Origin of the sequence: Stenotrophomonas daejeonensis (assembly GCF_001431505.1) — a bacterium.
In the GTDB taxonomy this organism is placed as follows: domain Bacteria; phylum Pseudomonadota; class Gammaproteobacteria; order Xanthomonadales; family Xanthomonadaceae; genus Stenotrophomonas; species Stenotrophomonas daejeonensis.
Genome location: NZ_LDJP01000058.1, coordinates 1 through 54,561 on the forward strand (window position 1 = coordinate 1; position 54,561 = coordinate 54,561).

At 69.3% G+C, this 54,561-nt stretch carries 56 protein-coding genes and 2 tRNA genes (1 of these 58 only partly in view); 28 read left to right on the forward strand and 30 right to left on the reverse strand.

The window, feature by feature from the left end:
• Positions 1-48: 48 nt before the first annotated feature.
• The 3 genes from erpA to ABB34_RS09895 are packed head-to-tail and all read right to left on the reverse strand — an operon-like array spanning position 49 to position 1,617.
• Positions 49-435 carry an iron-sulfur cluster insertion protein ErpA gene (erpA, locus tag ABB34_RS09885; RefSeq protein WP_057641160.1) on the reverse strand — a complete coding sequence of 129 codons (387 nt, stop codon included), beginning with the start codon at positions 433-435 and terminating at the stop codon, positions 49-51.
• Between the two features lie 31 nt (positions 436-466).
• Entirely contained in the window at positions 467-883 is a 417-nt protein-coding gene (locus ABB34_RS09890; protein ID WP_057641161.1) for a bactofilin family protein, read from the reverse strand.
• Between the two features lie 2 nt (positions 884-885).
• A complete protein-coding gene (locus ABB34_RS09895) occupies positions 886-1,617 on the reverse strand; it encodes a DUF6776 family protein (protein ID WP_057641162.1) in 732 nt (243 codons plus the stop codon).
• A 162-nt stretch (positions 1,618-1,779) separates the two neighbouring features.
• Here ABB34_RS09895 and ABB34_RS09900 point away from each other — a divergent pair, with 162 nt between their 5' ends.
• From ABB34_RS09900 to ABB34_RS09910, 3 genes are read left to right on the forward strand one after another with little or no spacing between them, the layout of a single operon-like run.
• Positions 1,780-2,409 carry a DUF4126 domain-containing protein gene (locus ABB34_RS09900; protein ID WP_057641163.1) on the forward strand — a complete coding sequence of 210 codons (630 nt, stop codon included), beginning with the start codon at positions 1,780-1,782 and terminating at the stop codon, positions 2,407-2,409.
• 31 nt (positions 2,410-2,440) lie between these two features.
• The gene (locus tag ABB34_RS09905) at positions 2,441-4,273 is read left to right on the forward strand and encodes an EAL domain-containing protein (protein WP_057641164.1); all 1,833 of its coding nucleotides are present in this window, start codon (positions 2,441-2,443) and stop codon (positions 4,271-4,273) included.
• Positions 4,270-6,561, forward strand: a complete 2,292-nt coding sequence (locus ABB34_RS09910) for a hybrid sensor histidine kinase/response regulator (protein ID WP_057641165.1) — start codon at positions 4,270-4,272, stop codon at positions 6,559-6,561. Before ABB34_RS09905 ends, ABB34_RS09910 begins: the two co-directional genes overlap by 4 nt.
• 1 nt (position 6,562) lies before the next feature.
• Here the strand turns inward: ABB34_RS09910 and bfr are convergent, their stop codons facing one another.
• The 3 genes from bfr to ABB34_RS09925 all read right to left on the reverse strand — a co-directional run bounded on the left by bfr (position 6,563) and on the right by ABB34_RS09925 (position 8,142).
• The gene (gene bfr, locus ABB34_RS09915; protein ID WP_057641166.1) at positions 6,563-7,033 is read right to left on the reverse strand and encodes a bacterioferritin; all 471 of its coding nucleotides are present in this window, start codon (positions 7,031-7,033) and stop codon (positions 6,563-6,565) included.
• 170 nt (positions 7,034-7,203) lie between these two features.
• Positions 7,204-7,413 (reverse strand): (2Fe-2S)-binding protein, encoded by a 210-nt coding sequence (locus ABB34_RS09920; RefSeq protein WP_057641225.1) that lies wholly within the window; start codon positions 7,411-7,413, stop codon positions 7,204-7,206.
• Between the two features lie 105 nt (positions 7,414-7,518).
• Positions 7,519-8,142: an RNA pyrophosphohydrolase gene (locus tag ABB34_RS09925; protein ID WP_057641167.1), complete on the reverse strand. Its 624-nt coding sequence runs from the start codon at positions 8,140-8,142 to the stop codon at positions 7,519-7,521.
• Between the two features lie 119 nt (positions 8,143-8,261).
• On the opposite strand from ABB34_RS09925, the gene ABB34_RS09930 reads away from it, so the two are divergent.
• A tRNA-Met gene (locus ABB34_RS09930) sits at positions 8,262-8,338 on the forward strand.
• Between the two features lie 54 nt (positions 8,339-8,392).
• Positions 8,393-8,467 (forward strand) — tRNA-Gln (locus tag ABB34_RS09935).
• 209 nt (positions 8,468-8,676) lie between these two features.
• Here the strand turns inward: ABB34_RS09935 and rpsI are convergent.
• Positions 8,677-9,069: a 30S ribosomal protein S9 gene (gene rpsI / locus ABB34_RS09940; protein WP_057641168.1), complete on the reverse strand. Its 393-nt coding sequence runs from the start codon at positions 9,067-9,069 to the stop codon at positions 8,677-8,679.
• A gap of 2 nt (positions 9,070-9,071) precedes the next feature.
• Positions 9,072-9,500 carry a 50S ribosomal protein L13 gene (rplM, locus tag ABB34_RS09945; protein WP_057641169.1) on the reverse strand — a complete coding sequence of 143 codons (429 nt, stop codon included), beginning with the start codon at positions 9,498-9,500 and terminating at the stop codon, positions 9,072-9,074.
• A gap of 192 nt (positions 9,501-9,692) precedes the next feature.
• Between rplM and coq7 the strand changes: the two genes are divergently transcribed.
• Positions 9,693-10,337 carry a 2-polyprenyl-3-methyl-6-methoxy-1,4-benzoquinone monooxygenase gene (gene coq7 / locus ABB34_RS09950; protein WP_057641170.1) on the forward strand — a complete coding sequence of 215 codons (645 nt, stop codon included), beginning with the start codon at positions 9,693-9,695 and terminating at the stop codon, positions 10,335-10,337.
• A gap of 131 nt (positions 10,338-10,468) precedes the next feature.
• Here the strand turns inward: coq7 and sugE are convergent, their stop codons facing one another.
• Both sugE and speD read right to left on the reverse strand, forming a co-directional pair.
• On the reverse strand, positions 10,469-10,786 hold the full coding sequence (sugE, locus tag ABB34_RS09955) for a quaternary ammonium compound efflux SMR transporter SugE (protein ID WP_057641171.1): 318 nt from the start codon (positions 10,784-10,786) through the stop codon (positions 10,469-10,471).
• 191 nt (positions 10,787-10,977) lie between these two features.
• The gene (gene speD, locus ABB34_RS09960; protein ID WP_057641172.1) at positions 10,978-11,772 is read right to left on the reverse strand and encodes an adenosylmethionine decarboxylase; all 795 of its coding nucleotides are present in this window, start codon (positions 11,770-11,772) and stop codon (positions 10,978-10,980) included.
• Positions 11,773-11,925: 153 nt separating this feature from the next.
• Here speD and crp point away from each other — a divergent pair, with 153 nt between their 5' ends.
• Together crp and ABB34_RS09970 are read left to right on the forward strand one after the other, a co-directional pair.
• The gene (crp, locus tag ABB34_RS09965; protein WP_057641226.1) at positions 11,926-12,615 is read left to right on the forward strand and encodes a cAMP-activated global transcriptional regulator CRP; all 690 of its coding nucleotides are present in this window, start codon (positions 11,926-11,928) and stop codon (positions 12,613-12,615) included.
• Positions 12,616-12,825: 210 nt separating this feature from the next.
• Positions 12,826-13,593 (forward strand): sulfite exporter TauE/SafE family protein, encoded by a 768-nt coding sequence (locus ABB34_RS09970; RefSeq protein ID WP_057641173.1) that lies wholly within the window; start codon positions 12,826-12,828, stop codon positions 13,591-13,593.
• Positions 13,594-13,657: 64 nt separating this feature from the next.
• On the opposite strand, the gene ABB34_RS09975 is transcribed toward ABB34_RS09970, so the two are convergent.
• The 9 genes from ABB34_RS09975 to ABB34_RS10015 all read right to left on the reverse strand — a co-directional run bounded on the left by ABB34_RS09975 (position 13,658) and on the right by ABB34_RS10015 (position 20,937).
• Entirely contained in the window at positions 13,658-14,374 is a 717-nt protein-coding gene (locus ABB34_RS09975) for a haloacid dehalogenase-like hydrolase (RefSeq protein ID WP_057641174.1), read from the reverse strand.
• Positions 14,371-15,165, reverse strand: a complete 795-nt coding sequence (gene trpC, locus ABB34_RS09980) for an indole-3-glycerol phosphate synthase TrpC (protein WP_057641175.1) — start codon at positions 15,163-15,165, stop codon at positions 14,371-14,373. Before trpC ends, ABB34_RS09975 begins: the two co-directional genes overlap by 4 nt.
• Before the next feature lie 39 nt (positions 15,166-15,204).
• Positions 15,205-16,230: an anthranilate phosphoribosyltransferase gene (gene trpD / locus ABB34_RS09985; RefSeq protein ID WP_057641176.1), complete on the reverse strand. Its 1,026-nt coding sequence runs from the start codon at positions 16,228-16,230 to the stop codon at positions 15,205-15,207.
• A gap of 11 nt (positions 16,231-16,241) precedes the next feature.
• Positions 16,242-16,751 (reverse strand): DUF1543 domain-containing protein, encoded by a 510-nt coding sequence (locus ABB34_RS09990; protein WP_245625432.1) that lies wholly within the window; start codon positions 16,749-16,751, stop codon positions 16,242-16,244.
• 31 nt (positions 16,752-16,782) lie between these two features.
• Positions 16,783-17,367, reverse strand: coding sequence for an anthranilate synthase component II (locus tag ABB34_RS09995; protein WP_057641178.1), 585 nt, complete (start codon positions 17,365-17,367; stop codon positions 16,783-16,785).
• A 35-nt stretch (positions 17,368-17,402) separates the two neighbouring features.
• Positions 17,403-18,878, reverse strand: coding sequence for an anthranilate synthase component I (trpE, locus tag ABB34_RS10000; protein WP_057641179.1), 1,476 nt, complete (start codon positions 18,876-18,878; stop codon positions 17,403-17,405).
• Positions 18,879-19,433: 555 nt separating this feature from the next.
• Complete coding sequence (locus ABB34_RS10005) at positions 19,434-19,919, reverse strand: GNAT family N-acetyltransferase (RefSeq protein ID WP_057641180.1); 486 nt, start codon at positions 19,917-19,919, stop codon at positions 19,434-19,436.
• Between the two features lie 3 nt (positions 19,920-19,922).
• On the reverse strand, positions 19,923-20,597 hold the full coding sequence (gene rpe / locus ABB34_RS10010) for a ribulose-phosphate 3-epimerase (RefSeq protein ID WP_057641181.1): 675 nt from the start codon (positions 20,595-20,597) through the stop codon (positions 19,923-19,925).
• Positions 20,598-20,607: 10 nt separating this feature from the next.
• Complete coding sequence (locus tag ABB34_RS10015; RefSeq protein ID WP_057641182.1) at positions 20,608-20,937, reverse strand: J domain-containing protein; 330 nt, start codon at positions 20,935-20,937, stop codon at positions 20,608-20,610.
• A gap of 143 nt (positions 20,938-21,080) precedes the next feature.
• On the opposite strand from ABB34_RS10015, the gene ABB34_RS10020 reads away from it, so the two are divergent.
• Positions 21,081-22,007: a phosphoribosylaminoimidazolesuccinocarboxamide synthase gene (locus tag ABB34_RS10020; protein ID WP_057641227.1), complete on the forward strand. Its 927-nt coding sequence runs from the start codon at positions 21,081-21,083 to the stop codon at positions 22,005-22,007.
• 50 nt (positions 22,008-22,057) lie between these two features.
• Positions 22,058-22,537: an Mpo1 family 2-hydroxy fatty acid dioxygenase gene (locus tag ABB34_RS10025; RefSeq protein ID WP_057641183.1), complete on the forward strand. Its 480-nt coding sequence runs from the start codon at positions 22,058-22,060 to the stop codon at positions 22,535-22,537.
• A 97-nt stretch (positions 22,538-22,634) separates the two neighbouring features.
• On the opposite strand, the gene ABB34_RS10030 is transcribed toward ABB34_RS10025, so the two are convergent.
• Positions 22,635-23,522, reverse strand: coding sequence for an SDR family oxidoreductase (locus tag ABB34_RS10030; protein ID WP_057641184.1), 888 nt, complete (start codon positions 23,520-23,522; stop codon positions 22,635-22,637).
• 75 nt (positions 23,523-23,597) lie between these two features.
• Between ABB34_RS10030 and ABB34_RS10035 the strand changes: the two genes are divergently transcribed.
• From ABB34_RS10035 to ABB34_RS10070, 8 genes are all read left to right on the forward strand, one after another.
• The gene (locus tag ABB34_RS10035; protein ID WP_057641185.1) at positions 23,598-24,479 is read left to right on the forward strand and encodes a universal stress protein; all 882 of its coding nucleotides are present in this window, start codon (positions 23,598-23,600) and stop codon (positions 24,477-24,479) included.
• Between the two features lie 99 nt (positions 24,480-24,578).
• Complete coding sequence (locus tag ABB34_RS10040) at positions 24,579-27,407, forward strand: monovalent cation/H+ antiporter subunit A (RefSeq protein WP_057641186.1); 2,829 nt, start codon at positions 24,579-24,581, stop codon at positions 27,405-27,407.
• Positions 27,407-27,778 (forward strand): Na+/H+ antiporter subunit C, encoded by a 372-nt coding sequence (locus ABB34_RS10045; RefSeq protein WP_057641187.1) that lies wholly within the window; start codon positions 27,407-27,409, stop codon positions 27,776-27,778. Before ABB34_RS10040 ends, ABB34_RS10045 begins: the two co-directional genes overlap by 1 nt.
• On the forward strand, positions 27,775-29,316 hold the full coding sequence (locus ABB34_RS10050; protein ID WP_057641188.1) for a monovalent cation/H+ antiporter subunit D: 1,542 nt from the start codon (positions 27,775-27,777) through the stop codon (positions 29,314-29,316). Before ABB34_RS10045 ends, ABB34_RS10050 begins: the two co-directional genes overlap by 4 nt.
• Entirely contained in the window at positions 29,313-29,819 is a 507-nt protein-coding gene (locus ABB34_RS10055; RefSeq protein WP_057641189.1) for a Na+/H+ antiporter subunit E, read from the forward strand. Before ABB34_RS10050 ends, ABB34_RS10055 begins: the two co-directional genes overlap by 4 nt.
• Positions 29,820-29,857: 38 nt before the next feature.
• Positions 29,858-30,100 carry a K+/H+ antiporter subunit F gene (locus ABB34_RS10060; protein ID WP_057641228.1) on the forward strand — a complete coding sequence of 81 codons (243 nt, stop codon included), beginning with the start codon at positions 29,858-29,860 and terminating at the stop codon, positions 30,098-30,100.
• Positions 30,097-30,468, forward strand: coding sequence for a Na+/H+ antiporter subunit G (locus ABB34_RS10065; protein WP_057641190.1), 372 nt, complete (start codon positions 30,097-30,099; stop codon positions 30,466-30,468). The genes ABB34_RS10060 and ABB34_RS10065 overlap by 4 nt, the downstream gene beginning before the upstream one ends.
• 103 nt (positions 30,469-30,571) lie before the next feature.
• Entirely contained in the window at positions 30,572-31,066 is a 495-nt protein-coding gene (locus tag ABB34_RS10070) for a hypothetical protein (RefSeq protein ID WP_057641191.1), read from the forward strand.
• Between the two features lie 21 nt (positions 31,067-31,087).
• On the opposite strand, the gene hmgA is transcribed toward ABB34_RS10070, so the two are convergent.
• The 3 genes from hmgA to hppD all read right to left on the reverse strand — a co-directional run bounded on the left by hmgA (position 31,088) and on the right by hppD (position 34,007).
• Positions 31,088-32,380, reverse strand: coding sequence for a homogentisate 1,2-dioxygenase (gene hmgA / locus ABB34_RS10075; protein WP_057641192.1), 1,293 nt, complete (start codon positions 32,378-32,380; stop codon positions 31,088-31,090).
• A 25-nt stretch (positions 32,381-32,405) separates the two neighbouring features.
• Positions 32,406-32,771 (reverse strand): endonuclease domain-containing protein, encoded by a 366-nt coding sequence (locus tag ABB34_RS10080; RefSeq protein WP_245625433.1) that lies wholly within the window; start codon positions 32,769-32,771, stop codon positions 32,406-32,408.
• Positions 32,772-32,891: 120 nt separating this feature from the next.
• Positions 32,892-34,007, reverse strand: a complete 1,116-nt coding sequence (hppD, locus tag ABB34_RS10085; protein WP_057641194.1) for a 4-hydroxyphenylpyruvate dioxygenase — start codon at positions 34,005-34,007, stop codon at positions 32,892-32,894.
• A gap of 131 nt (positions 34,008-34,138) precedes the next feature.
• Here hppD and ABB34_RS10090 point away from each other — a divergent pair, with 131 nt between their 5' ends.
• Entirely contained in the window at positions 34,139-34,636 is a 498-nt protein-coding gene (locus ABB34_RS10090; protein WP_057641195.1) for a MarR family winged helix-turn-helix transcriptional regulator, read from the forward strand.
• Positions 34,637-34,858: 222 nt separating this feature from the next.
• On the opposite strand, the gene ABB34_RS10095 is transcribed toward ABB34_RS10090, so the two are convergent.
• Positions 34,859-38,215, reverse strand: coding sequence for a PAS-domain containing protein (locus tag ABB34_RS10095; RefSeq protein ID WP_057641196.1), 3,357 nt, complete (start codon positions 38,213-38,215; stop codon positions 34,859-34,861).
• Between the two features lie 157 nt (positions 38,216-38,372).
• Positions 38,373-40,568 carry a TonB-dependent receptor gene (locus tag ABB34_RS10100; protein ID WP_057641197.1) on the reverse strand — a complete coding sequence of 732 codons (2,196 nt, stop codon included), beginning with the start codon at positions 40,566-40,568 and terminating at the stop codon, positions 38,373-38,375.
• A 178-nt stretch (positions 40,569-40,746) separates the two neighbouring features.
• Here ABB34_RS10100 and ABB34_RS10105 point away from each other — a divergent pair, with 178 nt between their 5' ends.
• Positions 40,747-42,153, forward strand: a complete 1,407-nt coding sequence (locus ABB34_RS10105) for a GntP family permease (RefSeq protein WP_057641229.1) — start codon at positions 40,747-40,749, stop codon at positions 42,151-42,153.
• A gap of 274 nt (positions 42,154-42,427) precedes the next feature.
• Here ABB34_RS10105 and ABB34_RS10110 read toward each other — a convergent pair whose 3' ends face one another.
• Positions 42,428-42,763, reverse strand: coding sequence for a ComEA family DNA-binding protein (locus ABB34_RS10110; protein ID WP_057641198.1), 336 nt, complete (start codon positions 42,761-42,763; stop codon positions 42,428-42,430).
• Between the two features lie 199 nt (positions 42,764-42,962).
• Between ABB34_RS10110 and ABB34_RS10115 the strand changes: the two genes are divergently transcribed.
• The 4 genes from ABB34_RS10115 (at position 42,963) to murU (ending at position 46,562) form a co-directional block, all read left to right on the forward strand.
• Entirely contained in the window at positions 42,963-44,456 is a 1,494-nt protein-coding gene (locus tag ABB34_RS10115) for a M20 family metallopeptidase (RefSeq protein WP_057641199.1), read from the forward strand.
• Between the two features lie 76 nt (positions 44,457-44,532).
• On the forward strand, positions 44,533-44,808 hold the full coding sequence (locus tag ABB34_RS10120) for a GlsB/YeaQ/YmgE family stress response membrane protein (protein WP_057641200.1): 276 nt from the start codon (positions 44,533-44,535) through the stop codon (positions 44,806-44,808).
• 36 nt (positions 44,809-44,844) lie between these two features.
• Entirely contained in the window at positions 44,845-45,861 is a 1,017-nt protein-coding gene (locus ABB34_RS10125; protein WP_057641201.1) for an aminoglycoside phosphotransferase family protein, read from the forward strand.
• On the forward strand, positions 45,858-46,562 hold the full coding sequence (gene murU / locus ABB34_RS10130; RefSeq protein WP_057641202.1) for an N-acetylmuramate alpha-1-phosphate uridylyltransferase MurU: 705 nt from the start codon (positions 45,858-45,860) through the stop codon (positions 46,560-46,562). Before ABB34_RS10125 ends, murU begins: the two co-directional genes overlap by 4 nt.
• Positions 46,563-46,703: 141 nt before the next feature.
• Here the strand turns inward: murU and ABB34_RS10135 are convergent, their stop codons facing one another.
• The 4 genes from ABB34_RS10135 to ABB34_RS10150 form a co-directional block, all read right to left on the reverse strand.
• Positions 46,704-47,825 carry a hypothetical protein gene (locus ABB34_RS10135; RefSeq protein WP_057641203.1) on the reverse strand — a complete coding sequence of 374 codons (1,122 nt, stop codon included), beginning with the start codon at positions 47,823-47,825 and terminating at the stop codon, positions 46,704-46,706.
• Positions 47,826-47,970: 145 nt separating this feature from the next.
• Entirely contained in the window at positions 47,971-48,567 is a 597-nt protein-coding gene (locus tag ABB34_RS10140) for a thioredoxin family protein (RefSeq protein WP_057641204.1), read from the reverse strand.
• A gap of 10 nt (positions 48,568-48,577) precedes the next feature.
• Positions 48,578-50,083, reverse strand: coding sequence for a peptide MFS transporter (locus ABB34_RS10145; RefSeq protein WP_057641205.1), 1,506 nt, complete (start codon positions 50,081-50,083; stop codon positions 48,578-48,580).
• Positions 50,084-50,244: 161 nt separating this feature from the next.
• Positions 50,245-51,102 (reverse strand): tryptophan 2,3-dioxygenase, encoded by an 858-nt coding sequence (locus ABB34_RS10150; protein WP_057641206.1) that lies wholly within the window; start codon positions 51,100-51,102, stop codon positions 50,245-50,247.
• A 265-nt stretch (positions 51,103-51,367) separates the two neighbouring features.
• Here ABB34_RS10150 and pdhA point away from each other — a divergent pair, with 265 nt between their 5' ends.
• The 4 genes from pdhA to ABB34_RS10170 form a co-directional block, all read left to right on the forward strand.
• The gene (pdhA, locus tag ABB34_RS10155) at positions 51,368-52,456 is read left to right on the forward strand and encodes a pyruvate dehydrogenase (acetyl-transferring) E1 component subunit alpha (protein ID WP_057641207.1); all 1,089 of its coding nucleotides are present in this window, start codon (positions 51,368-51,370) and stop codon (positions 52,454-52,456) included.
• 85 nt (positions 52,457-52,541) lie between these two features.
• Positions 52,542-53,528 carry an alpha-ketoacid dehydrogenase subunit beta gene (locus ABB34_RS10160; protein WP_425478974.1) on the forward strand — a complete coding sequence of 329 codons (987 nt, stop codon included), beginning with the start codon at positions 52,542-52,544 and terminating at the stop codon, positions 53,526-53,528.
• A gap of 2 nt (positions 53,529-53,530) precedes the next feature.
• Entirely contained in the window at positions 53,531-53,881 is a 351-nt protein-coding gene (locus tag ABB34_RS10165) for an SH3 domain-containing protein (protein WP_057641209.1), read from the forward strand.
• Positions 53,881-54,561 carry the beginning of a dihydrolipoamide acetyltransferase family protein gene (locus ABB34_RS10170; RefSeq protein ID WP_057641210.1) on the forward strand. The gene runs 690 nt beyond the window's last position, so the window shows 681 of its 1,371 coding nt (coding positions 1-681); the start codon lies at positions 53,881-53,883; its stop codon lies beyond the right edge, outside the window. Before ABB34_RS10165 ends, ABB34_RS10170 begins: the two co-directional genes overlap by 1 nt.

Sequence of the window (54,561 nt, forward strand, 5' to 3'; positions counted from 1 at the left end):
GCCGTGCGGCCTCGCCCCGCAGGGAGAGGGGCTTGCAAAAACGTGGCACTACACCGTGAAACTGCTGCCGCAGCCGCAGGTGGTGCGCGCGTTGGGGTTGCGGATCACGAACTGGGCGCCGGTCAGGCTCTCGCTGTAATCGACCTCGGCGCCCATCAGGTACTGCAGGCTCAGCGGGTCCACCAGCAGGGTCACGCCCTCGGTGACGACGGCCAGGTCGTCGTCGGCGCGGTTTTCGTCGAACTCGAACCCGTACTGGAAGCCCGAGCAGCCGCCGCCCTGGATGTAGACGCGCAGGGCGAGGGCGTCGTTGCCCTCGTCACGGATCAGTTCGTGCACCTTGGCCGCCGCCGCCACGGTGAAGTTCAGCGGGCGGTCGAGGGACTGGTAGTCGGGCGCGGCCGGGGTGCCGGGCAGGGAGACGAGCGTGCTCATGCGCTCAGCATGGGGACGGGACCGCCGCGATTCAAGCCTCTCCGGACGCCGCTGCCACCGCCTGCGGCGCCGGCAGCGCGGCCATCGTGCCCGCGTGCAGCAGGCGGCCGTTGAGCTGCGCGCCGGCGCTCATTTCCACCACCTGGTAATGGACGTTGCCGTTGACCCGCGCGGTCGGCGCCAGTTCCACCCGTTCGTCGGCGTGCACGTCGCCGTCCAGGCTGCCGCTGACCACCACCACCGACGCGCGCACCTCGCCTTCGATATGGCCCTGCTCGGCCAGGGTCAGCGTTGCCCTGGCGCCGTCCTCGGCCACCACCTTGCCCTCGATGCGACCTTCCACGTACAACCCGCCGCTGAACATCACGTCGCCGCGGATCACCACCTGCGGCCCGATCAGCGCGTCCACCACCATCTGGCTGTCGCGGCTGGACTTGTTTCCGAACATGCTTACTCCCCTCTGCCGTTGCCGGCGAGTTTCCAATCGAATGTCTGGTTGGCGCTCCCCCCCGGGCCAGCCAACGAGATTCGCACACGTTGCGGTGTGAAATCCTTGGGCAGCATCACGCTGCCATCCAGTTGCTGGAAATAGCGGAAGGAATAGTCCTGCCCCGGCACCGCGCTGCGCTGGTGCAGTTCGTCCCAGTTCACCGTGACCAGCTTGCCGTCCCGGACCCCCTCCACGGCGAAGCGCATCTGCCCCTGGCTGATCGCGCCGCGGTTCAGGTTCTGGGTGAGCACCACGCTGTAGTGCCAGCTGCCGGCGGTTTCGGCGGCGAACTCGATCGAATGCGCATTCAGCCCCTTGCGCTGGCTGGTGGCACCCACCAGCCGTTCGTAGAACGCCACGTCCGCGCGCAGCCCGGCGATTTCCTCCTCGCGCTCGGCCAGCGAGGCCTGCACCTCGGTGGTGGCGGCGCGGCTGATCTTGTCGGAAGCCTCCAGCGTGGCCTGCCGCTGCCGCAGTTCCTCGATCTGCCCGAGCTGCAGCTGCGCCTGCTGCTCGCTCTGGCGCAGGCGCTCGCGCAGGTTGCCGGCGTCGGGCGAGGCATGGCGCGAGGCCAGCCAACCCACCAGCAGCAGCGACAACAGCCACGACACGGCGATGGCCCACGACAGCCCACGCGAGTATCGCGGCGCGCCGCGCGGGGTGATCTGGAAACGCGAGGGACGGTTGTTCATGACAGTGGCGGCGGCAGCCCGCGGGCGCCGCCTGCGCTCCGGCTGAAACGGTCGGGCAGTGTAAACGACCCCGGCGCCCGCCACCCCGCCGGCAAGGCTGGCAATCGCCCCGGCCATCGCCGATAGTTGCCAGCCTGTCCCCGGTTTCCACTGGCGCCGTCCATGACCGAAGCCCACGTGTTCGTCATCGGCATCCTGCTGGCCTGGCTGGCCGGCATCCGCGTGTACCTGACCGTGTTCGGCGTCGGCCTGGCCGGCCTGCTGGGCTGGGTCGATCTGCCTCCGGCGCTGCAAGCCACGCAGTCATGGTGGGTGCTGGGTACCTCCGGCGCGCTGGCGCTGGTCGAATTCTTCGCCGACAAGATCCCCGGCGTGGATTCGATCTGGGACCTGCTGCAGACGCTGGCAAGGGTCCCGGCCGGCGCATTCCTGGCCGCGGCCACGCTGTCGCCCGATGGCGAGCTGAGCACCGGCGTGCTGGTCGCCGGCGCCGGCGTGGCGCTGGCCAGCCACGGGTTGAAGGCCGGCACCCGCGCCCTGCTGAACACCTCGCCGGAACCGGCCAGCAACTGGATGGCGTCGGTCGCCGAGGACAGCGTGGTCATCGGCGGGCTGGCACTGGCACTGGCGCACCCGTGGCTGGCGCTGGCGTTCGTGCTCGGCACCAGCCTGTTCGGCGCGCTGGCGGTGTGGCTGGCCTGGCGCATGCTCTGGCGCGGCCTCAAGCGCCTGTTCGCGCCGGCCGATAGCCACGGCGACGCATCGCGGCATTCGCTGCCACCGGCACCTTGACCGCATAATCCACGGCTCACGGGGAGTACCGATGGCACGCAGCGACACACCCAACCTTTCCGCCCGCCCGGTCCGCGCGGAAGTCCCGCCGGTCAACTACTGGCAACGCTGGAGCGTGGCGAGCGCCAAGCCGGCCGAGGTCGTGCGCGCCCAGCTCACCGAGGCGGCCGCCGGCGCGGCCACGCCCACCGTGCAGGCGCCCGGCCTGCAGGCCGCCAACGAGGCGCCGTACCGGGTGCTGATCGTCGAGGACGACCGCTCGCAGGCGCTGTTCGCGCAAAGCGTGCTGCACGGCGCCGGCATGCAGGCGATCATGCAGATGGAGGCCGAGGGCGTGCAGCAGGCCATCGACACCCACCGCCCGGACCTGATCCTGATGGACCTGCACATGCCCGGGCTGGACGGCATGCGCCTGACCACGCTGATCCGCCAGCAACCGGAGCAGCAACTGCTGCCGATCGTGTTCCTGACCGGCGACGTCGACCCCGAGCGCCAGTTCGAAGTGCTCGACAGCGGCGCCGACGACTTCCTGACCAAGCCGATCCGCCCGCGCCACCTGGTCGCGGCCGTGTCCAACCGCATCCGCCGCGCGCGCCAGCAGGGCCAGGGCGGCACCGGCGCCGGCCCGGCGATGAACAATCCCGAGACCGGCCTGCCCACCCGCCACAACCTGATGCTGCAACTGGATGCCGCGCTGGCCGGCAAGGAAAGCGGCGGGCTGATGTTCATCGAGATCGCCAGCGCCCTGGGCCTGCGCGAACGCTACGGCTACGCCGCCTTCGAACGGCTGATGGTGCAGGCCGGCCGGCGCCTGGGCGAGGCCGCGCGGCCGCACCCGCTGGCGCGGCTGAGCGACAACAGCTTCCTGCTGCTGGCGCGCAACATCGACGAGAACACCGTCGAGGCGCTGGCGCGCGCGCTGCGCGAATCGCTGTCGGCGCACCCGTTCCTGGTGCGCGAGGAGGAATCGGTGCACCTGCGCTGCGCCATCGGCCACGCCCACCTGTCGCAGGGCTTCGCCGACGCCGGCACCGCCGTGGAAGCGGTGGAACGCACCGCCCTGCAGGCGCGCCTGCTCCCCGACGGCATTGCCGCGCACCAGAGCGCCGCCGACGCTGCCGCGCAGGAACACCTGGCGCTGCTCGACGGCCACCTCGAACTGGCCTACCAACCCATCGTCGCCGTCTCCGGCAGCGACACCGCGCAGTACCAGGTGCTGCTGCGCATGCGCCGCAGCGACGGCGCCCTGCTCTCGGCCGGGCAGGTGATCCCCGCCGCCGAGGCCGCCGGGCGCATCGCCGACCTCGACCAGCAGGTGCTGGAACACGCGCTGGGCCTGCTGCACCGCTACCAGTTCGCCACCCCGCCGATGCGCCTGTTCGTCTCGCAGTCGCTGCGCACGCTGGCGCGCGAGGCCTTCGCCGACTGGCTGCTCAAGGCCATCGCCGAGCGCGGCATTTCCGGCAGCGCGCTGGTGATCGACGTGCGCCTGGCCGACGCCTTGGTCCACGCGGTGACGCTGCAGCAGTTCTGCGACCGCCTGATGCAGGCCGGCGTGCAGTTCTGCCTGAGCCAGTTCGAACCCGGCGCCGAAGCCAACGCGCTGCTCACCCAGCTGCCGCTGAGCTTCGTGCGCATGGCCGGCCGCTACGCCGGCAGCCATGCCGACCAGAAGCTGCGCGACGAGCTGCGTGGTGTCATCGATGCCGCGCACCGCGCCAACCTGCAGGTCGTCGGCCAGCAGATCGAAGACCCGCAGGCCGCCGCCGCGATGTGGATGGGCGGCGTCGATTTCATCCAGGGCAACGTGGTGCAGTCGGTCGGCAGCGAACTGGACTTCGACTTCCAGAACGCGGTGCTGTGAACACCCCGGCAGGCGGCCGCTGGGCGCTGGGCGCCACGCTGCTTGCAGTCGCGGCCGCGGCCCTGCCGTGGTTGCCGGGCCCGGCGCAGCCGCCACTGGCGGCGGCCGCCGCCATCGGTGCCGCCCTGTGCGCCCTGCTGTCGCTGCGGGCCGCCCGCGGCCAGGCCCGCGCGGCCGACGAGCAGGCACGCCGCGCGCGCGACGCCGAACGCGAACTGCAGCGCCTGCGCCAGGAGCAGCAACGCCACAACCAGCTCGAACAGCAGCTGTTGCAGGCCAAGCAGGACGCCGAGGCGGCGATGCTGGCCAAGGGCGAGTTCCTGGCCACGATGAGCCACGAAATCCGCACCCCGCTCAACGGCATCATCCCGATGCTGGAGATGGTCGCGCAGGGGCCGCTGGCCACCGAACAGCGGCAGATGCTCGACACCGCCAGCGAGAGCGCGCACGCCCTGTTCCGCATCGTCGACGACATCCTCGACTACTCCAAGCTCGAAGCGCAGCGGCTGGAGCTGGAAATCACCACCTTCAACCTGCGCGAGCTGCTCGACTCGATGCTGCAGCTGATGCGGCGCTCGGCCGAGCACAAGGGGCTGGGCATCACCCTGCAGTTGGACCCGGCGGTGCGGCTGGCGGTACGCGGCGACCCGGTGCGGTTGCGGCAGGTATTGAGCAACCTGCTGGTCAACGCCATCAAGTTCACCGAGCACGGCGGCGTCCAGGTCCACGTCCGCCGCCTCGGCGAGACACCGGTGCAGCACCGGCTGCGCTTCGAGGTGCGCGACACCGGCATCGGCATCGACAGCGCGCGGCAGGAGCGCCTGTTCAACGCCTTCACCCAGGCCGACGCCTCCACCACCCGCCTGTACGGCGGCACCGGCCTCGGGCTGGCCATCTGCAAGCGCATCATCGACCTGATGAACGGCAGCATCGGCCTGTCCTCCGTGCCCGGCCAGGGCTCGACGTTCTGGTTCGAGATCCCGCTACTGAAGGTGGTCGGCGACCTGCGCCAGCCCGGCCAGGCCCACGGCCAGCGGCCGCTGCTGCTGGTCACCCGCGAACCGCGGCTGCGCCAGCGCCTGCAGTTGCTGTTGCCGAACTGGGGCTTCCAGCCACGGGCGGTGGAGACGGTGCAGGAGGCGCTGGACCTGCTGCGCGACGGCGCGACGCGCTGGCACGGCGTCATCGGCGACCTGGAATCCCTGCCCCACGGCGCCACCGCACTGCAACGCGCGATCCAGCGCGACAACAACCGCGACGGCGTGCAACTGGTCTGGCTGCATGGCGAGGGCCCCGTACCGGTCGAACTGTACGCAGGCGCCACCGTCCTGCCCCGGCAATGCCCCGACGACGAACTGCGCGCGGCGTTGGCGAGCACCGCGTCCAGCGCGCCCGCCGTCGCAGAGCCACCCACCGAACCGGCAACCAACTGGTCGCCCACCGGCATCCGCGTGCTGCTGGTCGAGGACAACCCGGTCAACCTGCTGGTCGCGCAGAAGCTGCTGGCCGCAATCGGTTGCCAGTCCGACGCCGCCGCCAACGGCGAGCTGGCGCTGGAAAAAATGCGCGGCAACGCCTACGCGGCAGTGCTGATGGACTGCCAGATGCCGGTACTGGACGGCTACGGCGCCACCCGCCGCTGGCGCGAACACGAGGCCGCCACCGGCGCCCCGCGCCTGCCCATCATCGCCATGACCGCCAACGCGATGGCCGGCGACCGCCAGCGCTGCCTGGACGCCGGCATGGACGACTACCTGTCCAAGCCCATCGTCCGCGACAACCTGCAGGCTTGCCTGCAACGCTGGTGCCAGGGCAGTGCCACGCCGCCACCGGCCAGCGTCGTGCCGGCCCCCGCGCCGATACCGGTACAGGCAGCAGCGCCAGCCCCGACCGAGGAGAACGCGAACGCGCAGGCCGCGGCTCCACCGATCCTGGACCGCGAAATACTCGACGAACTGCGCGAGATCGCCGGCAACGAAACGGCCACCATCATCGACGTGTTCCTGGACGACAGCACGCCGTTGGTGCGCAGGCTCCAGGAGGCTGCCGTCGCGCCGGACCTGGAGCAGTTGCGCGAACTGGCGCACAGCCTCAAGTCGGCCAGCGCCAACGTCGGCGCGCTGGCCCTGTCGGCCGCGGCGCGGCGCGTGGAACTGGCCGCGCGCACCGGCGTGCTCGACCGCCCGGCGGTGATGGTGGCGCTGATCATCGCCGAGTTCGCCCGCGCCCGGCTGGCGCTGGTCGGCTACCAGGCCCAGATGCGCGCCGGGGCCGGCGCGCGCGGCTGAATCAGTCTTCCAGCTTGGTCAGCAGGTAATTCGGCTCGCCGATGCGCTCGATCAGGTCCAGCTGCGTCTCCAGCCAGTCGATGTGTTCCTCTTCCGAATCGAGGATCTTTACGAACAGCTCGCGGCTGACGTAGTCACCGATGCTCTCGGCGTAGGCCACCGCGTCGCGCAGCAGCTTCACCCCGTCGCTTTCCAGTGCCAGGTCGCAGCGCAGGATCTCGGTCGGGTTCTCGCCGATGCGCAGCTTGCCCAGCGCCTGGAAATTCGGCAGCCCTTCGAGGAAAAGGATGCGGTCGGACAGCATGTCCGCATGCTTCATCTCGTCGATCGACTCCTTGTACTCGTGCTCGGCCAGTTCCTTCAGCCCCCAGTTCTTCAGCATCTTGGCGTGCAGGAAGTACTGGTTGATCGAGGTCAGCTCGTTGTAGAGCGCCTTGTTGAGGAATTCGATGACCTTGGCGTCGCCTTTCATGGGTTGCTCCCGCACACGTTGAACGCGCGCACTGTAGCGCCATGCAGCGGACGATGAAGTAACGCGAATCGTGCTCATTGACCTTGCCGCATGCGGCAGTGACGCACGCGCGGCACCGACTACGACGGGACGGAGAACGGGTGCGGGAAACGCCGGGATGGCCCGGCCGCTCAGGCGGCCTTGCCCAGCTCCAGCATCGGCAGCGGCAAGCCGTGCGTGGCGCGCGCCTTGGCCAGCAGCTCAGCCGCCATGTCCAGGCAGGAACCACAGGTCGAGCCGCAACCGGTACGCATGGTCAACTCGGCCACCGTGCTGCAGCCGTTGTCGGCGGCTTCGCGGATCTGGTGGTCGGTCACTCCGTTGCAGATGCAGACGTACACGGCGGGCGTCGGGGGCAGGCAGGCCAAGAGCGGCCTGCCGGCATTTCATCGAAAACGAGAATGGTTGTCAATAATCTTCCTGAATCATTCTCGTCAAACCCCGGCTCAGCTACCGGCGGGGCCTTCCCCCTGCACCTTCTTCGGCCAGTACCCACGCGCACGCGAACGCTTGCGTGGCCGCTCGTGGCCGGCGGCATGGCCGGGCATCCAGGCCTCCTGCGCGCTCTGCGGCATCGCCGTGACCTCGCTGCCCGCCACCCCGCGCGCCAATGGCGCCAGGTGCCGCAACGCCCGCGCGTAGACACCGCGCTTGAACATCACCACGTGCTCGACCGGGTACCAGAAATCCACCCAGCGCCAGTGGTCGAATTCGGGTGAATCGGTATGGTCCAGGCTCACGTGCGTCTCGTCGCCGGTCAGGCGCAGCAGGAACCAGACCTGCTTCTGGCCGATGCACACCTGCCGCTCGTTGCGGCGGATGGCGCGGCTGGGCAGGCGGTAACGCAGCCAGCCGGGCGTTGCCCCCAGCACTTCCACATGCTCGGGCAACAGGCCGGTTTCTTCCTGCAATTCGCGATACATGGCCTCGACCGGGGTCTCGTCGGAATTCATCCCGCCCTGCGGAAACTGCCAGCCGTCCCTGCGCACTCGCCGTGCCCAGAACACCTGCCCGTCTTCCCGCATCAGCACGATGCCGACGTTCGGTCGATAGCCGTCCGGATCGATCACGATGCGGACTCCTGAAGTTCTACTGTCCGGACTCTGCCATGGCCATCGCCGCGCCACAAGCTCGGAAGAAAACTGTTGACAGGCATCCCCGCCATGCGCAAAATTGCGGGCTCCCTCAGGGCTATGTAGCTCAGCCGGTTAGAGCACAGCACTCATAATGCTGGGGTCGGTGGTTCGAGTCCACCCATAGCCACCACGGATGCCGGCATTGGCATCCCCTCGCAGGGAATGCGATAATCATCGCTCACATTGCCCCGTCGCCAAGCGGTAAGGCACCTGACTCTGACTCAGGCATTCGGTGGTTCGAATCCATCCGGGGCAGCCAAACACGAAAGGCCCGATCGAAAGATCGGGCCTTTTTCTTTGCCTTCCGTCGCCCTACCCAACCCTCTCGGAAAAGCCACATCGCGACTGGCGCCGCCCCTACGGCTTGCTTCCGTGAGCCACGGCCCGAACGACAAAAGCCCGGCCGAAGCCGGGCTTTTGCTTTTCCAACCAGCGGGACCCCGAAGGATCCCGGCCAAACGCGATGGATCAGCGCTTGGAGAACTGGGTGGCGCGGCGGGCCTTGTGCAGGCCGACCTTCTTGCGCTCGACTTCGCGGGCGTCGCGGGTCATGAAGCCGGCCTTGCGCAGCTCGGACTTCAGGCCTTCGTCGTACTCGACCAGCGCGCGGGCGATGCCCAGGCGGATCGCACCGGCCTGGCCGGTGGTGCCACCGCCGGCGGCGGTGACGACGACGTCGAAGCTTTCGGTGTTCTTGGTCAGCTCCAGCGGCTGGCGCACGATCATGCGCGCGGTCTCACGGCCGAAGAACTCGTCCAGCGGACGGCCATTGACGGTGATGTTGCCGGTGCCCTTGCGCAGGAACACGCGGGCGGTGGAGGACTTGCGGCGGCCAGTGCCGTAGTTTTGCGTGATAGCCATGATCAGATATCCAGGACTTGCGGCTGCTGGGCGGCGTGCGGATGTTCGGCGCCGGCGTAAACCTTGAGCTTGCGGTACATCTGGCGACCCAGCGGACCCTTCGGCAGCATGCCCTTCACGGCGATCTCGATCACGCGCTCCGGGTGGCGCTCCAGCGCCTGGGCCAGGGTTTCGGTCTTCAGGTTGCCGATGTAGCCGGTGAAGCGGTGGTACTGCTTGTCCTGCAGCTTCTTGCCGGTGACGGCAATCTTTTCTGCATTGATGACAACCAGGTAGTCGCCGGTATCGACGTGCGGGGTGTAGACGGGCTTGTGCTTGCCACGCAGGCGGCGGGCCAGCTCGGTGGCCAGACGGCCCAGGGTCTTGCCCGAGGCGTCGACGAGATACCAGTCGCGTTGGACGGTCTCGTTCTTTGCGGTGAAAGTGCTCATGAAAGAACTCAGGTTAGGTCGGGCTCATTGCGGCGCTGCACTGCCGGAACTCTGCCACGCGTTGTGAAGGTGGAACGCAAGAGGCGGGATTGTACCGGCCGCGCCACCTCCGCGCAACCGAAGGCCCCGCCGGCCTTGGCAGCCCCCATGCCAGCGGCGAGAATCCCGGGGACGCCCTTCCCGCCGGATGCCATGACCATCACCCGCGCCCACACGCCACTGGACCACCTGCTGACCGAAGCGCAACGCGCCCTGGACACCGTGTTCGGCAATCCCCCGGCCATGCGCCCGAACCCGGCCGGCAACACCCCGGAAATCACGCTGGAAACGCACGAGCGGCGGCACGCGGCCGGGCTGATGCGCATCAACCACGTCGGCGAGGTCTGCGCGCAGGGGCTGTATTTCGGCCAGGCCGCGGTCGCGCGCGACCCCGCCACCCGCGCGCACCTGCTGGAAGCGGCGCAGGAGGAAACCGACCACCTGAGCTGGTGCGCCGACCGCCTGCGCGAACTGGACAGCCGCCCCAGCCTGTTCAACCCGCTGTGGTACGCGGGCAGCTACGCCATCGGCACGCTGGCCGGGCTGCGCGGCGATGGCTGGAACCTGGGCTTCGTGGTCGAGACCGAGCGCCAGGTCGAGGCACACCTGGACGAGCATCTGGAAACCCTGCCGCCGGCCGACCAGCGCAGCCGCGCGATCCTGCGGGTCATGAAGGCCGACGAGGCGCGCCACGCCGAGCATGCCGAACATGCCGGCGCCCGCGTGCTGCCGCAGCCGATCCCGACGGTGATGGCGCTGGCCTCCAAGGCGATGAAGACCGTCGCCTACCGGCTCTGATGCGGCCCACTCGAAACCGCATCCTCGACCGTAGCTGCGGGGCTTGCCCCGCAGGGGGCCTTGCCGCGAGAACCCGTGCCGGGCAAGCCCGGCACCTACGAGGCACGTCGCAACCGACTCACCGCTCCACTTCAGCCTGACGCCAGCTTCAAGCCGATCACGCCGGCCACGATCAGCGCCACGCAGGCCAGCCGCGCCGGCGAGGCGCTGTCGTTGAACAGGACGATGCCCAGCACCGCCACGCCCATCGCGCCGATGCCGGTCCAGATGGCGTAGGCGGTGCCGATCGGGATCTGCTTCATCGCCTGCGTCAGCAGCCACAGGCTGATGCCGGCGGCCACCACGGTGCCGACGCTCGGCCACAAACGGGTGAAGCCTTCGCTGTATTTCAGGCCCAGCGCGAAGCCGATCTCGAACAGGCCGGCCAGCAGCAGGTAAACCCAGGGCATCCGATACCTCCTTTCCTCAACCCCGCGCCGGATGCACGGCCGGTCGCGGGCAATCGCAAAAAGAAACGGCCCGATGCTTTCGCACCGGGCCGCCGTCGGCTGTGGTCCATGCCTTGCGGCATGGGGCGGGCCGTCCCGCCGTGTTTCAGTGGTGCAAGCCTAAGCGCCCGCACACGAACCGCATGTAACCGTCACTCGGCCAGGTTGCGGCCGTGGAACAGCTCCTCGATCTCGCGGCGCAGCAGCGCCTCGATCTTCATGCGCTCCTTGAACGAGAGGTTCTTGGCCTTCTCCTCGAACAGGTACTGGTCCAGGTCGAAGTCCTTCAGGTGCATCTTGGTGTGGAAGATGTTTTCCTGGTAGACGTTGACGTCGAACATCTCGTAGCGCGACTTGATGTTCTTGGCCAGGAAGTTCTGGATCGAGTTGATCTTGTGGTCGATGAAGTGCTTCTTGCCCTTCACGTCGCGGGTGAAGCCGCGCACGCGGTAGTCCATGACCACGATGTCCGACTCCAGGCTCTCGATCAGGTAGTTCAGCGCCTTCAGCGGCGAAATGACGCCGCAGGTGGCCACGTCGATGTCGGCGCGGAACGTGGCGATGCCTTCCTGCGGGTGCGTCTCCGGATAGGTATGGACGGTGATGTGGCTCTTGTCCATGTGCGCGACCACCGCATCGGAGATCAGCTCCTTGCCGGCGGCCTTCTTGTCGATCACCGGTTCCTCGGAGATCAGGATGGTCACCGACGCGCCCTGCGGGTCGTAGTCCTGGCGGGCGACGTTGAGGATGTTGGCGCCGATGATCTCGGCCACATCGGTGAGGATCTGCGTGAGACGATCGGCGTTGTATTCCTCGTCGATGTACTCGATGTAACGCTGGCGCTCCTCTTCGGTTCGCGCATAGCAGACGTCATAGATGTTGAAGCTCAGCGCCTTGGTGAGGTTGTTGAAACCCTGCAACCTCAGGCGAGGCAACGGCTTGACCACGGCGGTCGATCCTGTAAATGGCGGGAAAGGGTCAATTATGGGGCAAACCGCCCCCCGGCGAAACGGCGGCCCCGCCCAGCCGGATTGCCCGGTGCGGACGGCCCCGTTAAGCTTGCTCGTTCGAGCTGAGTTCAGCCTTTTGTGAACAACTTCATGAATCCGGGAATCGCCAACACCGCTTCAGGCATGCGTCTTGCCTCCAGCCCGCTGACGCTGGACATCGCCACCATCGACCGGTTCCTCGCCCACAGCCACCGCCGGCGCTACCCGACGCGCACCGATGTGTTCCGTCCCGGCGACGCGGCCGGCACCATGTATTACGTGATCAGCGGCTCGGTGAGCATCATCGCCGAGGAAGAGGAAGACCGCGAGCTGGTGCTGGGCTATTTCGGCACGGGCGAGTTCGTCGGCGAAATGGGCCTGTTCATCGAGTCGGACAAGCGCGAGGTCATCCTGCGCACCCGCACCCCGTGCGAACTGGCAGAGATCAGCTACGAGCGCCTGCACCAGCTGTTCCTCGGGCCGTTGTCCGGCGATGCGCCGCGGCTGCTGTACGCGATCGGCTCGCAGATTTCCCGGCGCCTGCTGCATACCAGCCGCAAGGCCAGCCGGCTGGCGTTCCTGGACGTGACCGACCGCATCGTGCGCACCCTGCACGATCTGGCCAAGGAGCCGGAATCGATGAGCCATCCGCAGGGCACCCAGTTGCGCGTGTCGCGGCAGGAAATCGCCCGCCTGGTCGGCTGCTCGCGCGAAATGGCCGGGCGCGTGCTGAAGAAACTGCAGGCCGATGGCCTGCTGCACGCGCGCGGCAAGACCATCGTCCTGTACGGGACGCGCTGAAAGCGCGCATACGCGCTTTCAGCGCCAAAGTTTGCGCAGCAAACTTCGGGCCCCGGCTTCTCAACCTCCAATTCCCCTGCGCCTGTCGACGCCCCCCCTTTACCAAAGGGGGGCTGCTTCAACCGATACATGGCTTCGCAAGCCTCAAGGCAACGCCATCGCCTTGCCAGCTTCCTTGACGCACCCGCCCCCACCCAGCAGGCTCCGTGAATGGAATTTGGAAGCGAGTTCTACTGGTTCATCCTGATCGGCATCGGCGCGCAGCTGGTCGATGGCGCGCTGGGCATGGCGTTCGGGCTGGTGTCGTCCTCGGTGCTGCTCAGCATGGGCCTGCCGCCGGCGGCGGTGAGCGCCAGCATCCACACCGCCGAGGTGTTCACCACCGGCGCTTCCGGGGTATCGCACCTGGTGGCCGGCAATGTCGACAAGCGGCTGTTCCTGCGGCTGGCGCTGCCCGGCGCGGTCGGCGGCGCGCTCGGCGCCTACGTGCTGACGCAACTGCCCGGCGACATCATCCGTCCCTTCATCTACCTCTACCTGCTGGCGCTGGCGATCTTCATCCTCGCCCGCGCATGGGGGCGCTTCACGCCCAAGCGCGAGGTGCAGCGGGTGCCGGTGCTGGGCTTCTTCGCCGGGCTGCTGGACGCCAGCGGCGGCGGCGGCTGGGGGCCGGTGGCGACCTCGACGCTGCTGGCGCGCGGCGGGCAGGCACGCACCACCATCGGCACCGTCAACGCGGCCGAGTTCATCGTCACCATCGCCATTTCCGCCACCTTCCTGCTGTCGATGGGCGTGCAGCACGCCAGCATCGTCGCCGGCCTGCTGGTCGGCGGCATGATGGCCGCGCCGGTCGCGGCCTTGCTGGTCAAGCGCCTGAAGGAGCGCTGGGTACTGATTGGCGTGGGCGTGATGGTGCTGTCGATCAGCCTGTTCCAGATCGGGCACGCGGTCGGCGGCTGGCTGGGCCGTACTCCGTAGGGGCGCACCCTGGTGCGCGACGGGGCCTTGCCGGAAAAGTTTCATCGCGCACCAAGGTGCGCTCCTATGCAGGTTCGCCGCCGCGGTCCACGCAGCCCCAGTTGAGGATCGGCGTGCCGGCCGGCAGTACCTTGCGGAAGAATTCCACCCGTGCATGCTTGGGGTTGACCACCACCGGCGCCTTCGCGGCCTTCAGCAGCGGCAGGTCGGCGGTGCTGTCCGAATAGGCGATGGCGATGTCGCCGTAGCCGCGCTCTCGCAGCATGCGCATCTTCTCTTCGTTATGGCAGTGGCGGGTGGCGCCCATCGCGCCGAAGCGCGGGCCCACCGCGCTGCCGATCACGCTCACGTCCTGGTGCGCGACGAAGGCGAGGATCGCGCGCGCCAGTTCCGGCGGCGCGCCGGTGGCCACCACCACCTTGTCGCCGGCGCGACGGTGCGCGGCGAACACGTCCAGCGCCCGCGGCAGCAGGCGGGTGCGGATTTCCGCCTCGTGGGTGCGTACGTAGCGGTCGATGACGGTGTTGAACTGGCGCGCGCCGTGCAGGCCGAAGGTGGCGATCCAGACATAGCCGGAAATGCCGTGGCGGCGGGTCGGCAGCAGCGCCACCAGCGGCCCCAGCAGCGGCGTGGCCAGCAAGGCGGCCAGCAGCCGCAAGGGGTTGCGCTTGAGCAGCCAGGCGAACAGGTGGCTGCCGGAGTCGCCGTCGTAGAGGGTGTGGTCGAAATCGAAGACGACCAGTTGCGCGTCGTCACCGGGAACGGGGTAAGGATCGGTCATGCGCCGAAGAATAGCTGACGCAGGCCCTCGCCCGGCTCTTCCGCGCGCATGAAGGCTTCGCCGACCAGGAAGGCGTTGACGCCGGCGTCGCGCATCAGCTGCACGTCGGCCGGGCCGAGGATGCCGCTCTCGGTGACCAGCAGGCGGTCGCGCGGCACCGCGTCCTTCATCGACAGCGTGGTGTCCAGCGACACCTCGAAGCTGCGCAGGTTGCGGTTGTTGATGCCCACCAGCGGCACCGGCACCTGGATGGCGCGCTCCAGCTCGTCGATGTCGTGCACTTCCACCAGCACGTCCATCTTCAAGCGCATCGCCAGGTCGGACAGCTCGGCCAGCTGGCGGTCGTCCAACGCCGAGACGATCAGCAGGATGCAGTCCGCGCCCAGCACGCGCGCCTCGTATACCTGGTACGGGTCGATCACGAAATCCTTGCGCAGCACCGGCAGCGTGCAGGCCTCGCGCGCCTGCTGCAGGTAGGCATCGGCGCCCTGGAAAAAATCCACGTCGGTCAGCACCGACAGGCAGCTGGCGCCGCCGAACTCGTAGCTCACCGCGATCTCGGCCGGGCGGAAATCCGGGCGGATCACGCCCTTGGACGGGCTGGCCTTCTTGACCTCGGCGATCACCGCCGGGTCGCCGTTGGCGATGGCCGCGTGCAGCGCGCTGGCGAAGCCGCGCACCGGCGAGGCGTCTGCCACGCGCGCCTTCAGCTCGGCCAGCGGCACGCGGGCGCTGCGCTCGGCCACCTCCTGCGTCTTGCGGGCGAGGATGGTGTTGAGGATGTCGCTCATCGAATCTGCTTCCTGGGGTTCCGCTGCCGCGAAGAGGGCTCAGAGTGTATGGGTGGCGGCCACGTATTGCTGCATGCGCGCGCGCGCGCTGCCGTCGGCCAGCACCGCGCGCGCGCGCGCCAGGCCATCGGCGATGCTGTCGGCCACGCCGGCCACGTACAGCGCGGCGCCGGCGTTGAGCGCGACGATGTCGTGGGCCGGCCCCGGCTGGTCGTCGAGCACGCCGCGCAGCATGGCGATGGACTCGGCCGGGTCGGCGACCTTGAGGTTGCGGCTGGCGGACATGGCGATGCCGAAGTCCTCCGGGTGGATCTCGTACTCGCGCACCTTGCCGTCGCGCAGCTCGCCGACCAGCGTGCCGGCGCCCAGCGAGATTTCGTCCATGTTGTCGCGGCCCCACACCACCAGCGCGCGCTGCGCGCCCAGTTCGCGCAGCACGCGCGCCTGGATGCCGACCAGGTCCGGGTGGAACACGCCCATCAGGATGTTGGTGGCGCCGACCGGGTTGGTCAGCGGGCCGAGGATGTTGAAGATGGTGCGCACGCCCATCTCGCGCCGCACCGGCGCCACCACCTTCATCGCCGGGTGGTGCATCGGCGCGAACATGAAGCCGATGCCGGTCCGTTCGATGGCGCGCGCCACCTGTTCGGGGCGCAGCTCGATCACCGCGCCCAGCGCTTCCACCGCGTCGGCGCTGCCGGACTTGGACGACACGCTGCGGTTGCCGTGCTTGGCCACCTTGGCCCCGGCCGCGGCGACCACGAACATCGCGCAGGTGGAGATGTTGAAGGTGTGCGAGCCGTCGCCGCCGGTGCCGACGATGTCGACCAGATTTGTCCTGTCGTCCACCTGCACCGGCAGCGCGAACTCGCGCATCACCGTAGCCGCGCCGGCGATCTCGCCGACGGTTTCCTTCTTCACCCGCAGGCCGGTGAGGATGGCCGCGGTCATCGTCGGCGAGACTTCGCCGCGCATGATCTGGCGCATCAGGTCGACCATTTCGTCGAAGAAGATCTCGCGGTGCTCGATGGTGCGTTGCAGGGCTTCCTGCGCGGTGAAGGTCATGGTGGCTCCGGTCAGATTACGATGTAGTCGCTGGCGCAGGCGATGCCGTCGTGCGCGCCTTCGCGCAAATGCACGTGCAGGCCGCCGATGGGGCCGAGCGGGAGGCAGGCATCCACCTCAAGCAAGGCGTCGCGATGCGGCTTGAGCCAGTGCGCCCCGGCCTGCGCCAGCGCCTCGCGCTTGGCCTCGGCGGCATCGTCGGCGACGACAAGCAGGTTGTGATGCGCCTCGCCGAACTCGCCGGCGACATAGCCGCCAAGGTTGACGAAGTAGAGCTTCGGCGAAGCTTCCGCTGGCGGTTCGGCGGAAAAACGCACCTGCCATTGTTCGACGCCATCAACCGTCATCCACGAATCGATGTGCAGCCCGGCCGGTTCGCCGAACCACTGCCGGCGCAGCTGCTCGTGGGTCTGTTCGATGCCCGGCGCGACCGCGAACACCACGTCGTGCACCTCGGTGTTGGCGCGCGCGTGGCGACCGCCGAGCATCACCACGAACAGGCGCAGTTCCTGCACGCTCACGGCTGGCCTCCCTGCGCGGCGGAACGGCATTTCATCGCGCACGTTCCAGGAAATTCTTCAGCAGCGCATGGCCGTGCTGGGTGAGGATGGATTCGGGATGGAACTGCACGCCCTCCACCGGATGCTTGCGGTGGCGCAGGCCCATGATCTCCTCCATCGAACCATCGGCGTTCTCGGTCCACGCAGTGATTTCCAGTTCCGCCGGCAGCGTGGCCTTGTCCACCACCAGCGAGTGGTAGCGGGTGGCCTCGTAGCCGTCCGGCAGGCCGGCGAACACGCCCTTGCCCTCGTGGCGGATCTTTGATGTCTTGCCGTGCATGATGTTGCCGGCACGGATCACGTCGCCGCCATAGACCTGGCCAATGCTCTGGTGACCCAGGCACACGCCGAGGATCGGCGTGCTCGCGCCGAGCCGGCGGATCACTTCCAACGACACGCCCGCCTCGTTCGGCGTGCACGGACCGGGCGAAACGACGATGTGCGATGGCTGCAGCGCGGCGATTTCATCGACGCTCAGCGCGTCGTTGCGCACCACCTTGACCTCGGTGCCCAGCGTCTGCAGGTACTGCACGAGGTTGAAGGTGAAGCTGTCGTAGTTGTCGATCATCAACAGCATGGGGATTCCTGCCTGTATTCGGTGACGGCGCGGGCTTACAGCCCCTGGGCGGCCTGGGCGACGGCGCGGAACAGCGCGCGGCCTTTGTTCATGGTTTCATCCCATTCCTTCTCCGGGTCGGAATCGAACACGATGCCGGCGCCGGCCTGCACGTGCAGGCGGCCGTCCTGGATGACCGCGGTGCGGATGGCGATGGCGGTGTCGGCGTCGCCATGCCAGCCGAGGTAGCCGATGGCGCCGGCATAGACGTTGCGCTTGACCGGCTCCAGTTCGCGGATGATCTCCAGCGCGCGGATCTTCGGCGCGCCGCTGACGGTGCCGGCCGGAAAGGTGGCGCGCAGCACGTCGGCGTAGCTGAGGTTGTCGTGCAGGCGGCCGGTCACTTCGCTGACGATGTGCATGACGTGGCTGTAGCGCTCGATCACGAAGCGTTCGCCGACCTCGACGCTACCCACCTGCGAGACGTGGCCGACGTCGTTGCGGCCGAGGTCGATCAGCATCAGGTGCTCGGCGCGTTCCTTCGGGTCGGCCAGCAATTCGGCTTCCAGCGCCTGGTCCTCGGCCTGCGTCCTGCCGCGCGGGCGGGTGCCGGCGATGGGGCGCACGGTTACCTTCCCGTCCTGCAAACGCACGAGGATTTCCGGCGAAGAGCCGACCACCTGGGTGCCGCCGACGTCGAGGAAATACATGTACGGCGACGGGTTCAGTGCACGCAGCGCGCGATAGACGTCGATCGGGCGGGCATGGAACGGCACGCTCATGCGCTGGCTCAACACCACCTGGAAGGCGTCGCCGGCACGCACGTAGTCCTGCACCCGCTGCACCGCGTCGATGAAGCCCTCGCGGGTGAAGCCACTGACGAAATCGGCCTCGTCCAGTGCCGCCGGCTGCAGGGTTTCCGGGTAGCCAGCGCCGCCGTGGCGCAGCCGGTGCGCCAGTTCGTCGAGGCGGCGGTTGGCGCGTGCCCAAGCCTGCGGCTGCGACGGGTCGGCGTGCACGATCAGGTACAGCCGGCCCTTGAGGTTGTCGAACACCGCCAGTTCTTCGGACAGCATCAGGTAGATGTCCGGGGTGCCGAGTTCATCGGGCTTGTCACCGGCGGCCAGACGCGGCTCGATGTACTGGATGCACTCGAAGCCGAACCAGCCGACCAGCCCACCGGTGAAACCGGGCAGGCCCTCGAAGCGCGGCACCGAGTGCCGGGCGCGCAGGATTTCGACTTCGGCCAGCGGGTCGGCGACGTCGCGGCGCTCGACCACTTCGCCCAGTTCGCACACTTCCAGCGCGTGGCCGCGGAAGCTGTAGGTGCGCCGCGCCGGCAGGCCGATGATGGAGTAGCGGCCGAAGCGCTCGCCGCCTTCGACCGATTCGAACAGGTAGGTATGCGGGCCGTCGGCGAGCTTCAGGTAGACCGAAAGCGGCGTGTCCAGGTCGGACAGCACTTCGCGGACGACGGGGATGCGGTTATGGCCTTCAGCGGCCTGCTGCTGGAACTGCGCTTGCGTGATCAAGACGGTCTTCCTTCCGGGAATCGGCGGTGGCGGTACGGACGACGGCAACGGGCCACCATCGCCACCAGCGGCGAGCGGAAGAAAGGGAACGCTTGGTCGTCAGAGTGGGCACCGGCGCACTTTACCGCACTTCCGGCGGGCGTTGTGCATTGCCGCAGGCGGTGGATCGCTTGCAGGAGCAACGATCTGCGGCTGATGGCGCTTTCCCGCAGAGCGCGCCTTGGTGCGCGATGAAGCTTTCCCGGCAATGTCCCTCGCGCACCAAGGTGCGCTCCTACCGGGCAATGCGTGTCATGTTGCCGTCATCGGGCGCCCGGAGAATGGGAGGCCATGGCAGGGACGATGGATGGAGGCGGGATCAGCCTCCGACTGATTCCCCCGGCCGCAGCGGCGACGCTGCGGCTTTTCTTTTGGACTCGTCTCGCCGCGGCACGCGAAGGGGTTTTCCCGCACCCATCGAGAACACCCTCGTGGATGCGGGGCTTGCCCCGCATTGGGGCTTTCCCGGTGAAGCCTCATGCGGGGCAAGCCCCGCATCTACAAGGGCGTCTTGCCTCACTCCCCTGCAAAACGCCGCAGCGCCTCGCCTTCCAGCCGGTACACCGTCCATTCGTCCTGCGGTTTCGCGCCTGCCGCTTTGTAGAAATCGATGGCCGGCGTGTTCCAGTCCAGCACCGACCACTCGAAGCGGCCGCAGCCCTGCGCCACCGCCAGCCGCGCGATGTGCTGCAGCAGCGCCTTGCCCGCGCCGCAGCCGCGATGCCCGGGGCTGACGTACAGGTCTTCCAGATAGATGCCGTTGCGGCCCAACCAGGTGGAGTAGTTGTGGAAATAGACGGCATAGCCCACCGGCACGCCGTCAAGCTCGCAGACCAGCGCCTGTGCCTTGGCGTCCGTGCCGAACAGGCTGGCGCGGATGCCGGCCTCGTCGGTCCGCACCGACGATTCGGCTTTCTCGTAGATCGCCAGCTCGCGGATGAAGCGCAGGATCAGGCCGGCGTCGGCGGCGACCGCTGGGCGGATGCGCAGGCCGGCGGCCACCGCTCAACCCCGCGCCGCGGCGACATTGGCGCGCATCTGCGCGATCACCTGCGCATAGTCCGGCGCGTTGAAAATGGCCGAGCCGGCGACGAAGGCGTCCGCACCGGCAGCGGCGATCTCGCCGATGTTGTCGGCCTTCACCCCGCCATCGACTTCCAGCAGCACCGGCTTGCCGCGCTTGTCGATCATCGCCCGCACCGCGCGCAGCTTGTCCAGCGTGGACGGGATGAAGGCCTGCCCGCCGAAGCCGGGGTTGACCGACATCAGCAGCACCAGGTCCAGGTCGTCCAGCACCCAGTCCAGCACTTCCACCGGCGTGGCCGGGTTCAGCACCAGCCCGGCCTTGCAGCCGTGCGACCTGATCAGCTGGATGGTGCGGTGCACGTGCCTCGACGCTTCCGGGTGGAAGCTGATCAGGCTGGCACCGGCCTCGGCGAAGTCGGGGATGATGCGGTCCACCGGCTCGACCATCAGGTGCACGTCGATCGGCGCGGTCACGCCATGCTTGCGCAGCGCCTGGCAGACCATCGGGCCAATGGTCAGGTTGGGCACGTAGTGGTTGTCCATCACGTCAAAGTGGACCCAGTCGGCACCGGCGGCGAGCACGTTGTCGACCTCCTCGCCCAGCTTGGCGAAATTGGCCGACAGGATGGACGGGGCGATGATGCAGTTGGACATGGCGGGGCCTTCAGCGCTTGCGCAGGGTTTTGATGCGGTCGTAGGCGGCATTGATCTGCCGGGCTTTCCTTTCGGCCTGGGCGCGCAGCTCGGGCGCGGCGCCGGCCACCTTGTCGGGGTGGTACTGCGAGATCAGGCGGCGGTAGGCCAGCTCGACCTCGGCGTCGCTGGCCTCGCGGGTCAGGCCCAGCTCGCGGTACGGGGCGTCGCGGTTCAGCCGGAACCAGTCGCTGTCGAAGGCATGGCCGAGCAGCACGCCGAGCGCCGCGCCGAACAGCGGGTTGGGCCTGAACAGCAGTGCGCCGGCGATGAATCCGAGCAGTTTTCCGTACCAGCGCATGGGTGGGCGCGCGTCCATCGACAAGGGGAATGGGCATTTTACACAGCGGCCCCGGACGGCCTTACACTAGGCCGCCCGCCGTCCAGCCGCGGGCCCCCCGGGTCCTGAGTGGACGGCTTCATCGCCAAGTTCCAGGAGTGCCCGTGCCAACCACGCTGCTGCAATCCGATCTTCCCGGCCTGCCCTTGCGCCACCGCGGCAAGGTGCGTGACGTGTTCGACATCCCGCGCGAACGCCTGCCTGCCGACACTCCTCCGGGCGACTACCTGCTGATCGTGGCCACCGACCGCCTGTCCGCGTTCGACGTGGTGCTGCCCGACCCGATCCCCGGCAAGGGCGAGATGCTGTGCCAGGTGTCGAACTTCTGGTTCGGCAAGACCGAGCACCTGATGCCCAACCACCTGACCGGCATCGACGTGGCCAGCGTGCTGCCCGAGGGCGTGGACCCGGCGCTGTACGCCAGGCGCGCGGTGGTGACGAAGAAACTGAAGCCGGTGCCGGTGGAAGCCATCGCCCGTGGCTACCTGATCGGCAGCGGCTGGAAGGACTACCAGCGCACCGGCAAGGTCAGCGGCATCGAGTTGCCCGACGGCCTGCGACAGGCGCAGCAGTTGCCCGAGCCGATCTTCACCCCGTCCACCAAGGCGGCGGTGGGCGACCACGACGAGAACATCGACTTCGACGCGATGGTCAAGGCGGTGGGCGCGGAGCTGGCCGAGAAGGTGCGCGACGCCACCCTGCGCATCTACAAGTTCGCCGCCGCCTATGCCGCCGAGCGCGGCATCCTGCTGGCCGACACCAAGTTCGAGTTCGGCACCGACGCCGACGGCCGCCTGTACATCATGGACGAGATGCTGACCCCGGATTCCTCGCGCTACTGGCCGGCCGACGAGTACGAGGTCGGCACCAGCCCGCCGAGCTACGACAAGCAGTTCGTGCGCGACTACCTGGAGACGCTGGACTGGGGCAAGACCGCGCCCGGCCCGGAACTGCCGGCCGAGGTCATCGCCCGCACCCGCGACAAGTATGCCGAGGCGTTGCAGAAGCTGGCCGGCATCCGCATCGACTGAACCCCCGCGCGCCCGGCCGGGCGCGCCCTACCACCCCGCCGGAGCAGAGGATGGACATGAGCACCGCACGCCCCATCGACCGCTGGTTCGCCAGCTACTCCGGCGACCATCGCAACGCCACCAACCAGGCCATCCACGTGTTCGCGGTGCCGGCCATCGCGTGGTCGGTGATCGCGCTGCTGTGGTGCATCCCGCCGCTGCTGCCGTGGTTCCAGTACGGCATCTGGGCGGCGCTGGCGATGTTCGGCACGTGGGCGTACTACAACCGCCTGTCGCGGCCGCTGGGCGTCGGCATGCTGATCCTGTTCTTCGTCGCCGGCTGCATCTGCCGGCTGGTCGAGGAGCGCTATGGGCTGCACGCGCTGCTGTACGCCGGCATCGGCGTGTTCGTGGTGGCGTGGATCGCGCAGTTCATCGGCCACCACATCGAAGGCCGCCGGCCCAGCTTCCTCACCGACCTGACCTACCTGCTGATCGGCCCGATCTGGGTGCTGGCCAAGCTGTACCGGCAGTTCGGCTGGAGGTATTGAGCGGCAGGTCCCGCCTGCGAAACGCGGGATCGTAGATGCGGGGCTTGCCCCGCATGGGGCATTGCCGGGAAGGCTTCGTGTGGGGCAAGCCCCACACCTACGGGATGAGCATTTCCCGGGTCGGGTCGAACCGGCGCGGGGCGTAGCCGAAGTCGCGCCGGGCCGGTTCGAGGTCGAACACCAGCGGTTCGCGCATGCGCGCCAGCGCCGCGGCATTCAGGCCGCGCAGGCGGCCGGCGGCGTGCGCCAGCGCCAGCGCGGCCCGGAACAATGGCGCCGGCACGCGCAGCAGGCGCGGTCGCGGGCGCAGCGCGGCCAGCACCCGCCGCACCATCTCGGCATAGCCCAGCACCTCGCCGCCGCCCAGCGCGTAGGCCCGCCCGGCCGTGGCCGGGTGCCGCGGCACCTGCAACGCCGCGTCGGCCAGGTCCTGCACGTGCACCGGCTGGCGCAGGCCATCGGCGCCGGAAGGCAGCACGAACAAGCCGGTGCGCGAGGCCAGCGCGGCGATCGCGCTCAACGTGGCGTCGCGGCCGGCGCCATAGACCAGCGTCGGGCGCAGCACGGTCGCCGCCGCGCCACGTTCGCGCGCCGCGGCGAACAGCGTGGCCTCGGCCTCGCGCAGGCGGCGGGCGACATCGCGCTCGGCCGCTTCGCTGGAATCGCCCTTGACCTCGACGCTGGTGGAGCCGAAGGCCACCACGCGCGCGGCACCGACGTCGGAGGCGGCATACCAGCGCGCGAAGTGGTCGAGCGGGCCGCAACTGAACACCGCATCGAACGATGCCGGCTCCTGCCACGCGCCGGACAGGTCGCCCAACCGCCAGACCAGCCCGGGCGCCGCTGCACGCGATGCGCGCGATACCGCCGTCACCTGCCAGCCGGCCGCCAGCAGGCCGGCCAGCACGCGCTCGCCGATCTGCCCGCTGCCGCCGAACACCAGCGCATGCCGCGGCCGGTCTTCGCCACTTCGTTCCATTGCCATGCCGCAAGCATAGGTGATGCCGACGCCGTCGCGCCCACCGGGTAGACTCGAAGCAACCGCCATGCCGAGAGCGCCATGACGCACACCGCCCCGCCGCCTGCCGCCATCCTGCTCGCCACCGACCTGAGCGCACGCTGCGACCGCGCGCTGTCCCGTGCACTGCAACTGGCCCGGCAATGGGAGGCGCGGCTGGTGGTGGCGACGGTGCTGCCGCCGGCACCGTCGCCGCAATCGTTCCTCGCCACCGGGCCCGCGCCCGACGTCGCCCGGCTGGAACAACGCCTGCACCGCGACATCGGCGCGGACGCCGAGGGCGTCGCGCTGAGCGTGCGGGTGACCGAGGGCCACGTCGGCCGCGCGCTGCTGCAGCTGGCCGCCGAGGAAGGCTGCGGGCTGGTCGTCACCGGCATCGCCAGCGACCCGGCGTTCGAACTGCCGCTGCTGGGCTCCACCGTGCTGTGGCTGACCCGCCATTCGCCGCTGCCGCTGCTGGTGGTGCACCAGCGCGTGCGCGGGCCCTACCGCAGGTTCGCCGTGGCCACGGACTTCTCCGACAGTTCGGCCAACGCTGCCAACCGTGCGCTGGCGCTGTTCGGGCAGCCGCTGCAACTGGCGCTGGTGCATGCGCTGGAAACGCCCGGCAGTGCGCTGCTCGGTGGCGACCACGACGTCCTGCTGGCGCAGGCGCACGAACAGGCGCGGACACAGGCGCGGGCCTTCCTCGCCGGGCTGCGGCCACTGCCACCGCCGGAACGGATACGGCTGGTGATCGAGCCGGGCGACCCGGCGCCGCTGCTGCAGCGGCAGGCCGCCGAAGCCGAGCTGGTGGTGGTTGCCACGCACGGGCGCGGCGCCCTGTTCGAGCTGCTGATCGGCAGCGTCGCGCGCCGGCTGGTGGCGACGCTGGAAACGGACACCCTGCTGGTCCGCGACCAGCGCTCGCACCCGCCGCTGTAGCGCCCCGAACCCGAACGGCGCGTTCATGCAACGGGTTCCGGCGGGAAAAAGGCGCCTGCTAGACTCCGGTGCCTTGCTCGCGAATCCCGCATTCCCTGCATGACATCCGTTCTCCCCCTGCTGCTCGCGCTGCCGTTCCTGACGGCCGCGCTGATCGCCCTGCACGGCCGCCTGTCGCGTAGCGCCGGCGCATGGCTGGCCGCGCTGGCGCCCCTGCTGGGGCTGGTGCTGCTGGGCAGCATGACCCCGGCCGTGCTCGACGGCGCGGTGCCGCGCGCCGGCTGGCCGTGGCTGCCGCAGCTCGGGCTGGACTTCAGCCTGCGCCTGGACGGGCTGGCGTGGCTGTTCGCCGGGCTGGTGCTGGGCATCGGCGCGCTGGTGGTGCTGTACGCGCACTACTACCTGTCGGCGCAGGACAGCACGCGCCGCTTCTACAGCTGCCTGCTGCTGTTCATGGGCTCGATGCTGGGCATGGTGCTGTCCGGCAACCTGTTGCTGCTGGTGGTGTTCTGGGAGCTGACCAGCATCAGCTCGTTCCTGCTGATCGGCTTCTGGTCGCACCGCCGGGACGCGCGCGAGGGCGCGCGCATGGCGCTGGTCATCACCGCCGCCGGCGGGCTGGCGCTGCTGGCCGGCGTGCTGCTGATCGGGCGCATCGTCGGCAGCTTCGACCTGGACGTGGTGCTGGCCTCGGGCGAGCTGATCCGCGGCCACCGGCTGTACCCGTGGATCCTGCTGCTGGTGCTGGCCGGCATCTTCACCAAGAGCGCGCAGTTCCCGTTCCACTTCTGGCTGCCGCACGCGATGGCCGCGCCGACCCCGGTGTCGGCCTACCTGCACTCGGCGACGATGGTGAAGGCCGGCGTGTTCCTGCTGGCGCGGCTGCACCCGGCGCTGGCCGGCAGCGAGCTGTTCTTCTACGTGGTCAGCGGCATCGGCGCGGTCACCCTGCTGGTCGGCGCGTGGAACGCGATCTTCCAGCACGACCTCAAGGGCCTGCTGGCGTACTCGACGATCTCGCACCTGGGCCTGATCACCCTGCTGTTCGGCCTGTCCACGCCGATGGCGGTGGTCGCCGGCGTGTTCCACATCCTCAACCACGCCACCTTCAAGGCCTCGCTGTTCATGGCCGCCGGCATCATCGACCACGAAACCGGCACCCGCGACATGCGCCGGCTCGGCGGCCTGCGCAAGCTGATGCCGATCACCAGCGCGCTGGCGATCGTCGCCTCGCTGGCGATGGCCGGCATCCCGCTGCTCAACGGCTTTTTGTCCAAGGAGATGCTGTTCGCCGAGGCGTTGGCCACCGGCGGCCCGCAGTGGATGCGCGCGGCGGTCAGCGGCACCGCGCTGCTGGCCGGCATCCTCGGCGTGGCCTACAGCCTGCGCTTCGTGCACGACACCTTCTTCGGCAAGGGCCCGCTGGACATCGACGTGGCGCCGCACGAGCCGCCGCGCTGGATGAAGCTGCCGGTGGAAATCCTGGTGGTGATCTGCCTTGCGGTCGGCATCGTGCCGGCGCTGACCGTGGCGCCGGTGCTGCGGGCCGGCGCACAGGCGATCCTCGGCCCGGCCCTGCCCGACTACAGCCTGTCGATCTGGCACGGCTTCAACCTGCCGCTGGCGATGAGCGCGGTCGGCGTGGCCGGCGGCATCGCGCTGTATTTCGGCCTGCGCCGGCTCACCGACCTGTACGCCGCGCGCAACCGCCCGCTCGGCAAGCAGGCCTTCCAGCGCGGCATGGACGCCCTGTTCGGCTTCGCCCAGCGCTGCACCCACGCGCTGGCCAACGGCAGCCTGCAACGGATGCTGCTGGCGCTGGTGCTGGTGGCGATGGTCGTGGCCGCCGCGCCCCACCTGGCCGCCCCGGCATGGCCGGCGTGGCCGTCGCCGCAACCGATGCCGCTGCTGGGCTGGGCGCTGTGGCTGGTGATGCTGGCCTGCGCGCTGGGCGGCCTGTTCCTGTACCGGCAGCGCCTGCTGGCGGTGATCGTGATGGGCGGCACCGGGCTGATGGTGGCGCTGGCCTTCGTGTTCCTGTCCGCGCCGGACCTGGCGCTGACCCAGTTGATGGTGGAGATGGTGACGCTGGCGCTGATGCTGCTGGGCATGAACTACCTGCCGGCGCAGTCGCCGCCCGAGCACGGCCGCTGGCGCAGGCGCCGCGACGCGCTGATCGCCATCGTCGCCGGCGCCGGCCTGGCGGCGCTGGCCTACACGATGATGACGCTGCCGCCGGACACCGTGGCCGGCGAGATGCTGCGCCGCTCGCTGCCCGAAGCCTACGGCCACAACGTGGTCAACGTGATCCTCGTGGACTTCCGCGGCTTCGACACCTTCGGCGAGATCACCGTGTTCGGCATCGCCGCGCTGGTGGTGCACGCGCTGCTGCGGCGCTCGCGGATGGCGCCGGAGCAGATCATGCCGGGCCCGCCGATCAAACTGCCGGTGCCGGCCGACCTGGCGCAGATCATGTTCCCGCTCACCCTCACCGTGTCGATCTTCCTGTTCCTGCGCGGCCACAACGCGCCCGGCGGCGGCTTCATCGCCGGGCTGGTGCTGGCGGTGCCGCTGCTGATCCAGTACGTGATCCAGGGCACCGCGTCGGTGGAGTCGCGCTTCGGCTTCGACTACATCCGCTGCATCGGCACCGGCCTGCTGGTGGCGCTGCTGTCCGGCGCGGCCTCGCTGCTGTTCGGCGTGCCGTTCCTGACCAGCGGCCACGTCGTGCTGGACCTGCCGCTGGTCGGCGAACTGGAGCTGGCCAGCGCGATGGGCTTCGACACCGGCGTCTACCTGGTGGTGTTCGGCGGGGTGATGCTGATCCTGTCGATGATGGGCACCATCAAGCCCTCGCGCACGCGCAACGCGCGCCACGGCGAGATCGACCTGCAACGCCGCTCGGCCCACACCGGGGAGATGCACTGATGGAACTGGCGCTGGCAAGCGCGATCGGCGTGCTCACCGCCATCGGCATCTACCTGACGCTGCGCGCGCGCAGCTTCGACGTGATCCTCGGCATGACCTTCCTGTCCTACGCCACCAACCTGCTGATCTTCGCCGGCGGGCGGCTGGTCAGCGGCAAGGCGCCGGTGCTGCGCGACGGCATCCCCGCCGACCTCGCGCACCAGACCGACCCGCTGCCGCAGGCGCTGGTATTGACCGCCATCGTGATTGCCTTCGCCATGACCGCGATCAGCATCGTGCTGGCCATGCGCAGCCGCAGCGACAACCACAGCGACCACGTCGACGCGCACGAGCCGGACGAAGGCCGGCGCGGTGATGGAGGCGGCGCATGAACCACCTGGTGATCCTGCCGATCCTGGTGCCGATGCTCGGCGCGGCGCTGTCGCTGTTCGTCGAGCACCGCCGCTACGGGCCCAGGGTGCAGCGCGGCGTGGCCTGGGCCAGTCTGGCGCTGCTGGCGCTGGCCGAATCGCAGCTGCTCGCACGCACGCTGCAGGGCGAGGTGCTGGTCTACCTGCTCGGCGACTGGCCGGCGCGACTGGGCATCGCGCTGGTCGCCGACCGCCTGGCCGGCTGGATGCTGGGCACCACGCTGCTGCTGGCCGCGGCCTGCCTGCTGCACGCCTGCACCGGCTGGGACCGGCGCGCGCCGCACTTCCACGCGCTGTTCCAGTTCCAGCTGGTCGGCTTCAACGGCGCGTTCCTGACCGGTGACATCTTCAACCTGTTCGTGTTCTTCGAGGTGCTGCTGATCGCCTCCTACGGCCTGCTGCTGTCCGGCGGCCGCGGCCTGCGCGTGCGCATCGGCCTGCACTACGTGGTGTTCAACGTCAGCGCCTCGACCGTGTTCCTGATCGCGCTGGGCATGCTCTACGCCACGCTGGGCTCGCTGAACATGGCCGAGATCGGCCAGCGCATCGCCACCCTGCCGCCCACCCACCTGAAGCTGGCCAAGACCGCGCTGGGGCTGCTGATGGTGGTGTTCTGCGCCAAGGCCGCGCTGCTGCCGCTTTACCTGTGGCTGCCGGAGTCCTATGCGCGCGCGCCGGCGGCGGTGGCCGCGCTGTTCGTGATCATGACCAAGGTCGGCCTGTACGCGCTGCTGCGGATCGGCACGCAATGGTTCGGCAACGAGGCCGGCGCGCTGGCCGGCTATGGCGCCGACTGGCTGCTATGGGCCGGGCTGGCGACGCTGCTGCTGGGTGCGCTGGGCGCGCTGGCCGCCACCCGCCTGCGGGTGCAGGTGGCCTACCTGGTGGTGGTGTCGGCGGCCACCCTGTTCATCGCCTTCGCGCTGGGCAACGCCGGCACCATCGCCGCCGGCCTGTACTACCTGCCGCACAGCACCTTCACCGCCGCCGCGCTGTTCCTGGTCGCCGACCTGATCCGCCGCCGCCGCTTCCGCGCCGGCGAGCGCGAGGGCCACGAGCTGGCCGCGGCGTTGCCGGGCAAGACCGTGCCGGGGCTGCTGTTCCTGCTCGGCGCGGTGGCGATGGCCGGGTTGCCGCCGCTGGCCGGCTTCCTCGCCAAGGCGACGTTGCTGGCGGCGGTGCCGGACGCGCACGTCGGCGTGGTGTGGGCGGCGGTGCTGGGCGGCGGCCTGCTGGTGATCATCGCGCTGGTGCGCAGCGGCATCCGCCTGTTCTGGCACGTGCCCGGTGACGATGCGCCCCCCGTGCCCGATCCCGACGTGCCGGCGCGGCCGTTCGAGACCGCCGCCACCACCCTGCTGCTGGCCTGCACGGTGGCGATGAGCCTGTTCGCCGCGCCGCTGATGCGGCAGGCCGACGCCACCGCCGCGCAGCTGCTGTCGCCGCAGCACTACCTGCTCGACGTGCGCGGCACCGTGCCGCAATCGAGGTCGCCATGAACCCGCGCCCCGCCCTGTGGCGACGGCTGCTGCCCGCGCCCGCGCTGTCGCTGATCGTGGTCGCGTTCTGGCTGCTGATGTCCGACAGCTTCACCTTCGGCCAGCTGCTGCTGGGCATGCTGCTGGGCGTGGTGGTGCCGCTGTTCGCGGCGCGGCTGGACCGCGAGTTCGCCCGCATCGGCACGCTGCGGCCGTTGCCGCGGCTGCTGTGCGTGATGCTGTGGGACATCCTGGTGTCCAACCTCCGCGTCGCCATGCAGGTGCTGGGGCCGGAGAAGAGGCTCACCCCCGGCTTCATCTGGGTGCCGCTGGACATCGGCAACATCCACGGCATCGCCGCGCTGACCAGCCTGATCACGCTGACCCCCGGCACGGTGTCCTCGGCGCTGTCCGACGACCGCCGCCACCTGCTGGTGCACGTGCTGCACCTGACCGACGCCGATGCGCTGATCGCCGAGATCAAGACCCGCTACGAGGCGCCGCTGATGGAGATATTCCCGTGAATGGCTCCCTGATTTTCGGAACCACGCTGGTGCTGTGCATGCACGCGGTCGGCGTGGCGATGCTGCTGGCGCTGTGGCGGCTGCTGCGCGGCCCTACCGTGCCCGACCGCATCCTCGCCGCCGACACGCTGTCGGTCACCGCCATCGCCGAGCTGATGCTGTTCGGCATGTACATCGACTCGGCCATCTACTTCGAGGCGGCGCTGGTGATCGCCATGCTCGGCTTCTGCAGCACCGTAGTGCTGAGCAAGTTCGTGCTGCGCCGGGACATCGTCGAATGACCACCTTCCTGCAGATCGCGCTGTCGGCGCTGCTGCTGTTCGGCTGCTTCTTCATCGTCGTCGGCGCGCTGGGGCTGGTGCGCTTCTCCGATTTCTTCAAGCGCCTGCACGCGCCGACCAAGGCCAGCACGCTGGGCGTGGGCTGCGTGCTGGCGTGCTCGGTGGCCTACCACATCTTCCTCGGCGAGGACCCGCAGCCGCGCGAGCTGCTGATCACCGTGTTCCTGTTCATCACCGCGCCGATCAGCGCGCACCTGATGGCCAAGGCGGCGCTGTCGCTGATGATGGAAAGCCGCCCGGAAGTGCCGGGCGACGACAGCGCGCGCAAGGAACAGCTGCCGCCGCCGGAAGGCCGCGCCGAGGACTGAGCGGCACGCGCCATCGCGGCCGGATGGCCGCGGCAGCACCTGTCATCGTGCTTTCATCCGCGGCCGGCACGCTTGCGGCTCCGCGCCGCATTGCCCTTCCCCCATGCAACCGCGCAAGACCGACCTCGCACACGCCGCACTGCAGGCCCACCGGGCACCGCTGGACCTGCGCCAGCGCCGCGCCCTGATCCTGTGCGACGGCCAGCGCAGCCTGGCCGAGCTGGTCGCCCTGCTCGGCGGCGACGCACCGGCATTGATCGCGCAACTGCAGCGCGATGGTTACCTGCATGCGCCGCCGGTCGCCTCCCCGGCAACGATGGCAGCGGTGGCGCCGGAAACCCCGGCACGGCGGCGCTCGCTGGCGGCCGCGCGCCTGTACCTGCTGGACATGCTCGCCCTGCAGCGCGACCCGGTCGCGGCACGGCTGCACCGCCTGCTGCAGGCCACGCGCGAGGAAGCGGACACGCTGCACGCCTTCCGGCTGGCGCTGGCGCAGTTGCCGGCGCTGGCCTCCGATGGCTACGTGCAGCGGGTACGCGAACGCCTGCGCGAAGTACTGCCCGAATCGCACCTGGCCGCCGTGCTCACCGGGGAGTGAGCCCAGCTCACTCCCGGCCCGTCACCCGCGCCTGAAATTGGCGCGCAGCCCGCTCCAGCACGCCAGGTAATCGCGCTGGCGATGGGCGGCAGCGATGGCCTGCTCGGTCGGGCGGATCACCCCGCGGGTCTCGAACATGAAGGCCATCGTGTCGGTGACGATGTCCGGCTTGCTCAGATCGGCATTGGACGCCTTGTCGAAGGTGGCCGCGTCCGGGCCGTGGCCGGTCATGCTGTTGTGGATCGAGCAGCCGCCGGGCACGAAACCCTCGGCCTTGGCGTCGTAGGCGCCGTGGATCAGGCCCATGAACTCGCTGGCGATGTTGCGGTGGAACCACGGCGGGCGGAACGTGTCCTGCGCCACCAGCCAGCGCGGCGGGAAGATCACGAAGTCCATGTTGCTGGTACCGGCGGTGTCGCTGGGCGAATGCAGCACCAGGAAGATCGACGGGTCCGGGTGGTCGTGGCTGATCGAGCCGATGGTGTTGAAGCGGCGCAGGTCGTAGCGGTACGGCGCGTAGTTGCCGTGCCAGCCGACCACGTCCAGCGGCGAGTGGCCGATATCGGCGCGCCACAAGCGGCCCTGGAACTTGGCGATCAGCTCGAACCGGCCTTCCACGTCCTCGAACGCGGCCACCGGGGTTTCGAAATCACGCGGGTTGGCCAGGCCGTTGCTGCCGATCGGGCCGAGGTCCGGCAGCTTCAGCAGCGCGCCGAAGTTCTCGCAGACGTAGCCGCGCGCCTGCCCGTCCGGCAGCTCGACCGCGAAGCGCACGCCGCGCGGGATCACCGCGACCTGCTGCGGCTCGACGTCGAGCACGCCCATTTCGGTGCGCAGCCGCAGCCGGCCCAGCTGCGGCACGATCAGCAGCTCGCCATCGGCGTCGTAGAACCAGCGCCCGCGCATGTCGGCATTGGCCGCGTACAGGTGGATGCCCGCCCCGGTGTGCGCCTCGGGCGAACCGTTGCCGCCCATCGTGAACAGGCCCTCGACGAAATCGGTGGGCGTGGCCGGCAATGGCAGCGGGTTCCAGCGCAGTTGGTTGGGCGACACCGCACCGTGGCTGAAGTCGCCCTGCAGGTGCGGCTGCGCGAACGGCGTGAACTCGCCGTGCATCGCCGCCGGGCGGATGCGGTACAGCCAGCTGCGGCGGTTGGCGCCGCGCGGCGCGGTGAACGCGGTGCCGCTCAGCTGCTCGGCATACAGCCCGTGGGCCACGCGCTGCGGCGAGTTGCGCCCCACCGGCAAGGTACCGGGTACCGCCTCGGTGGCGAACTCGTTGCCGAAGCCGGATTGATAACCGTCACTGACCATCGCTGACCTGCCTTTGCTTGTGCTTTCAAAGCCCGTCTCCCGCCGGGAGAGGGGTTGGGGTGAGGGTGCGGCCACTGGCAATGTTCAATATCGCCACGACCACGGCTTCCATTTGCAACAGCACTTCATCGTTCCAGTAGCGCACTACCCGCCATCCTTGCGCCTGCAGATAGCGCGTGCGTTCGGCATCGGCAGGGCCGCCATGCTGCGAGCCATCCAATTCAATCACCAGCGCCAGCTCCACGCAGCAGAAATCCACGATGTAAGGTGGAACCGGATGCTGGCGCCTGAATTTGAGGCCACCCAGCCGGCCAGCTCGGAGGTGGTACCAGAGCTTGCGCTCCGCGTCGGTCATGGCGCTGCGCAGGTTCCGCGCATTTTCCAGCGTCATGCTGGGGAGCGGGGGCTTGGTCGTCCTTGGCATGCGACTTCCTGCCGGCTTGCATTGCCTGGAAGCCTACCCTCACCCCAACCCCTCTCCCGGGGGGAGAGGGGCTTTCAAGCAGAAGCCTTACAGCACGCCGCGCTTGATCTGGTCGCGCTCGATGCTCTCGAACAGCGCCTGGAAGTTGCCTTCGCCGAAGCCTTCGTTGCCCTTGCGCTGGATGATCTCGAAGAAGATCGGGCCGATGCAGTTCTGGGTGAAGATCTGCAGCAGCTTGCGCTGCTTGGTCTCCGGGTCGGCGTCGATCAGGATCTTGTTCCGGCGCAGGCGCGGCACGTCCTCGCCATTGTCGGGGATGCGCAGGTCGACCACGTCGAAGTAGGTGTCCGGCGTGTCCAGGAACTCGATGCCGCGCGCGCGCATCGCCTCCACGGTGTCGTAGATGTTGTCGGTGAAGCAGGCGATGTGCTGGATGCCCTCGCCGTTGTAGGCGTCCAGGTATTCGTTGATCTGGCTCTTCGGGTCGGAGGACTCGTTGAGCGGGATGCGCACGATGCCGTCCGGCGCGGTCATCGCCTTGGACACCAGCCCGGTCTTGGCACCCTTGATGTCGAAGTAGCGGATCTCGCGGAAGTTGAACAGCCGCTCGTAGTAGTCCGACCACTGCTGCATGTTGCCCAGGTACAGGTTGTGGGTCAGGTGGTCGATGAAGGTCAGGCCGAAGCCGGCCGGGTTCTGCTCGGCGCCCTCGATCGGCGCGTAGTCGGCGTCGTAGATGCTGCCGGCCGCGCCGTAGCGGTCCACCAGGTACAGCATGCAGTCGCCGATGCCCTTGATCACCGGGGCCGGCACCGCGCGGGTGTCGGCCAGTTCGGCATGCTGCTCGGCGCCGTTTTCCAGCGCCGCGGCCAGCACGTCGGCGGCGGGCTTGCGGAAGCGGATGGCGAAGCCGCAGGCGCAGGGACCGTGCTTGGCGGCGAAGGCCGCGGCGAACGAATCCGGCTCCTCGTTGACAAGGAAGTTGACGCCGCCCTGACGGTATACCGTAATAGCACGCTGCCGGTGTCGCAGTACGGCGGTGAATCCCATGTTCCGGAAGTAGTCGTGCAGCCGGTCAGCCTGCCCGGCCGGTGCGGCGAACTCGACGAACTCGAAGCCGTCGATGCCCATCGGGTTCTCGAAGGTGGTGACCTGCATGCCCGGGTCGGGCGTGCCGGATGCGGCGGGGACGTGGATGTTCATGGCTGGCCTCCGGAAACGTGGGCCGCCACCGCCGGGGGGCGGCGACGAGGGGGATCAAAGGGGGTCCGCGGTGCGGATCAGAATCAAGAGTTGTAGTTTCACATGAAACGACCATCAAGGTGCAGTGCAACATGAGCTCTTCCGAATACAGCAAGTCCACCAGCTTCCGCGCTTCGCACGTGCTGCTCGACCTCGAGCAGTTCCTGCCCTATCGCATCAGCGTGTTGTCCAACCGGGTCAGCAGCAACATCGCCCGGCTGTACGGCGAGCGCTACGGCCTGTCGATCCCCGAATGGCGGGTGATCACCATCCTGGCGCTGTACCCGGGCTCGTCGGCCAGCGAGGTGTCCGACCGCACGGCGATGGACAAGGTGGCGGTCAGCCGCGCGGTGGCGCGCCTGCTGGAGCGCGGCTTCATCAAGCGCGAGACCCACGGCGACGACCGCCGCCGCTCGGTGCTGGCGCTGTCGGCGGCCGGGTTCGAGGTGTACGAGACGGTGGCGCCGATGGTGATGGAGATCACCCGCAAGCTGATGTCGGTGCTGACCGACGAGGAAGAGCAGGTGCTGGAAAAGCTGATCACGCGGCTGGCCGACGTCGGCCTGGCGCAGATGACCACGTCGGATTAAGCGCGAAGTTTCAGAATCCCTCTCCCATCGGGGCGGTGACGACCGCTTGCGAACCACCGGTTCGCGGCCGGCACCGCGCCCTCGCGGCAACGCGAGGGCCGTGGCACGGAGCGGGGATGGGGGTGAGGAGCAAACGGAGTCACGATGGGCCAACCATCATGGACTCCGCTCACCCCTCATCCGCCCTTCGGGCACCTTCTCCCGAAGGGAGAAGGGCAAGAATCACTCCACCGGCGCCTTCGCCGCCGCGCGCGCGGCCAGCAGGCGGTCGAGGATCGATTTCAGCGCCAACGGCCGCACCGGCTTGTGCAGCAGGGTCAGGCCCTGCTCCAGCACCTCGCGACGGGTGGCGAGGCTATCGTCGGCGCTGAGGATCAGCGTCGGCCGCGCGCCGAAGCGCCCGGCCAGGCGTGCGTGCAGGGCGGTGCCGGTGTCGCCGTCGTCCAGGTTGTAGTCGAACAGCCACAGTGCCGCCGGGGCGACCTGCATGGTCGCCACCGCGCCGGCATCGCCGCCCGCCTCGGCCACGTCGTAGCCCCAGCCGCGCAGCAGCCCGGCCAGCCCGGCCAGCGCCGCCGGGTCGTTGTCCACCACCAGCACGCGGGTGGCCACCGGCGTCGCCGTCGGTTCCGCCAGCGCCAGTGCTGGCGGCATGGCTTCCGCCGGCACCGGCACGGTGGCCAGCGACACCGAGAACACGGTGCCGCGGCCCGGTTCGCTGTGCAGCCGCAACGGCGCCTGCAGCAGCCCGGCGATGCGGTCGGCGATGGCCAGCCCGAGGCCCAGCCCCTGCCCGCTGCTGTCCTCGCCGCGGCGGAATTCCTCGAAGATGCGCCGCTGCTCGCTGCGGGCGATGCCCGGCCCGGTGTCGTGCACCTCGATGCGCACGCGCCCACCCTCGCGGCGCACGCCCAGCAGCACCCCGCCACGCGCGGTGTAGCGCACCGCGTTGGCGAGGAAGTTCTGCAGCACGCGGCGCAGCAGCTGCGGGTCACTGTCCGTCCACGCGCGGGTCGGCACGTAGTGGAAGGCCAGCCCGCGCGCGGCGGCCAGCGCGCGGAACTCGGACGCCAGCGGATCCAGCACCTCGGCCAGCGGCATCGCGCGCGGCTGCGGCACCAGCCCACCGGCTTCCAGCCGCGACATGTCGAACAGGCCGGTCAGCAGCTGCGTGGTCGAATCCAGCGCGCCGCGTATCTGCACCACCGCCTGCTGCTGCGCGGGCGCGTCCACCTGCTGCGCCAACGTTTCGGTGAACAGGTGCGCGGCATGCAGCGGTTGCAGCAGGTCGTGGCCGATGGCGGTGAGGAAACGGCTCTTGGCGTCGTTGGCGCGCTCGGCCTCGCGCTTGGCCGATTCCAGCAGCGCGGTACGCTCGTCCACGCGCTGCTCCAGCGTCTCGTTGCTGCGCTTGAGCGCCTGCTCGTTGCGGCGGAACTCGGTGACGTCGGTGAAGGTGGCGACGAAGCCGCCGCCAGGCATCGGGTTGCCGCGGATCTCGACGATGCGGCCATCGGGGAACACGCGCTCGGTCAGGTGCGCGGTGCCGGCGCGCATGAACGCCAGGCGCCGGTCCACCGCGCGCTCGTCGCCGCCGCGCTCGGGCATCGCCTGCAGCGCCCAGCGGGTCAGGTCGATGATCGGCCGGCCGACCTGCAACAGTTCGTCGGGGAAGCCGAACAGCTGCGCGTAGGGTCGGTTCCACGCCACCAGCCGCTGCTCGCGATCGATCACGCTGATGCCCTGGCTCATGTTCTGCAACGCTGCCTGCAACACCTGCTGGTTGAAGCGCAGGTCCTGCGAGGCCTCGCTGACGATCGCCGCCACCGTCGCCAGTTCACCCTCCTCGCGGCGTGCGGCGTCCAGCAGCAGCCGCGCCGAGGCCGCGCCCAGCACCGCCGACAACTCGCGCTCGACACTGGCCTCGATCCGCGCCGGCACCGGGCCGTGGCGCGGCGCGTCGGCCAGCAACCGCTGCACTTTTTCCCAAGGCAGGAAACGGCGGCCGGCATCGCGCAATGCATCGGCATCGAGGTTGCGGCGCGTGCGGTCGGGCGTGTCGCGGCGCCACGCCATCGCCAGCAGCGTCACCGCCGTGCCGACGAACAGGCTGGCGCCCACCGCACGACCCAGCGGGCTCCAGCCGGTCAGGCCGAACAGCGCGTCCGGCGCCAGCCAGCGCCAGCCGAACGGGCCTTCGACCAGCCAGCCGGGCGCCATGCCGTTGCCCTGCAGCAGCGAGGGCAGCAGCAGCACCCACGCCCAGGTGACGAAACCGGCCAGCAGGCCGGCGATGGCCGCGCGCGGCGGCGTCTGCGGCCGCCAGATCGCGAAGCCCAGCACCGGCACCAGCGTGGCCATCGCCGAGAACGAGATGCCGCCGATGTCGGCCAGCACGTTGCCGCCGCCGATCAGGCGGCTGTAGGCCCACGCCAGCAGCATGATCACGCAGATGCCCACGCGCCGCAGCCACACCAGCTCGCGGCGGTGGTCGCCGCCGGCGCGCGCCCAGGTGCTGCGCAGCAGGCCCGGCGCGAACCAGTGGTTGCCGATCATCAGGCTCAGGGTCAACGTGCTGACCACCACCATGCCGGTGGCCGCGCTCAGGCCGCCGAGGAAGGCGAACAGCGCCACCCCGGTATGCCCGGCCGAGAACGGCAGCGCCAGCGTGTACATGTCGCTGGGCACGCTGGCGCCGAGCAGGGCGCTGCCGGCGCGCGCCAGCGGCAGGATCGGCAGCGCGATCAGCAGCAGGTACAGCGGGAACAGCCAGCGCGCGGTGCGGATGTCGGCCGGGTCGCGGCATTCGACCACGCCGACGTGGAACTGGTGCGGCAGCAGGAACATCGCCAGCGCGCCCAGCAGCACCAGCGGCATGAAGCCGCCGGCCGGCGCATCCACCGGCTGCGGCGCGGGCAGGTCGATGCCTTTCAGCCCGAACCAGACGAACACGCCCAGCGCCAGCATCGCGCCGAGCTTGAACAGCGACTCGGCCGCCATCGCCAGCACCAGCCCGCGGTTGTGCTCGGACACGTCGGCACGGCGCGCGCCGAACAGCATCGCGAACAGCGCCATCGCCAGCGCCACGTACAGCGCGCTGTCGCGCCACGGCGCCGCGTCCTGCACCGCGTCGGCCGAGCGCAGGGTGAGCATGCCGAAGCTCATCGCCACTGCCTTGAGCTGCAGGGCGATGTAGGGAATCAGGCCAAGCGCGGCGATCAGGGTCACCGTCGCCGCCAGCCACGCGTCGCGGCCCAGCCGCGCGGCGATCAGGTCGGCCAGCGAGGTGGCGTTGGTTTCGCGCGCCAGCCGCACCAGCCGCATCATCATGCCGATCGCCAGCGCGTAGAACAGGATCGCGCCGACGAAGGTCGGCGGCAGCGGCCAGCCGTAGCGCGCGGCCTGGGTAACCGTGCCGTAGAAGGTCCACGAGGTGCAATGCACCGCCAGCGACAGCGCGTAGACATGGCGCCAGTGGCGGGCCAGCACCGCCGGCCGCCGCTCGCCGTACAGGGCGACGCCGAACATCAGCACCAGCCAGGCCACCCCGGCCAGCGCCACCGTCACCAGGCTCAGCATGCGTGTCGTTTCCCCGTGGGCAGGACCGGCAGGATAAAGCGAAGGGCGCGTGCCGGGGCCGGCAACGAAAAGCCCATCCCGCGCCATGTGCGGGATGGGCTTCGATCAAACCGGGGAACGGGCGGCGCGCCTGCCCTGCCCGTTCCCTGCTTCCCGGTCAGAAGTCGTAGCGGGCGGTCAGCATGTACTGGCGCGGTGCACCGTAGAAGCCGGTCAGCACGCCCAGGCCGGCACTGACCAGGTTGTAGCCGGTGGTGCGGTATTCCTTGTCGGTCAGGTTGGTGCCCTGCAGCGACAGGCTCCACGCGTCGTCGAGCTTCCAGATCACGCCGGCATTGAGCAGGCCGTAGCCGTCCTGGCGGATCTCCGGGCTCAGGTCGGTGGTCGGCCACACCTCGGACTGGTAGACGTAGCCCACGCGCGCGGACAGGTTGCCGCCGTTGGCAAGGTCGGTGCGGTATTCCACGTTCAGCGCACCGGAGAACTCGGGCGCGTTGGTGAAGTACTGCGTGTCGGCGATGTTGACGCCGCCGCTCATGAACTCGTCGTACTTGGCGTCCAGCCAGGCCAGGTTGCCGCTGACCAGCCAGTTGCGGGTCGGCAGCAGCTGGTACTCCACTTCCACGCCCTGCACCGTGCCCTTGCCGGCATTGGTGAAGTCGCCGAAGAAGCCGCCTTCCGGCAGCGCGGTGAACACCGACAGCTGGATGTCCTCGTACTTGTTGTAGAAGTACGCCAGGTTCAGGAACGCGCGCTGGTCGAGGAAGGCCATCTTGCTGCCGACCTCGTAGCTGTCCACCTTCTCGTCGTCGAACGGCTCGCCCGAGCGCGGCACCGCGGTGGTGTTGGCGCGGATGTTGTAGCCGCCGGACTTGAAGCCGCGGCTGGCCGAGACATAGCCCATGATGTCCGGGGTGAACTGGTAGTCCAGCGACACCTTCGGCGAGACGTTCTTGAAGTTGACGGTCTTGTCGAAGTTGGCCGCGACCACCCCGTTGGGCGTGGTGAAGCTGTCGTCGGTGTAGCCGATGTTGTAGGCGACGGCGTGCTTGTCCTCGTCGGTGTAGCGCGCGCCTACGTCCAGCTTCAGCCGCTCGGCCAGATCGAACGTCCAGTCGGCGTACAGCGCGATGCTCTTGGTGTTGACCACGCCCTGGGTGTCGCCAAGGCTCAGGTTGAAGAAGTTGTTCAGCACCTGGCCGCCGGCGTCGCCGTTGAACCAGTACAGGCCCATCACGCCGCGGGCGCGGCCGCCGCCGTCGAAGTTGGCCTGCAGCTCCTGGCTGACCTGGCTGTCGCTGTAGAACGCCTTCACGTCGGCGATCTTCTGCGGCAGCGTGTCGAAGTCGATGTTGGTCTCGGTGTCGGACTCGCGCTTGGCCAGCACGTACTTGAACGCCCAGTCCTCGCCCGGCCGCCAGTTCACCACCGCCGAGGCGCCCTTCATCGTGGTGTTGTTGACGTTGCGCATGCCGCTGCGGATGTCGTAGCGGTCGTCCAGCGGCGGGACGTCGGCCACCGGGATCAGCGGGTTGTTGTTCGGCGCCAGCATCTTCGCGCCGCGCACGCCGGACTTGTCGTCCATGTAGTCGAACGCGAACTGGACGTCGAAATCGTCCTGCGAATACGCGCCGATCTGCAGGCGCGCGGCATTGATTTCCTTGTCGCTGACGTCCTGCCCGGTGAGCAGGTTCTCGCCGAAGCCGTCGCGGTTCATGCTGGCCATCGCCACCCGCGCGCGCAGCCCGCTGTCCTTGCCGCCGATCTCGCCGCCCAGCGCGGCCTTGACGTCGAGCTGGTTGTAGTTGCCCACGGTGACCGAGGCGAAGCCCGAGGTCTCCTGCGGCAACCCGCGCGAGATGTACTTGATCGCGCCGCCGATGGTGTTCTTGCCGTACAGCGTGCCCTGCGGGCCGCGCAGCACCTCGATGCGGTCCACGTCGAACACGTCCAGCAGCGCGCCCTGCGGGCGGGCGATGTAGACGTCGTCCAGGTAGATGCCCACGCCCGGGTCGACGCCCCACAGCGGGTCGGCCTGGCCGATGCCGCGGATGTAGGCGGTGGCGGTGCTGGTGGAGCCGCGCGCGGCGTAGATGGTCAGGTTCGGCACCTGCGCGCCGAGGTCGCCGATGTCGCGGATATTCAGCTTGTCCAGCGTCTCGGGCGTGAACGCGGTGACCGCCACCGGCACGTCCTGCAGGGTTTCCTCGCGCTTGCGCGCGGTCACCGTGATCGAATCCAACGTGGTGGCCTGGTGGCCCGCCGCCGGCTGCTGCTGTTCCTCGGCCTGCACGAATGCGGCCGGGGCCAGCAACGCAAAGCCCACGGCCATGCTCAGATACTTGCGCTTCATCGGTCTCCCTCCTCCCGGGTATGACACTGGCGGCGGCGTTGTTGGTGTATGGAATGCCGCCATGTCGCGCACGTTAACGGGGTGCCGGCAGCGCGCGTATCGTCCCTTCGTACAGTGGGCCGTCCCGGCCCGGCTCCCGATACTCCGCGGCAATGCAATGGCCGGCGGGGAGCCGCGGATGTCGTTCCTGATCGTGTTGGCAGCCCTGTGCTTCCTGATGTACGTGGCCTACCGCGGCCACAGCGTGATCCTGTTCGCGCCGGTCGCCGCGCTCGGCGCGGTGCTGCTGACCGACCCATCGCTGGTGCAGCCGATGTTCACCGGCCTGTTCATGGACAAGATGGTCGGCTTTTTGAAGCTGTACTTCCCGGTGTTCCTGCTCGGCGCGGTGTTCGGCAAGCTGATCGAGGTCTCCGGCTTCTCCAAGTCGATCGTCAGCGCCACCATCCGCCTGGTCGGCGCGCAGCGGGCGATGCTGTCGATCGTGCTGGTCTGCGCGCTGCTCACCTATGGCGGGGTGTCGCTGTTCGTGGTGGTGTTCGCGGTGTATCCGTTCGCCGCCGAGCTGTTCCGCCAGAGCGACATCCCCAAGCGGCTGATCCCCGGCACCATCGCGCTGGGCGCGTTTACCTTCACCATGGACGCGCTGCCGGGCACGCCGCAGATCCAGAACATCATCCCGGCCTCGTTCTTCGGCACCACCAGTTGGGCCGCGCCGACGCTGGGCGTGATCGGCGCGGTGGTGATCCTGGCGCTGGGCATGAGTTATCTGGAGTGGCGCCGCCGCGTCGCCGCCGCCAAGGGCGAGGGCTACGCCGGCAGCGGCGAGGAACTGCGCAACGAGCCGGAGCCCTTCCACGGCAGCAAGCTCGCCCATCCGTTGCTGGCGGTGTTGCCGCTGCTGCTGGTGGGCGTGGCCAACTTCCTGTTCACCCGCTGGATCCCGGGGTTCTATGGCGAAAGCCAATCGTTCGTGCCGGCGGTGATCGGCAACCCGGCCCCGGTGGTGCAGGAGGTTTCCAGGGTCGCGGCGATCTGGGCGGTGCAGGGCGCGTTGCTGCTGGGCATCCTCAGCGTCATTGCGCTGGCATGGAAACCGGTGGTGGCCGCATTCGCCGAAGGCACCCGGTCGGCGATCGGCGGCGCCATGCTGGCGTCGATGAACACCGCGTCGGAGTATGGCTTCGGCGCGGTGATCGCCGCCCTGCCCGGCTTCCTGGTCGTGGCCAACGCGCTGGGCTCGATCCCCAACCCGCTGGTCAACGAGGCCATCTCCGTGACCGCGATGGCCGGCATCACCGGCTCGGCCTCCGGCGGCATGAGCATCGCGCTGGCGGCGATGGCCGACAGCTTCATCGCCAACGCGCAGGCCGCGGGCATCCCGATGGAGGTGCTGCACCGGGTGGCGGCGATGGCCTCCGGCGGCATGGACACCCTGCCGCACAACGGCGCGGTGATCACCGTGCTGGCCGTCACCGGCCTGACCCACCGCCAGTCCTACAAGGACATCTTCGCCATCACCTGCATCAAGACCCTGGCGGTGTTCGCGATCATCGGCGTGTACTACGCGACCGGGCTGGTCTGAGCCCGTTCACGGGGCACCGGATCGTCGGGGCGCCCCATACCTGCTTCCACCGATGGAAGTCCTGCTAAGCGTGGGGGCTTCCCCGATGAAGCGTCATGCGGGCCCCGCCCGCATCCACGTCCCCAAAAGAAAATCGCCCGGCTGCACGTCACTGTGCAACACCGGGCGACCCACGTCCTTGTTGGCATCCTGCCTTCCCCCCTGCCTCCTGGCATGCCGGGATTCCTGGTGCGCGTCATCCCGACGCCGCACGCGTTGCGGTTTGCACTCCCTGTCAGCGCCTTTCAACCGGTTTGACCGCCGCCGTCGTGGCGGGCTTCCTGGCGGTGGGGGCGGCTCCGGCCCTCACTTCGATCAGGTCTCGATTCCGTTCGACCGTCTTCAAGCCGATGCCCTTGACCAGCGCCAGTTCCTCGACGCTGCCGAAGGGCCCGTTTGCCTGCCGGTGATCGACGATGGCCTGCGCCTTGGCGGGGCCGACGTTCACCAGCACCTGGTCCAGTTCCGCCGCGCTGGCGGTGTTGATGTCGACCTTTTCCGTGGCTTGCGCCGATACGGCCAACAACAACGTCAGGACCAGTGACTTCAGCATCACGGTGAAAAGCTTCATGGCTCACTCCCTGTGGTTTGGACGGGTATGCCGGCAATCCCCGCCGGCCAGACCAGTGTTCCGCGCCACATGAACGCAGCCTATCCGCCGCGCCCCCTGCCCCGCAGCCGGCAAACCGCCCGACGCCCTGTAGGAAAATCCCTACAACACGGAGCGCGTAGAATGGTTGCATCTGAACCTTGCATCCAGGAGTTCCCGAATGGACAGCGCCAAGCTCGGCCAATTTCTCAGCGACAAATGGGACGACGACATCGTCCCGCAGCTGGTCGATTACATCCGCATCCCCAACAAATCGCCGATGTTCGACGCCAACTGGGTCGCCAATGGCTACATGGACCAGGCCGTGGCGCTGATGGAGAACTGGGCGAAGGCGCAGAAGATCCCCGGCCTGCAGGTCGAGGTGGTGCGGTTGGAAGGGCGCACGCCGTTGATCTTCCTTGAAATCCCGGCCAGCGGCACGGAAACCGGCGACGACACCGTGCTGCTCTACGGCCACCTGGACAAGCAGCCGGAAATGACCGGCTGGGACGACGACCTCGGCCCGTGGAAGCCGGTGCTGCGCGGCGACAAGCTGTACGGCCGCGGCGGCGCCGACGACGGCTATGCGATCTTCGGCTCGCTGGCCGCGGTGCTGGCGCTGCAGGAACAGGGCCTGCCGCATGCGCGCTGCGTGATCCTGATCGAGGCCTGCGAGGAATCCGGTTCCTACGACCTGCCGGCCTACGTCGACCACCTGGCCGGGCGCATCGGCCAGCCGTCGCTGGTGGTGTGCCTGGATTCGGGCTGCGCCAACTACGAGCAGCTGTGGTGCACCACTTCGCTGCGCGGCCTGGCCGGCGGCAACTTCACCGTGAAGGTGCTCAACGAGGGCGTGCATTCCGGCGACGCCTCCGGCGTGGTGCCGTCGTCGTTCCGCCTGCTGCGCCAGCTGCTGTCGCGCATCGAGGACGAGAAGACCGGGCGCATCCTGCTCGACGGCCTGCACGTGGAGATCCCGGCCGAGCGCCTGGGCCAGGCCAGGCGTGCCGCCGAGGTGGTCGATACCGCCATCTTCGACAAGTTCCCGCTGGTCGATGGGCTGAAGCCGATGAACGACGACCTGTCCGAGCTGGTGCTCAACCGCACCTGGCGCCCGGCGCTGTCGGTGACCGGCATCGGCGGCATGCCGCCGCTGGATTCGGCCGGCAACGTGCTGCGCCCGGAAACCGCGGTGAAGCTGTCGCTGCGCCTGCCGCCGACCGCCGACGGCAAGAAGAGCGGCGAACTGCTGAAGGAAGCGCTGCTGCGCGACCCGCCGAACGGCGCCAAGGTCACCCTGGAACTGGAAAAGGCCTCCACCGGCTGGAACGCGCCGGCGATGGCGCCGTGGCTGGAGAAGGCCATCGACGACGCCAGCCGGGCGTTTTTCGGCAAGCCGGCGATGTACATGGGCGAAGGCGGCTCGATCCCGTTCATGGGCATGCTCGGCGAGAAGTTCCCCGGCGCGCAGTTCATGATCACCGGCGTGCTCGGCCCGCATTCCAACGCGCATGGCCCCAACGAGTTCCTGCACATCCCGATGGGCAAGCGCGTCACCGCCTGCGTGTCCAAGGTGCTGCTCGACCACCACGCGGCCAGCCTGCGCGGCGAGACCAGCGGCTCCAAGGTGCATGCCGACAGCGGCACCCGCCACGGCGACCACGGCTGCTGCTGAGCCACCGGCGGGCCTGATGACGGACGCAGCCCGGCCTTGCTAGGCTGCGTCTTTCCTTTTGGCGGACAGGCAGCGCATGAGCGGACTGTTTGGCAGCGGCAGCTGGCTTTACATCATCCTGATCGGCTTCATCGTCGGCCTGCTCGGGCGCTTCTTCATGCCCGGCAACAACCGCATGGGCTGCCTGCTGACCATCGTGCTGGGCATCGCCGGCGCGGTGTTCGCCGGCTGGTTCGGGCGCGAGATGGGCTGGTACGCCGCCGGGCAGCCGGCCGGTTTCCTCGGCTCCATCGTCGGCGCGGTGGCCATCCTCGCGCTGCTGCGGCTGGTCAGCGGCGGCAACAAGCGCTGACGCCCGCCGGCGCCATGCGCCGGCCATACCCCGCAGATGACTCCCGATCCTTCTTCCGATCCGCAGCGCGCGCAACAGCGCCTGCACTGGGCGCGCACCGCGCTGGGCGATGCCGCCGTCACGCTCGAACGCGCCTCGGTCGATGCCGGCTTCCGCAGCTACTGGCGCACGCGGGGCGCGGGCGCCAACCGCATCGTGATGGATTCGCCGCCGGACCGGGAGGACGTGCGACCGTGGCTGCGCATCCACGACCTGTTCGAGCGCCACGGCGTGCGCGTGCCGCACATCGAGCAGCGCGACGTCGACAATGGCTTCCTGCTGCTGGAAGACCTCGGCGGGCCGACGCTGGCGATGGTGCTGGACGAGGCCAACGCCGACGCGCACTTCGATGCCGCCATCGACCAGTTGCTGGCGATGCAGCGGATTCCCGCGCCGGACGGCATCGGCGAGTTCGGCGAGGCGCTGCTGCTGCGCGATGCCGGGCTGTTCGAGGAATGGTTCCTCGGCCACCACCTCGGCATCACCCTGGATTGCAGTGAATCGGACCAGTTGGAACTGGCGCAGCGGCGGCTGATGGACAACGCCCATGCGCAGGCCAGAGTGCTGGTGCACCGCGATTTCATGCCGCGCAACCTGATGCCGGTGGATGGTGGCACGGCGGTGCTGGATTTCCAGGACACGGTGCTCGGCCCGGTCGCCTACGACGCGGTGAGCCTGTTCAAGGACGCCTTCCTGAGCTGGCCGCTGGCGCGCGTGGACGGCTGGCTGGCCCGTTACCACCAGCGCGCGCAGGCCGCCGGCATCCCGGTGCCGTCGTTGCCCGTGTTCCTGCGCGACGCCGACTGGCTGGGCGTGCAGCGACACCTGAAGATCCTCGGCATCTTCGCGCGCCTGCACTACCGCGACGGCAAGTCGAAATACATCGCCGACGTGCCGCGCTTCATCGCCTACCTGGACGAAGTGCTGCCGCGCCATCCCCAGTTGGCCTCGCTGGCCGAGCTGCTGGAAACCCGCATCAAGCCCGCGCTCGCGGCCAAGGCCGCCGCCGCATGAAGGCGCTGATCTTCGCCGCCGGGCTGGGCGAGCGCATGCGCCCGCTCACCGAGCACACGCCCAAGCCGCTGCTGGCGGCCGGCGGCAAGCCGCTGATCGCGTGGCATCTGGAAAAGCTGGCCGCGCTCGGCGTGCGCGAGGTCGTGGTCAACACCTCGTGGCTGGCCAGGCAGTTCCCCGCCACGCTGGGTGACGGCAGCCGCTGGAGCCTGCGGCTGCATTTCGTGCACGAAGGCGACACGCCGCTGGAAACCGGCGGCGGCATGCTCAACGCATTGCCGGTGCTGGGCGACGCACCGTTTCTGGCGGTCAACGGCGATATCTGGTGCGACTTCGATTTCGCGCGCCTGCCCGCCGAACCGGAGGGCGAGGCGCACCTGCTGCTGGCCGATAACCCCGAACACCACCCCGAAGGCGACTTCATCCTCGATGCCGATGGCCGCGTGCACGACGCAGGCGCCGCGCCGCGGCTGACCTTTGCCGGCATCGGCGTGTATCGCCCGTCGTTGCTGGCCGGCTGGCGGCAAGTGGTCGGCGATGCCGGAGGCGCCGATGCCACGCCCCCCCGCTTCAAGCTCGCCCCGCTGCTGCGCGCGGCGATGGCCCGCGGTGCGGTGCACGGCCAGCATCATCGCGGGCGCTGGACCGACGTGGGCACGCCGCAGCGGTTGCAGGCGCTGGACGCCGCCCTGTCCGGATGACGGGAGGTGCCGGAGGCTCCCGGCATAGGGTTTCACCTGGAATGCCCCATGCGGGGCAAGCCCCGCATCCACGGGAACCAACACGCAGGTGCCGGGCTTGCCCGGCACGGGCCTTCCCGTGGATATCCAGGCGGAACAGGCTCAGCTCAGGTACTTGCGGCGGATATAGACCCACGGCGCGGCCAGCGCGGCGATGGCGCCGCCGGCGAAGCCCAACGCCGCCGCTACCGCGGCGGCCTCGACGCGGCCCGGCAGGGCCAGCGCGGCGATCATCAGCAGGGCCACCGGCAGGCCGATGAACGAGGCCAGGAAGAAGCGCCAGCGCGGCACCCACGTGTGCAGCTGCATCAGACTGGCGCTGGTCCAGGCTTCGCCGGCCTGGCTGCGGCGGACCTTGTCCACCAGCCGCACCAGGTCCACCTGCACCACGGTCCGGCCCGGCGCGGCCCCGGCCAGCTCGGCCTCCACCTCCACCGGCGCCGGCCACGAGGCCGGCCATGCCTGCGGCGCGGCGACGCCGTAGGCGGTGAGCAGCGGCACCGTCAGCGACGGCGCCGACAGCGCGCGCAGCTTGCGGTTGTCCAGCACGCACCACACCTGCGTCCGCCCCGCCACCTGCACCTGGTACAGCGCCAGCTGCTCCGGCGCCGGGTAGGGCAGCGCGGTGACCCGCGCGGCCAGCGAATCGACGCCCATCGCGCGCAGGAAGCCGACCCGGGCGCGCCCCACCTGGGTCCAACCCAGTCCCAGCGGCCCCAGCAGCATCACCTCGGCCGCATCGGTGGCGCCGGCGCTGGCACGCTCGTCGCTGGCCAGGTAGGCCGCAAGCGAATTCGGTTCGGCGACGTCGCCCTTGCCCCAGCGCTGCGACTGCCCCAGCAGGTACTTCAGCGGCACCCGCGCGGCGACGGTCTCGCCGCGCACGCTGTCGGAGGCGAACGGCACCACCGCCGCGACGAACGCGCGCAGTTCGTTGCCGGGCGCGCCGTTCCAGTCGGCCGGCAGCAGGCCGTCCAGCAGGCCTTCGCGTACCAGTTGGTCGATCCGCTCCTTCTGCGCGACCAGCCGCGCCACGGCGGCCTGCAGCTTGATGTCCGGCGGCACCGCCGCCGGCGGCAGCCGGTAGCGGGGCGGCGGCGTATCCGCCTCGCCCGGGGTCTCGTCCATCAACGCTTCCACCGTCGGCATGGCGACGCCGGGCGCCTCGGTGCCGGCATCGGCAACGGGGGGGACGGCGGCAGCGGCGGTGGTGGGCTGCGACATGCGGCACCGGGACACGGGAATGCTCCCGTTAGCGGCCGGCCGGCGCGGAAATTGAGGCCGCGATGCCGGACTTCGCCCCAGCCGCGTCCCCGCAAACGACGACGGCGCCCTGCGGCGCCGTCGTCGTTGCATCATCCGCCCGGGGTCAGGGCGTCTGCGCGGGCGCCCATTCCTTCAGGAACGCGAAGAACTTCGCCCGGTCGTAGCCCTTGCCCTTCTCCAGCTCGCCGGTGAACTGCGAATGCAGCAGCTCGCCATCGGCATCGAGCACGAACAGGTGCGGATAGCCGGTGATGGCCGGGAAACGCGACAGGAAGGCGGCGTTCTCGTTGTCTTCGCTGTAGTTGACCTTCATCCACACGTAATGGGCGTCGCGGAAGCGGCGCATCTCCGAGTCACCCTCCATGAAGGCATCCAGCAGGTGGCACCACGAGCACCACTCGCCGCCGACGTCGAGCATGATCCGCTTGCCGCCGCGCTGGGCTTCGACCTTGGCCGTCTCCAGGTCGGCGACCGGGTCGCGCGCCGGGTCGAACTGCGCGTTGAGCGCGGCCACCGCGGCCACGTCGGCCGCGGCCGGGGTGTTGCCCGAGGCGACCGGCTGGCTGACGTCGGCCACCGGCATCTTCTGCTCGCTGGTATCCAGCGGCTGCGCCTTTTCCGGCGCCGGCGCCGGTGGCGGCGAGCAGCCGGCCAGCGCCGCGCCCAGCAGCAGGGCCAGCGCCCCGGAACGCAATTTCATCGCCACGTCCTCACTTCACGCCATGCATCAGCTTCTGCACCAGCGGGGCGATCAGGAACAGCAGCACGCCCGCGCCCAGCAGCGACCAGAAGCCGAAGGTATAGCCCTTCAGCGCGGATTCCACCGTCATGCCGCTTTCACCGCTGACCACCGCGGCGAAGATGCCCGACAGGTTGTTGCCGATGGCGGTGGACAGGAACCAGCCGCCCATCGCCAGGCCGACGACCTTCACCGGCGCCAGCTTGGTGGTCATCGACAGGCCGATCGGCGACAGGCACAGCTCGCCGACGGTCTGGATCACGTAGACCATGAACAGGGTCCAGAACGGCACCTTCAGCGTCTCCGGGTCGACCAGCGAGGACAGCGCGTACATCAGCAGCGCGAACGCCAGGCCGTTGAAGATCAGGCCGAGGCCGAACTTGCGCGGGATCGACGGATTGTTCTTGCCCAGCGCCACCCACAGCCACACGAACACCGGGCCGAGGGTGAGGATGGCGATGGAGTTCACCGACTGGAACCAGCCCACCGGGAACGTCCAGCCGCCGAAGTCGCGCTCGACGATGTTCTGCGCCAGGAAGTTGAACGAGCTGCCGGCCTGCTCGAAGAACATGAAGAACAGCACGTTGAACACGAAGATCACCAGCATGGCGAGGGCGCGGTCGCGCGCCACCTTGCCCTCGCGGATGCCCTCGACCAGGATCGACACGCACAGCGCCACGAACAGCGCGCCGAGGATCCAGCCGAGGATGCCGGCGTCGATGGTCAGCAGCCCGTAGGCCACCGGCACCGCCACCAGCGTGCCGACCAGCACCGCCAGGGTGCGGCCGAGCCCGGCGCCGGCCGGGGCCACGCCGACGCTGCCGAGCTGGCGGCGACCGATCCAGAACCACACCAGGCTGACCAGCATGCCGACGCCGGAGGCGATGAACACGTACTTGTAGGCCGGCATCGCCTCGCTGCCGAACACCTTGTCGGCGAGGATGCCGGTCAGGATCGGGGCGATGAAGGCGCCGGCGTTGATGCCCATGTAGAAGATGGTGAAACCCGAGTCGCGGCGGCTGTCGTTGAGCCCGTACAGTTGCCCCACCATCGTGGAGATGTTGGGCTTGAACAGGCCGTTGCCGGCGATGACCGTGGCCAGGCCGATGCGGAACACCTGCTCGTTGGGGATGGCGATCAGGAACAGGCCCAGCGACATCACCGCCGCGCCGATCAGGATCGAGCGCTGGTAGCCGATCAGGCGGTCGGCGACGAAGCCGCCGAACAGCGCCGAGGCGTACACCAGCGCCAGGTAGGCGCCGTAGAGCCGGTTGGCCGGCGCCTCGCCGGCGCCTTCGCCGCCAAAGAACTGCGAGACGATGTACAGCGTCAGCGCCCAGCGGATGCCGTAGAACGCGAAGCGCTCCCAGAACTCGGTCATGAACAGCATCCACAGCGGACGCGGGTGGCCGAGCAGGTCGTTGAACGCCGGCACGGGCGCCGGTGTGGATGCGGAATTCGGCGCGGCAGCGCTCATGCGGGGTTCCCCCAGTAATGCCGGTACGGTGAAAAAGGCGGGACCCCGGCGCGGGCCGGGGCGCGGGGAGGATCACCGACCGCCCGGCCCGGCGTCAAATTTCGTTCATCTGCAACCAATGCCGCGGACAGCCGCCGGCAACCGGGCCGGCGCAGGCCACACTACGCCACGCCGATGCTGGTGCGCACCTCGAACAGCTCGGGGAAGAAGGTCAACTCCAGCGCCTGCTTCAGGAAACCCACGCCGCTGGAACCACCGGTGCCGCGCTTGAAGCCGATGATCCGCATCACCGTGCGCATGTGGCGGAAGCGCCACAGCTGGAACTGGCTCTCCAGGTCCACGAAGTCCTCGCACAGCGAGTACTCGCGCCAGTAGCGGTCGGTGTCGCGGTAGATGTTCTCGAAGACCGGGCGCAGCGCCGGGTCGCTGACGTGCGGCAGGGTCCAGTCATGGCCTTCATAAGTGGCCGGGACGGCATGGCCGAAGCGCGCCAGGTAGCGCAGGAATTCCTCGTACAGGCTCGGTGCCTCCAGCGCCTGCCGCAGCTTCGCCTGCCCGTCCGGGTCGTGCCCGAACACCAGCAGCATGTCCGCGTTCTTGTTGCCCAGCAGGAACTCGATGCAGCGGTACTGCAGCGACTGGAAGCCCGAGGACGGGCCGAGCACGTCGCGGAAGCCCATGTATTCGGACGGGGTCAGGGTTTCCAGCACCGACCACTGCTCGGTCAGCTGGCGCAGCACCTGCTTGCCGCGCGCCAGCACCTTGCGGCACTGCCAGACCTCGTCGCGCTGCAGGTGGCCCATCGCCGCGCGCAGTTCATGGTCGAGCAGCTTCAGCCACAGCTCCGAGGTCTGGTGCTGGATGATGAACAGCATCTCGTCGTGGTGCGCCGGGTTCGACAATGGCTGCTGCGCCGACAGCAGGCGGTCCAGGCACAGGTAGCCGCCATAGGTGAGCCGGCCCTGCAGGTCGGTGTGGATGCCGGCTTCGAGCTCACGCTGGTTCTGTTCTACGGTCATGGCCTTGCCATCTGCGCGGGGCGCAAAGGGTAACGCAGGCGGCGGGCGCGCAAACGGAAAGCGAACACTTGCAGGCGCAACCGGCGCGACAATGCCGCGCCTGCCCGCGATGAAGCTGAATGCGATGATTCGACCCACCTCGCGCGGCAGGCGGGCGCCGCAGCGCGCAATTCCGTGCTGCGGCGCAGGACGGCTTTTCCGGGCCGAGTCCTTACCATGTGCAATTCCTATCAATTGAAACCATCTGTTCGAAGGTGTTGCTGCAATGACGGTTTCCGCCCAGTTCCAAATCGAATACCTGCAGTACCTGGATGCCGACGGCAACCTGGTACGCGACGACCTGCCGGCCTCGCTGCGCGACCCACGCGCACTGTTGCCGCTGTTCCGGCAGATGCTGGCCACCCGCGTGTTCGACACCAAGGCCGTGGCCCTGCAACGCACCGGCAAGCTCGGCACCTTTGCCTCTTGCCTGGGCCACGAAGCGGCCCACGTCGGCATCGGCGCGGCAATGAAGCCCGGTGACGTGCTCGCCCCCAGCTACCGCGAGTACGGCGCCATGTTCATGCGCGGCGTGCGCCCGCGCGACGTGCTGATGTACTGGGGCGGCGACGAGCGCGGCAGCGACTACGACCGCGGCAGCGACGCCGCGCGCGACTTCCCGATCTGCGTGCCGATCTCCACCCAGTGCCTGCATGCGGCCGGCACCGCGCTGTCGTTCAAGCTGCAGGGCAAGCCGCAGGTGGCGGTGGCCGTGTGCGGCGACGGCGGCAGCTCCAAGACCGACTTCTACGCCGCGGTGAACTCGGCCGGCGCCTACACCCTGCCGCTGATCCTGTGCGTGGTGAACAACGGCTGGGCGATCTCGGTGCCGCGCTCGGCGCAGACCGGCGCCGAAACCCTGGCCCAGAAGGGCCTGGCCGGCGGCCTGTTCTGCCTGCAAGTCGATGGCAACGACCTGCTGGCGGTGCTGGCGGCGATGCAGCAGGCGCGCGAACGCGCGCTGGCCGGACAGGGCGGCACCGTGCTGGAACTGCTCACTTACCGCCTGTCCGACCACACCACCGCCGACGACGCGCGCCGCTACCGCGACGACGCCGAGGTCAAGGCGGCGTGGCAGAACGAACCGCTGATCCGCCTGCGCAAGTACCTGACCGCGCAGGGCGTGTGGAGCGAGGAGGAAGAGAAGACCTGGATCGCCGAATGCGGCGCGCGCGTGGACGAGGAGGTCAACGCCTACCTCAACTGCCCGGTGCAGCCGGTCGAGGCGATGTTCGACTACCTGTACGCCGACCCGCCGCCGGACCTGCTGGCCCAGCGCGCCGCCGCCATCGCCCTGGAGCAGCGTCATGGATGACATCAAGCACAGCGCCGCCGGCTTGCACGCCGCCCACGACCCCGGCACCGACCACGGCGCGGCAGGCGCCAGCGGAGAACCCACCATGACCGCCACCCCCATCACCCTGATCGAAGCCGTGACCCAGGCGCTTGCGTGGGAAATGGAACACGACCCGTCGGTGCTGGTGCTGGGCGAGGACGTCGGCGTCAACGGCGGCGTGTTCCGCGCCACCGCCGGCCTGCAGCAGCAGTTCGGCCCGCAGCGCGTGCTCGACACCCCGCTGGACGAAACCACCATTGCCGGCCTCACCGTCGGCCTGGCCGTGCAGGGCATGAAGCCGGTGGCCGAGGCGCAGTTCGACGGCTTCGTCTACCCGATGGTCGACCACGTGATCTGCCACGCCGCGCGCATCCGCAACCGCACCCGCGGCCGCCTGCACTGCCCGATGGTGCTGCGCGTGCCGTGGGGCGGCGGCATCCGCGCGCCGGAGCACCACAGCGAGGCCAACGAGGCCATCTTCACCAACGTGCCGGGCCTGCGCGTGGTGCTGCCGTCCAGCCCGCAGCGCGCCTACGGCCTGCTGCTGGCCGCGATCCGCGAGCCGGACCCGGTGATCTACATGGAGCCCAAGCGCATCTACCGCCAGTACAAGGAAGTGGTCGCCAACGACGGCGAGGCGCTGCCGCTGGACGTGTGCTTCGTGCTGCGCGACGGCACCGACGTGACCCTCGTCGCCTGGGGCGCGCAGGTCAAGGAAGCGCTGGAAGCGGCCGACAAGCTGGCCGGCGAAGGCATCAGCGCCGAAGTCATCGACGTGGCCACGCTGCGCCCGCTGGACTTCGCCACCATCGCCGAGTCGGTGGCCAAGACCGGCCGCTGCGTGATCGTGCAGGAAGCGCCGAAGACCGCCGGTTTCGGTGCCGAGATCGCCGCGCGGCTGGCCGAGGAGTCGATGTACGACCTGCTGGCCCCGGTCGAGCGCGTCACCGGCTACGACACCCACATCCCGCTGTTCCGGCTGGAAATGAAGTACCTGCCGAGCGTGGAGCGCATCGTCACCGCCGCCAGGCGCGCGGTCGCGGCGGGTTGAGCATGCGCGCGCGCCTGCTCAGCGCCTACCGCAGCCAGTACCCCGATCCGCTCCGCTTCCACGCGGGGCAGGTCGTCGAACTGGGCGTGCGCGACGAGGAATGGCCGGACTTCGCCTGGGTGCGCACCGCCGACAACCGCGCCGGCTGGGCGCCGGTGGCGTGGCTGCGCGTGCTCGACGACGGCCACGCCGAGGCCCTGCGCGACTACACCGCGCAGGAGCTGGACGTGGACAATGGCGAGCTGGTGGAACTGCATCACGAACACGGCGGCTGGTGGTGGTCCGAACGCGCCAATGGCGCGCAGGGCTGGCTGCCGGCACGCGACCTTGAACTACTGGAAGAAACCCCCTGATGAGCCAGACCAAGAACTTCAACCTGCCCGACCTGGGCGAAGGCCTGCCGGACGCCACCATCGTCGAGTGGTTCGTCAAGGAAGGCGACGTCATCAAGCTGGACGAACCACTGGTGTCGATGGAAACCGCCAAGGCGGTGGTGGAAGTGCCCTCGCCGGTGTCCGGCAAGGTGCTGAAGCTGGCCGGCGCGGCCGGCGACATCGTGGTGACCGGGCACATGCTGGCGCAGTTCGAGATCGACCCGAACCTGCCGCAGCGCGCCGAAGGCCAGGACACCGGCCACCACCACGGTGCGCCCGCCCCGGCTGCACCGGCACCCGCGGCGGCACCCGCCCCGGCAGCGGCCGCCGCCGAGCGCGCCGACGAAGGCACCGTGGTCGGCGCGATGGTCAGCTCCAACGCCGTGCACACCGAGCAGGCCGTGGCCGTCGGCGGCGTCAAGGCGATGCCGGCGGTGCGCGCGGTGGCGCGCAAGCTCGGCGTCGACCTGGCCCGCGTGCGCGCCACCGGCGCCGATGGCGCGGTGACGATGGACGACGTGAAGCAGGCGGCGGCGAATCCGTCTGCCCTGCTCCCCTCTCCCGCCGGGAGAGGGGTTGGGGGAGAGGGTGCGGCAGCCGCCGTACCCCCATCCGCCCTGCGGGCACTTTCCCCCGATGGGGGAAGGGAGCGTACCCCG

What these genes read in the sequence shown, in the direction of transcription:
- erpA (WP_057641160.1), bottom strand. Translation starts at nt 435, where the DNA reads ATGAGCACGCTCGTCTCCCTGCCCGGCACCCCGGCCGCGCCCGACTAC.
- ABB34_RS09890 (WP_057641161.1), bottom strand. Translation starts at nt 883, where the DNA reads ATGTTCGGAAACAAGTCCAGCCGCGACAGCCAGATGGTGGTGGACGCG.
- ABB34_RS09895 (WP_057641162.1), bottom strand. Translation starts at nt 1,617, where the DNA reads ATGAACAACCGTCCCTCGCGTTTCCAGATCACCCCGCGCGGCGCGCCG.
- ABB34_RS09900 (WP_057641163.1), top strand. Translation starts at nt 1,780, where the DNA reads ATGACCGAAGCCCACGTGTTCGTCATCGGCATCCTGCTGGCCTGGCTG.
- ABB34_RS09905 (WP_057641164.1), top strand. Translation starts at nt 2,441, where the DNA reads ATGGCACGCAGCGACACACCCAACCTTTCCGCCCGCCCGGTCCGCGCG.
- bfr (WP_057641166.1), bottom strand. Translation starts at nt 7,033, where the DNA reads ATGAAAGGCGACGCCAAGGTCATCGAATTCCTCAACAAGGCGCTCTAC.
- rpsI (WP_057641168.1), bottom strand. Translation starts at nt 9,069, where the DNA reads ATGGCTATCACGCAAAACTACGGCACTGGCCGCCGCAAGTCCTCCACC.
- rplM (WP_057641169.1), bottom strand. Translation starts at nt 9,500, where the DNA reads ATGAGCACTTTCACCGCAAAGAACGAGACCGTCCAACGCGACTGGTAT.
- coq7 (WP_057641170.1), top strand. Translation starts at nt 9,693, where the DNA reads ATGACCATCACCCGCGCCCACACGCCACTGGACCACCTGCTGACCGAA.
- sugE (WP_057641171.1), bottom strand. Translation starts at nt 10,786, where the DNA reads ATGCCCTGGGTTTACCTGCTGCTGGCCGGCCTGTTCGAGATCGGCTTC.
- crp (WP_057641226.1), top strand. Translation starts at nt 11,926, where the DNA reads ATGAATCCGGGAATCGCCAACACCGCTTCAGGCATGCGTCTTGCCTCC.
- ABB34_RS09970 (WP_057641173.1), top strand. Translation starts at nt 12,826, where the DNA reads ATGGAATTTGGAAGCGAGTTCTACTGGTTCATCCTGATCGGCATCGGC.
- ABB34_RS09975 (WP_057641174.1), bottom strand. Translation starts at nt 14,374, where the DNA reads ATGACCGATCCTTACCCCGTTCCCGGTGACGACGCGCAACTGGTCGTC.
- trpC (WP_057641175.1), bottom strand. Translation starts at nt 15,165, where the DNA reads ATGAGCGACATCCTCAACACCATCCTCGCCCGCAAGACGCAGGAGGTG.
- trpD (WP_057641176.1), bottom strand. Translation starts at nt 16,230, where the DNA reads ATGACCTTCACCGCGCAGGAAGCCCTGCAACGCACCATCGAGCACCGC.
- ABB34_RS09995 (WP_057641178.1), bottom strand. Translation starts at nt 17,367, where the DNA reads ATGCTGTTGATGATCGACAACTACGACAGCTTCACCTTCAACCTCGTG.
- rpe (WP_057641181.1), bottom strand. Translation starts at nt 20,597, where the DNA reads ATGTCCAACTGCATCATCGCCCCGTCCATCCTGTCGGCCAATTTCGCC.
- ABB34_RS10015 (WP_057641182.1), bottom strand. Translation starts at nt 20,937, where the DNA reads ATGCGCTGGTACGGAAAACTGCTCGGATTCATCGCCGGCGCACTGCTG.
- ABB34_RS10025 (WP_057641183.1), top strand. Translation starts at nt 22,058, where the DNA reads ATGGACATGAGCACCGCACGCCCCATCGACCGCTGGTTCGCCAGCTAC.
- ABB34_RS10030 (WP_057641184.1), bottom strand. Translation starts at nt 23,522, where the DNA reads ATGGCAATGGAACGAAGTGGCGAAGACCGGCCGCGGCATGCGCTGGTG.
- ABB34_RS10035 (WP_057641185.1), top strand. Translation starts at nt 23,598, where the DNA reads ATGACGCACACCGCCCCGCCGCCTGCCGCCATCCTGCTCGCCACCGAC.
- ABB34_RS10040 (WP_057641186.1), top strand. Translation starts at nt 24,579, where the DNA reads ATGACATCCGTTCTCCCCCTGCTGCTCGCGCTGCCGTTCCTGACGGCC.
- ABB34_RS10045 (WP_057641187.1), top strand. Translation starts at nt 27,407, where the DNA reads ATGGAACTGGCGCTGGCAAGCGCGATCGGCGTGCTCACCGCCATCGGC.
- ABB34_RS10050 (WP_057641188.1), top strand. Translation starts at nt 27,775, where the DNA reads ATGAACCACCTGGTGATCCTGCCGATCCTGGTGCCGATGCTCGGCGCG.
- ABB34_RS10055 (WP_057641189.1), top strand. Translation starts at nt 29,313, where the DNA reads ATGAACCCGCGCCCCGCCCTGTGGCGACGGCTGCTGCCCGCGCCCGCG.
- ABB34_RS10060 (WP_057641228.1), top strand. Translation starts at nt 29,858, where the DNA reads ATGCACGCGGTCGGCGTGGCGATGCTGCTGGCGCTGTGGCGGCTGCTG.
- ABB34_RS10065 (WP_057641190.1), top strand. Translation starts at nt 30,097, where the DNA reads ATGACCACCTTCCTGCAGATCGCGCTGTCGGCGCTGCTGCTGTTCGGC.
- ABB34_RS10070 (WP_057641191.1), top strand. Translation starts at nt 30,572, where the DNA reads ATGCAACCGCGCAAGACCGACCTCGCACACGCCGCACTGCAGGCCCAC.
- hmgA (WP_057641192.1), bottom strand. Translation starts at nt 32,380, where the DNA reads ATGGTCAGTGACGGTTATCAATCCGGCTTCGGCAACGAGTTCGCCACC.
- ABB34_RS10080 (WP_245625433.1), bottom strand. Translation starts at nt 32,771, where the DNA reads ATGACGCTGGAAAATGCGCGGAACCTGCGCAGCGCCATGACCGACGCG.
- hppD (WP_057641194.1), bottom strand. Translation starts at nt 34,007, where the DNA reads ATGAACATCCACGTCCCCGCCGCATCCGGCACGCCCGACCCGGGCATG.
- ABB34_RS10090 (WP_057641195.1), top strand. Translation starts at nt 34,139, where the DNA reads ATGAGCTCTTCCGAATACAGCAAGTCCACCAGCTTCCGCGCTTCGCAC.
- ABB34_RS10095 (WP_057641196.1), bottom strand. Translation starts at nt 38,215, where the DNA reads ATGCTGAGCCTGGTGACGGTGGCGCTGGCCGGGGTGGCCTGGCTGGTG.
- ABB34_RS10100 (WP_057641197.1), bottom strand. Translation starts at nt 40,568, where the DNA reads ATGAAGCGCAAGTATCTGAGCATGGCCGTGGGCTTTGCGTTGCTGGCC.
- ABB34_RS10105 (WP_057641229.1), top strand. Translation starts at nt 40,747, where the DNA reads ATGTCGTTCCTGATCGTGTTGGCAGCCCTGTGCTTCCTGATGTACGTG.
- ABB34_RS10110 (WP_057641198.1), bottom strand. Translation starts at nt 42,763, where the DNA reads ATGAAGCTTTTCACCGTGATGCTGAAGTCACTGGTCCTGACGTTGTTG.
- ABB34_RS10115 (WP_057641199.1), top strand. Translation starts at nt 42,963, where the DNA reads ATGGACAGCGCCAAGCTCGGCCAATTTCTCAGCGACAAATGGGACGAC.
- ABB34_RS10120 (WP_057641200.1), top strand. Translation starts at nt 44,533, where the DNA reads ATGAGCGGACTGTTTGGCAGCGGCAGCTGGCTTTACATCATCCTGATC.
- ABB34_RS10125 (WP_057641201.1), top strand. Translation starts at nt 44,845, where the DNA reads ATGACTCCCGATCCTTCTTCCGATCCGCAGCGCGCGCAACAGCGCCTG.
- murU (WP_057641202.1), top strand. Translation starts at nt 45,858, where the DNA reads ATGAAGGCGCTGATCTTCGCCGCCGGGCTGGGCGAGCGCATGCGCCCG.
- ABB34_RS10135 (WP_057641203.1), bottom strand. Translation starts at nt 47,825, where the DNA reads ATGTCGCAGCCCACCACCGCCGCTGCCGCCGTCCCCCCCGTTGCCGAT.
- ABB34_RS10140 (WP_057641204.1), bottom strand. Translation starts at nt 48,567, where the DNA reads ATGAAATTGCGTTCCGGGGCGCTGGCCCTGCTGCTGGGCGCGGCGCTG.
- ABB34_RS10145 (WP_057641205.1), bottom strand. Translation starts at nt 50,083, where the DNA reads ATGAGCGCTGCCGCGCCGAATTCCGCATCCACACCGGCGCCCGTGCCG.
- ABB34_RS10150 (WP_057641206.1), bottom strand. Translation starts at nt 51,102, where the DNA reads ATGACCGTAGAACAGAACCAGCGTGAGCTCGAAGCCGGCATCCACACC.
- pdhA (WP_057641207.1), top strand. Translation starts at nt 51,368, where the DNA reads ATGACGGTTTCCGCCCAGTTCCAAATCGAATACCTGCAGTACCTGGAT.
- ABB34_RS10160 (WP_425478974.1), top strand. Translation starts at nt 52,542, where the DNA reads ATGACCGCCACCCCCATCACCCTGATCGAAGCCGTGACCCAGGCGCTT.
- ABB34_RS10165 (WP_057641209.1), top strand. Translation starts at nt 53,531, where the DNA reads ATGCGCGCGCGCCTGCTCAGCGCCTACCGCAGCCAGTACCCCGATCCG.